The organism is Aliirhizobium cellulosilyticum, assembly GCF_014198105.1.
GTDB classification, from domain to species: Bacteria; Pseudomonadota; Alphaproteobacteria; order Rhizobiales; family Rhizobiaceae; genus Neorhizobium; species Neorhizobium cellulosilyticum.
On sequence record NZ_JACIGW010000003.1, the window covers coordinates 57,672 to 115,342 of the forward strand.

Sequence of the window (57,671 nt, forward strand, 5' to 3'; positions counted from 1 at the left end):
AGGATTTGCCAGTCGGGCCCTTGGGCAGCGGCGCAACGCCGAAATCTTCCGGCTTCATGCGCTCGGCAACCGCGATCAGCGCATCCGGGTCCTGATCGAGGAAGGCGCAGGTGCCGGAATAAAAGCCGGCGACGACCTCGTTAAAGCCCCAGTTGACGCTGTCCTTCGGTGCCAGGCCCTTCTTGTAGAGATCGACCATCCACTCGATACCCTTTGCCCAGCCTTGGCCGTTCATGGTCGAGGTGCCATCTTCCGTGAAATATTTGTTGTCGCCGGCCATCGAGGCGGCAAAGATCATCCAGCCATTGAGGCCACCCGGGCCGCCACGCATGCAATAGCCGTATTTGCCCGGAAGCTTGGAGACGGCTTCGGACGCCTTGGTGAACTCGTCCATGGTCTTCGGCGGCGCGGAAACGCCGGCCTGTTCAAGCAGCTTCTTGTTGTAGAACATCGCCCGCAGATAAAAGCCGTAGGGCAGCATATAGGCGGTGTCCTTGACGTCACGGCCAAGCTCCAGCGCGCGCGGCGTTAGTTCCTTGGTGTGCGGCCATTTTTCCAGATAGGGCTCGAGGCTTTCGAGCATGCCATTGTTGCCATAGAGAGAAAGCCAGGTATCCGGCATTTCCATCACATCCGGTGTATCGCCCGCAGACACCATGGTCGCGAATTTCTGGAAGGCCTCGTTCCAGGGCAGAGAGATGATTTCCACCTTGGTGCCGGGATTGGCGGCTTCGAACTTGCCGACCAGTGATTTCAGCGTCTGCGTGCGTTCCGGGCTGGTGATGACTTCCACCAGCTTCAATGTCGTGTCGGCCAATGCGCTGCTTGCCATCAGAGTGGCGAAAATTGCAGTCGTTATGATTGTTTTCATTGTCCTGCTCCCAGTTGTCTTGGTTTCATGCGTTATGAGGCGACAGCGATTGCCTCCTGAAGATCGCTCCACAAAGCCTCGGTTCCCTCAAGGCCGACATGGAGGCGTACGGACCGCGCATGGATGCCGAACGTATGCGCGGAATTGGGCTGGGCCTTCTGCTGCAGCACCACTTCGCCCGGAACGATCAGACTTTCGTGGCCACCCCAGCTAACGCCGAGCTTGAAGAGTTTCAGATGATCGGCAAAGGCGCGGATATCGACACCTTCCTTGAAGATGAAGGAGAACAGGCCCGACGTGCCGTGAAGACCTGCCGGCAGTCGGTTTGCCAGACCCGGATGGCAGACGGTTTCCACCACGTCGAGTTCGCTCAATCGCCGCGCGATGGTGAGCGCCGCATCCTGATGCGCCTTCATGCGCAAGGGCAGCGTGCGCATGCCGCGGATCAACAGCCAGGCATCGAAGGGCGAAAGCTTTCCGCCGAGATAGGGATAGGCCTCCGCCTTCACCCGCGCGATCATTTCCTTCGATCCGGCAACCACACCGGCGACGACATCGCTATGGCCACCGAGATATTTGGAGGCCGAATGGATGACGAGATCCACGCCGAGTGTGATCGGCCGCTGGAAGAACGGGCTTGCCCAGCTGTTGTCGATCATCGACACGACGCCGTGCTTTTTCGCCAAGGCCGCCAGTGTGCCGACATCATGCGCTTCCATCACCCAGCTTGTCGGGCTTTCCAGATAGAGAACCTTGGCCCCCGGCAACGCCTTTGCGACTGCTTCTTCGTCGCGGCCGTCGACATAGGTGACCTCTACCTTCATGCGTTTCAGCAGCGTGCCGAACAGGCGGAATGCGTCGGGATAGACATGCTTGACCGCAACGATGCGGTCACCCGGTTCGACAAAGCTCAGGACAGACGACGAGATCGCCGACATGCCGCTGGCAAAACCGAGCGCATCTTCGGCACCTTCGAGCTTGGCCAGCATTTCCTCGAACATGCGCACCGTCGGATTGAGGCCGCGCGTATAGATCGGCCGCACCTTTTCGCCGCGGTAGGAAGCGATCATCTCGTCATAGTCGGAAAAGGTGAAGAGCGAGGTCTGGAAGATCGGCGGCACGACCGCATCGGCGAAATTTCCGTCGTCATGGGCGGTAATCAGCGAGGCGAATTGCGACGGATCGAACATTTCGTTCATTGGGACATTTCCTTGATGTCTTCCTCGACGACGGCGAGGATCTTCAATGTCTCGCGCCTTGCACCCTCGGGATCTTGGGCGGCGATGGCGTCGAAAAGCGTGCGGTGAAACGGAAAGGAGCGTCGGGCAAAATCCTTGCGATCGAAGGGTGAAGCCCAGAAATGCTCGAAACTCTCGCGCATCTGCTCGAGTATCTGCCGGAACAGCGGATTATGCGTGGCGTCATAAACGGCGAGATGGAAGGCAAGGTCTTCCGGGCCGGACGAGCCCTTTTCCAGATGCACGGTCTCCATCGTCACCAGCTTGTCCTCGATGATCACAAGATCATCAGCGGTGCGCATCTGCGCGGCCACCATGCCGGCCTCGCATTCGATGCCCCGGCGTACTTGCAGCGTCTGCAAAAGCACGTCACGCAGGCGTGTCGTGTCCAGCGACAGCGGCAGATGCACGGTATCGGGAGAAATCGGCCGCAGCAAATAGGTGCCGCTGCCTTTTCGCGTTTCGATGACGCCGAGCGCCTGAAAGTGGCGGATGGCTTCCCGGATCGTCGAGCGGCCGACGGCAAGCGTTGCCATGAGTTCGCGTTCTGCCGGCAGTCGGTCACCGGCCTTGAGCTGAACATCGGCGATATAATGCGCAAGCGCCGAAGTCACCTGCCGGGCGCGATCCAGTGTCGGCAGTGGTTGAAGTGTCGCGGATAACGTCGCTCTCGTCATAACACCATGCAAGCCAAATTGGTCTGACATCATAGCAAAACACGCGACTAAAAGGGTGTCAATCGCTTCTTGTCGTAGTAATGTCCGGTTGGTTTTTACCCGAAGTCGGCTTGGCACCGGCACCATGTTCGCCTAGCTTGCGGACAGCACTCTGAAATCGCCCATTTTGGGCGACTTAAAGAGAATCCTTGTAGGTTTGGCGAATTGGAAAAAATTCGCCCAGCGTCGAGCCACTCTTCGATCTTCATGGACCGACTTCTCTATTGAAGTCCCGCGATCTTTCACTATCGACACGATGGCAAGTGCCCTATTGCCGTATTGCCGCCGACGCAAATCCGTGAGGTAATGGAGGCCAGCGCGATTGGTTCAATCAAAATATGAGCCTACCCAACTACAGGGCACCGAATGGCAAACGTATAGTCGGCACGGCAGAAACCGTTCTCGCAACAGCGTGGATTTCATATATCGATCCAGAGACTGCAGACCCTGAGTACGATGGAGGTACGAAGGTTTATTGGGACACCCAAGAGACCCTCACCCGTGACGGAAAAGTCCTATTGGTCTGCTCCGACGGACAGGAGTGGACCTTTGATCAACTGATATCCGTTGAGCCGCTTGATGCTTAGTTGTTGCCTCGACGGAACCGGCGGTCACGCGAACCATTTACACGCGTGGTCACTTAGACAAGCTCTTTTGGTTCGCCCACAGAATCCGCCTTCGCCTGCCACAATTCCCTCTTGTTACGACCACTTTCCAATAACTTGGCCTTTTTGATCACTTTTCCGTGGCGCTGCGCGACATTGTGATCCGAGAATACTCTAGGTTTTGATAGCCGCCTCGCAAACCATTTTCACGCGTACTCTTAGACCATGAGGTGTCGCCAAAATGAGAGAGAGTGACTGAGGGATTGCTGGAGCGTCAATTTTGAAGCTGTAACCGCAGGCGGTGACGAAGCCGTCATCGGGCGCAGTTTCGCGAAAGCTGCGGTAGGAAAGACGCTTCCATTGTCGACCATCAAGCGAGTTCGGGATCAGTAGTTCGCCGGTAGCTGCGACCGCAGGCCTGCTCTCTTCAACCGCAGCCGACTCACGTAGCCTTACTGCTCGCTTGACAGACAACAGGATCACCCATGACCAGGCAGCATGCGACACCGCTTATAATCTCCGCCAACGGTGCGACGGTGTCATCGGCGGCGCCGCTCGGCCTGGCACTTGGCGGACATGGTATGAGCGAGGCCGATATACAGGAACTCGTCCATCGCTACCCTTCGTGCCTGCCCATCAGCGAAATCGATCCTATGTTCGCGGGGGCGATCGCGATTTGCCGCGAGCTCGCGACCCCAGCGGGGCCGATCGACAATTTCTTGGTGACCCCCTCGGGACTACCCGTTCTTGTGGAGTGCAAGCTCTGGCGCAATCCCGAGGGTCGGCGCGAGGTGATCGGGCAGATCCTCGACTATTCGAAAGAGCTGACGAGATGGTCATCGTCCGACTTGCAGCGCGAGGCCAGCAAACGGACGGGACGCAAGGGCAACGTTGTGCTGGATCTGGTACGGGAGGCTGGTCACGAAGTTGATGAGATCTCGTTCAACGACGCCTTGACCTTCAATCTGCGCAGGGGCCGCTTCCTTCTCCTCATCGTCGGAGACGGCATCCGTGAGGGTGTGGAATCGATCGCTGAATACCTTCAGGCACACGCGGGTCTCCACTTCACACTTGGTCTGGTGGAAATGCCTATCTATTTGACACCGTCCGGAGAGAAACTGGTTGTACCACGGGTGCTGGCAAGGACCCAGATGATCACTCGAACAGTCGTGAGCCTTCCAGACGGGATGGTTCTCGCCGATGCTGACGACGAAGAGGGAGATAACGGTTTCAATCCGCCCGAGACGCAGGAACGGAGGGAAATCCGGGAACGACGCCGGGAAATCCGGCATTCGTTTTGGACTGACTTCCTGGACGGCCTGAAACTCGATGACCCCGAACAAATGTTGCCTTCCCCCTCGCTAGGAGGGCACATCGTCTTCAAACTCGGCGCACCAGGCGGGTCAAGTTGGATAACTGTATACCGCGATGTACGCTTCAATGCGGTTGGGCTTACTCTGTCCTCGAACGTCAACTCACCAGGCGAACGTGCATCCCAAATGCTATCCGAGCAGGCGACGGAAATCGCGCGGGAATTGCCCGGCGCCACTGTCGATTTCACCGAGGATCGCCCAGACATCTCGCAAAGGCTGGTCCTGCGAGATCTCAACGATGTCGGCGAGCGGGAAAAAGCGATTAGTTGGCTTCGAGAACGAATTAATGCGTTCGTGAATTGTTTGAGGCCACGCGTCCGCTCCGCATTGAGCGAGCTGGATCGATAACGGTGCTCACCAGCAGACTCTATCTCGATATGCGTTGAACGCCAACCCGGGACTTGTGATCGTCGGAACACCACGGGCATTTGTCTCGCCAAACATCGCCTCCCCAGAGCCACGCCGACCTAATCATCTTGCGCCGACGAGAATTCGACTTCACACTCTTCATGGATACCACTGGACCAGATCCATGACGGCAACAGAACCGAAAGTTGTAACGAGCACTCCGCCCCGGCTTTCGCCGACTACACTCCACACCCTCATAGAGCGCGGCTTTTCGGAAACATTTGGAATACAGCTATATCTGGGCAGCGTATTCCATGAACCAGAGATGTACTCTTTTGATAATGAGGACAACCGGATTTGGGGTGCAACGGTGATGCATCCCTGTCGCATCCAACTCTCGGAAGGTGGGCAACCTACGTTTTGCTACGCGAGCGCATGGATGAACAACGCCCTGTTCCGGCTTGTCTGCGTTGGCGAGGAAAAGCCTCCACACGTTGAGCAACGTCAGCAGTTCGGTGGCGTGATGGCCACCACGAGATGCGCCGCCCTCTGATCCTACCGACCGAGGTGGCGATTAATCAAAAGCGCATACCAGATGCTGGGCGTGGGTCAGGCATCAATTCTCTCGTCGCCTGCTGCAATCCCTCCTGACCCGACAATCCATTTCGTGGTCCCCGATGGGCAATTTGCGCCGACAGACTTTCGGAACCACAATCATTTTTATGCAGATTTTGATCGTGGCAACGCATTTCAGTGAGATGAAGAAAAGGATGACTATGACTGAGTTGATGGATAGGAAATTACTGGATGCTATGCTGAACAGCGAAAAACGTGGAGACTATCGAACCCTGAGGTCTCACGTCCTTTACAAGGGCGCAATTGTCGCCGACAGCAAGGATAACGATGTCGTTCGTGATTTTGCGCATCTAATGGTTAGAGCGTCGAGAGCTTGGCGTATCGAAATGCGAGACGGCGAAGGTTCGTTACTAGACCCGCTAAACGCGCAGAATATACGTTGGGGTCTAGTACCATGTCCTCCGGTTGTGCCTTAGCTGTTGTCGTAGTCTTCAGACTTCGCGGCCGCTAGGTCGAATGCATCAATACCATTATCGAACAATTCATCGTGCATGTACGTACCGGCCCCGATGACCATGTACGGTGCCGCCTGACCAACTGGTCTGATCACGTGGTGTTTATTTTCCTGCCCGTAAGATTGAATTATTTCGGTGTCGATAATTACGGTATCGTCAGACAGTTCGTAGCCGACCAGATGCTTCGGGCGCGTCCTGAACCATTCCCTCATTTGACTGCAGTTCGGAAATGCGCCGTCATATTTGACGTCATTCACGAACAACCAAAGGCCAATCCCAACTTCACGAGGTAATCGATAAATCTTCAATCCCAAGCTCGGCTCCTATTCAGCATTAGTTAGGCATCTGAACCTTGATGACGCCTCACGAGCTTTGTTATATATCCCGACTAAGTTCACATCAGGTAACATCTCAGCCGCAGCCAATAGATAATTTTGATGCCAGCAACGCGGTGTATCGTCGCACGACCACAACGCGCTAATGCGGATGAGCAAGCATGATCAAACAAGACCATGCTGAAGCCGTGGATGCTGGCAACAGAATGCCGACTAGCGGGAACTTGAACCGCTCGATCGGATGACTTGACCCACACCAGGCAATCGCAATGCCCTGCTGAGTCCACTAGATCTTGGGGGCTCATTTAGTACCAAACTAACCACGATCCCTAAAAGGATGATCAATGAGCCGGTCGACCTTCTTCAGAAGGCCGTCTCGCTTCATCTCCCGTTCAATGCCAAAATGAAGCTCTCGATGACAGTCGGGGCAGAGCGCGACAGCGTTGTCAATTGTATCGGGACCACCTTCGGCAAGTGGACGTAGATGATGGACCTCTAAATATCGTTCGTCTTTCTCACTAATAAATGGCCCCTCTTTCGAGCACGCCTCACAATGGCCGGTAGCTTTCTCCAAAACCCACGCAACAATTGCGGGACTTCTTTGGTACCGGAAGATCACAGATTTCACTATTGTTGGCCTAGCTCGTCCGGACGGCGGCTCATCTAGGCCCTTTCCCTGGGCCTTAAGCCGCTTTCTTTCAAACTCAACTCTCGCTTTGAATAGTGTGGCGTCATCGGTAGGAAGGTTGTTCCGTACGAAACGAACCTTCTGCTCTTTTGAGTTCCAGAACGCTTCAAAGCCATTTGAGAGCCAATGCCTACGCCTGCTCCAATGGAAGCCCTGGGCATTTGCCCAGAATTGTGGCGATGCTGCACTCTTGGGAAGCTCGCCTACCATCTCGCCTATTTCTTCTAACGAAAGCGAAACGATGTCCGTCTGCACAGATGCGAGATAGACTCCGAGAGGGGAGTATTTTGTCTCGTTTGCAGAATAGGCTACCGGGCTAAAACCGAGCGCATTTCTTACGTCATCGTCAAGGAGTTTCCCTTCGCCCGGCCATTTGATACCGAACAGAACCTTCCGCGTGGGATTTCCGCCAGCTTTTAAAGTGTCGCGATCAACATCCTTAGTCAACTTGCTTATCTGAATTCTCAATGCTCTCGGGTCCTGAAGACCATCTAGAGATGCCAGGTCGATTTCCAAAACATCTTCGTAAGGCTGGCTTTGTTTCTTCCCTTTGACTAATGCGATCGTTTCGATTTTCATGCCGAATTCGTTGAAGCGCTGAAGCAGTAGCTCTTGCGCAGGCATGTATTGCTTGTTGGCGCGTTTTTTGTCGCCGCCAGTTGACCATTGGCATACTTCGAAACGTCGGCGTCCGCACACCCAATATTCGAACTTAGAATCAATCTCTACGTCATTATTTTGCAGCTTGAAAAACATGTGCACCCCTGAGTTGCGCTGCACTATCTCGCTCAAAGACTGCTTCACGGTTAAGATCGGAGGTGTAAGGGTTGCTAAACGGTGAAATTACCCGCATCGCACTGAAGCAAAAAATGTCCCTAAGACAAGAAGAGGCGTTCCTAGTCAGTCGTTCACGCGATCTTATGTTCGCTTGGCGGAGGGTAATGTTTAAGAGATGAAGGCGAGGCGCTTGAACACAGAGACCATCTCGAATAAATCTCAATCACCGGCCACAACCAGAGCGTCAATGCCAACGCAGCCCTTAACTCACCCATCATCTGATCTCTCAGATTTCATTGACGATTTTTCGAATATGATCCCGCGATTGGCAGCGATGCGAGAAGGCATCGATCTGTACGGGGCAACAGCCTTTTCGCCGTTCGCTATATTCGACCCTGACGAGAATGCGCTTAGCAGGGTGATCGCGGAGCTCCTTGATCCAACCGGCACACACGGACAAGGTCTGCTTTTCTTAAACAGCCTGCTATCTGCGATAGGGGTTCCGCGCCTAAATCGCATGGACTACATCAAGGTTCGACGGGAGGTGCTTACAAGATCAAATCGTCGGGTCGATATTGTGATCGAAACGTCTCTTTACGTAATAGGCATCGAAAATAAGCCGTGGGCCGTCCAACAGAAAAATCAGCTTGAAGACTATCTGACTGAGTTGAAGGCAGACCTTCGGGGAAGAAAGCCGATCCTTGTTTTTGTATCTGATCAAACCGCGAAGACGGCAAGTGATGAAACCATACGGCTACCGTACTACGCCGCGGATCCGAATGAGACTAGCCTTCATGGTCTGCTGAAGAGCTCAGCGTTGGAGATCAAAGCCAATGGACCCAAAGCTTTTGTTGCAGATTTTCTAAATTACATCGAGCATTCATTTGGTGATGCTTACGTGGAGAACGCAAGCGATATGCCGTACATCGACGCCGTTAGTGCTGAGTTCGACCACTTGAATAGACGTAAGGCGATTGCGTCTGTCCTATTGTCTCAAGAAGCCCTGCACTGCAGGATACTCGATGAGATTGGGACATTTATTCTAGGCGAAGTTCAGAAGGGAGCAAATCCCGATTTTGTGGCATCCACGGACTACGAAGGGGTAACACCTACGATGTCGGTGTGCCTTTGGGATCGTTGGATACCATATGGTGTTAGGCGCCCAAGCTGGCCCATTAACTGCCATGTGGCGGTAGAAGTGGACGGTGGCTGGCTGGACAAGATCATCTTCGGAGTTAAGGCTCCCGACGAAGCGAAAATTGCGCTCAAAGAGCGCCACTACGCGTGTCCAGAGCGTCGAAAGCTGGAGAACATGACTGGAGAAATCCCCGGCGGGAAAAAAACACCATTTTGGCCTTGGCGTAAGCAGCTGGTGGATAGCTATTGGGGCCAAGAATATTGCGCTCGTCTGATCCTTGAGAGCCCGTCAGGTCGGGTCGAGGACCATCCTGAGATCCAAGATCTTGCACGCCAGTTCGTAGAGATGGCTGCAGAGGTCGATCGTCTTCTAATGTTGCCCTAGTGGGGAGTAAGGGGCGATCTAGTCGGTCAGCTAACCCCTTCTCGCTAGCCTCGTGAGTACCCGTTAAGAAGGCATTGCAGAAATCGCCATGTTGCTGGACATGCGCTTGCCTTTGATATCGATCGCAAACGGTCGGAAGGTATCTATCTGTAAAGACCACCAATGGTTTTGTCGGCGGAGCCTGTCTCCAGACAAGCATATGTTTGCTCTGCCCCGTTCAGCTGGTGAGCCGCGGCGACGAAACGATCTTGAGGAAAAGAGCATTCATTGCTTCGGAAATACCCTGCGATGGGCTTACCTCAAAGAAGTAACCGGAAGTGGCGCAATCGGCCATTTTGGTCGAAATCTCACTTTGAAACGGCTTGATCCATGAGTTGTACCAGCTGTTTGTCGGCAACGGCAAATAGGTCGTATACAAAACGGCGATCTTGTATCCCTTCTGCTTAAGCGCGGTGCAGGCTTTCACGTCGATCGGCTCTTGGCACCGGCTGCCAGTGAGCATTTTGGTGCAGCCGTTAGGCTTTTTGCTGTCACCAACACCGTCTGACACGAAGAACAAGATCTTTTCCGGGCTCGCAGCGCTTAGGCCGGTCCCGGGCGAACCCATCTTTTCGCCAATGCTCTTAAAGGAAAGATCGAAGTCGGTCTGCTGGTCGTTATTGTAGCCCTGATATGGAATGGACATTAGGTCGATAAGGGAAGCCTTGCCTTTGGCTGCAGCGAGGTCGTCGGTAAGAGAGGCCGCGTCAGCCGCTGCCTGAAGTGTAGCCTTTGCTGTCATCGCATTTGTCAGATCGATCGCGAGCCCCGCCGCACCGATAAGTGGAACCATAAGCAACGCACTTATGATGCCGAAATTTCCTGACCGATCACGAATAAATGTCTGCAACATGTACGCCCTTCCCCCGAAAGTCCCGGTACTTCGGGGAAAAGCCGTGAATTGTTCGATAACTCTGGCGTCAACGCAGATCGAAAGGGCAAGAACTCAACAGGAAGGTAAACGATGTGATCCCAAACATAATTAAGTGGTTATTGCTGATCGATCGGTGGCTGCTTCCGTCACATTGCTGTCTCTGACACAGAGCAATCGCGCTCCCAGCACCACGAACTCGAACCCCATATTGAAATCCGGGTCGCAAATACCGACCTTCAGGGTAACCTTGGAGGCTTGCATGTTTTACGTCCTCATTGCGCTTTGCGTCGTCGTCGCAACGCTTTTTTTCGCACGGCACCACGCGATCAAGACCCGCTTTGTCGAGAAAGAGATCGATAAGGTTATCGCGAGGAAACTCGCGGCGAGCGACTATGCCCTGGAGTTGTCACGCCTCAGGGAAGAGAATGCAGTCATGCGGAATCTTTTGCTGGATCTAATCGAGAACGAAGCCCATATCCCGGTCTCGCAACCGAATGCATCTCAAGCAGACTTAGCTACGTTGAGAAACACCAAAATTCAGCGGTACCGCGAGATATTGGCGGAAAGCTTGCATTTTCTTCAGCAGCATAACGGACAGCGCATCCCCGCCCCTGTCGGCTCATATACGTCTGCTAAATCGGAGAAATCGTAGGCCAGGCCTCAGAAACCGACAGGCCCGCAAAGGCTAGATAAAGTCTCTTGTCATAAGGCAACGGCTTTCCTCAAACGACGGATGGGAAGCTCTCTTGATGGCGCGACCTTTGCCTACGATTGGCACATTTCCCGACGAAAAAGAGGTTGATCGGGGCCTTTTCGTAACGTTAGATGCCTTGGCTGCATCCGTTCGGATAGAACTTGTTAGGAATGAGACATGGAAGCTGATCCCAAGATTATCTACTCTCCCCTGTGCACGAAGTTCTCCAAGGACGGTCAGGTTGTTGAAGTGAACATTTTTCGACTGGAGATTGAGACTGGCTGGCATCTAGAGGTCGTGAACGCGCAAAACACATCGACGGTGTGGGACGATCCCTTCGAAACGGATGAGGAAGCGTACGCGGAGTTCCTGTCCACGGTCGAGGAGGAAGGGATGGTCGCATTTGAGGACGTACCGTTGGTAGTTCATTGACGGTATTCGTGTCGGGGCGAACCTGCGGCAAGTTCCACGAACACAAGAATGGCTTGCATTCACGTTATTGAACGCTGTGAAGGCCAATTGTGTCCTGAAATCTTCTAGTTCATCCCAGCCCGCAAAATCCAAGAAGTCGTGGGGTACGGCGTCCCACCGATCCGCCGTCAGAAGGGTCCCATAGGGCGCCGAGTGTTCTTGGGGCCTCAATCTATCCGACCACCAGACGCCCTGAGTAACTTTAGGGGCCCCCCCTTGACGTGGGACCGTTTCGGCACAACCATTTTGCCATCTCAACTGGCTCCCCCTTCATGCACCCCACTATTCTTAACGATTCATCTGGTGATGGATACTCGCTAAATCTCGTCGCATTCAATGACTCAACAACACTGCCACCGATGCCCGCAGGCCAAGGCTACATCTCGCAAAACGTACTGTTTGGTCCGGACGCCGCCGTCGAGGTGAAGAACGGCAAGATAACCCTCTATATGATGGGTGAAATCACGCTGAATTCCGCCTTTCACAAATTCGTTCGCCGTCAGGAACGCGCGGTTCTCACAGCGGCGGAAAAATTGGCAACGAACGTCTCAGACATCGTCGTCTTCATCGGCAAGTGGTACCATGTTGACTACGATATAAATCCCTTGTTTCGACCTTACATCATCCGTATCGACCGCTCTAACGGGCAGACGGAGGTGCAACCTTCAAAAGCGAACATTTTCTGGACCGACGAAGAGAATGAATACCTCGCGTACGAGGAAATCGAAGCGGAGAAATTAGCGAGCGGACCGGCTGATGTCTTTCGGGCTGAATCCGAGCGTGCCATCCGCCGCTTCATGAGCTACCCCTTCACAAGTGGCTTTTATTCATGGAGCGGCTTCCTTTGGCACCCAACTGTCGCGGGATACCCCGTGGTTTATGTTCCGTTGGGCGGGGTTATCAGCCACCGAAAAAAGCACCTTTGGAAAGGCGGCGACCAGAACGACCAGTACCTGAAGACATATAGGGCAGTGGACACCGCTCTCGGCGACTTCAAATCCGTTCTTAGCGGCGACCTAGATATACCCGTATCGACTGCCTTCTCACAGTTGCAGGTCGCAATCAAAGCAATGCCGAACGAAGAGGACCGAGCGGACATGCATGATTACGTAATTGCTTTGCTCGGCGACCAGCGCTTCGATGAGACCACCGGAAGCCTCAAAGAGAAAATCGAGCTCCCGTTAGGAGAGAGCATCACTCTCAAAGAAATCCAGGTGCAGACAAAAGCAAAGGGTTACTGGATAATCCAGCGTGACGATGACCGGCCAGGTGAACTGCAAAGTTACTGCGCCTTCCTGTATGGTCGTCATCAGGAGGATCAAGATATCCTCTTACACCGCTGCTCCCCTGTTTGCATTGAAGGTTTTGATGAAGGGTGTAGCTATGCCAGCGACTGGATTTCATCCGAATACGGGCAGTTCAGGTACGTTGCATTCGGACCGGAACGTGCGCTGTCCTGGTAACATTTTCCGCGTCATGGCCCTCAGATAGAGATCGCCATGCCAAAATCAGTCGTCACCGTCCGGGATGAAAAGTTCATCCCGGACCGACATAACCGGGCCACCAACTGAAGTCGGTCGGTTGAGATGCCTATCTACCAACGCTCGAACGTCACCGCCTATACGCCTCGGAACCAATATCAATTCGGCATCCAGCGCAGCGCATATCGCGTTCAATGTCGCTGTTTCTGGATTTGCCTTGCCTGCCTCAATTGTGGAAACTTTCCCTTGAGAAATACCTGCAAGGTCCGCTAGCTTTGCCTGGCTCATATCCGCCGCTTCACGCACAATGCGAAACCTGCTGAAGTCGACACCGAAAATCATTGCAGCCTTCCCGATCGATTATTCCGCTTAAGGTATAATCCATCTCATTCATACCTTAAACGGAATAATCGATCGTACTGTGCATTTGATAATCGAAGTAGGTCAACGACTGTCATCTGAACCGTTTCAATCACCGCCTGATGAAATCGGGCCCCCTATCCGCACGATCTTGCCGATCTAGTCAATTTCCCTGTGGTCTGACGCCCACCAGTCAGGCCTTGATATGGAGTTGCAGGCGCCGCGATGATTGAGCCTATTCTGATCCAAGATGTGACAAGTGAACCTATCTTCGAAACAGATACCGGTCAGCTCGCTCAAGCCAAGCAAAGCTACACCATTGCCATTTGTCTCGAAACCCAAGGACGTCTGGTCGAGCGCTTTGAATGTTAGCTCTGCCTCGCTTCGCCGAACCGCTTTTTTGTAGACACTAGCGCCGATCATGACACTCCCCGAAAACAATCGATAGTTCGGACGTGCGCAAATATCACGGTCGGACCGCAAGAATGCCTCGGCCGGTCCACGATCGACTAGGTGCTTGTTTTCAAGCAGTGTCCAGTACGTGAAGGCGGTTGCAAGTGTCAGGTTGGCAAGCAGGGGATCGCTGAAGCTTCGATCTGTAAAGAAGTCACTTTGAGGGACGGTAAGCGCGGTCTCTTTCGTCTGATCGTTCATCTGCCTGACATCAAGCTCATTTTCAGCGACAAAAATGGCGATAGCGGAGATAAAACCATCGGCGGAATACATCTGCATTTTTGCAGGTCTCGATTTCACTGTGAAAAGTGTCACCGCAAAAATCTCACGACACAACCGGCTTAATCGCTGCTCGGGGAATGGGTCCCCGTAATTGGGCGCTGTCGATATCAATTGTTGCGCCGAGAAAAAATCCGATACACACTTTTCTTAGAGCGATTACGGAACGACCTAGTGCCGGAATATTTGCTAGACACATATGCAATGGCGACATTTTGGGTCACAGCACCCACTGAAGAAGAGACAATTCATGAGGTCAAAGGCATTACGAAAGGTCTCGATCTCTACGAGCAAGTCGGGCGCAGAACGTCCGTTATTCTTATCGACGTGAGTTGCTGAGACGACGATCCAGAGGTTGTCGATGTTAGCGGTGACGATGAAACTGGATAACTTGCGTGAATGGATTGCGGAACAGCTGTTATGCAGGTCGGGGCCAAACGATAAATAAGCCCTCATGCGAATGGCCTGCCGAGAGATCGGTTTTTGCCGTTATAGAGACACGCGGGCGCTTCCCTCTGGGGCGAGCGTCCTGAGTGATCTCGACGCCACAAGTTTCCAGAAGCAACGGGGTCGAGGTAGTTTCTTACGCTGCACTTGCTTCCTCCCGCCGCTTCTACCTTGCCCAGCAACGGAGTTTTAACGAGATACAGGACTATCGGCTAGGGTGCGGTCTGGGACCAACACTGATGGATTATTATTGCCCGTCAACCTCGCGTGGTTTTAACATGGTAGTGCCTCCTGACACTCGGTTTTGTGCAGAAATGCAACTAGCTTTTTTCTTTCCGACTCCGAAATCGGACCAGTCATTCGCTGCCCATATCGGCGCAGCCAATAGCGTCGCAAATCCTTAGTAAGTAAGAATTCTTCGTTTGCTAGGACTTCACCATGTCATTTATGAAACGTTTGCTCAAGAGACCGTTCACTTCTGACGCTCTGCATGCAATGGCGGAGCAACACCTGACCAAGCCTCCACTCCCGGATGCGATGTATGAGGCTGCAGCGACAATGGTCGGGAAGAAGGGCGTCTCCCTCCTTGACCACTGGCGCTCAACCTTCTCCATTCAGCTCGATGAGATCGCTAGTCAAAAGACCTGGCAGGCTCAGCGGGCCATGCTGTTGAGGATCGTTCTCGTCGAAGAAGGTTGGAGCGACGTATTTGCTTGCACCAATGATATTCCTTCGCTTGAAGTCTGGGCGCATCTCGTATCCGAGAACGAGACGTTCAAGCAGTTCCCGAAGGAGACTTGGAAGGGCTTGCTGTTGCAGCGGTACATCCTGGCCATCCTGAGCGCAACATGTCTCATGGAAATTGGCATTAAGAACTTCAAAATCGACGGTGTTAAACAGCTCGAAACCCGTCTGCACAGCGAATATTATCGGGAAATCCTCAACCTCGACCTCAAAATCGGTATTGTGATCAGAGAGATGATCGATGGATGCAATAGCGAGGATACGATGAACGTGGCGAGGCTGAAGGATGATGTCATAAATCCAATCATAGCCGATCAATACAAGGTCTTGGCACTGGTTGCTGAGCAGATCGCCAACTCAAAGGTCGACATCGAGACCGTCAAGGGTAAGATGTCCACTCTCGACGCTAAGAAGCGCGAGATCGGGAAAGCTCTGGCAGCCGCACAATCTTCTGCAGCGCAGTATGGTTGACCCCAAGCCAGAGGCAGACCCGCTTGTCCTCTGGAATACTTATGCCGCCGACTACCTCTCCCTCGGTCGCGATGGCGACTAACAACTCGCTGAGGAGTTGGTGGCTGATCTCCTGGTACCGTTTCAGGCATTCGGTTTTGCGTAGAACGGTAAACATCTCCGTCGCATCGGCTACCGCGAACTGGTTTTTCAAGCTGACCTCACTGCATTTCACGCGACGTAAACTGACATGATTCCAGAGCCGCAACTGACCCGCGCCAACTACCTGATTTGCTAAACAAAATCACCCAATCAGATTATCACTCTCAAAAACTATCCCCACATCAGATCGGCGAAGCGCTTGAACCTTGTGATGTCAACGGTTCCGACTAACTTGGCGCTATGCTGAGCTATCATATGGTGAGGTTCTAATGCCCCGGAAGAAAGTTGGCGAACCGGCAACAACCAAGTGGCCAGAGGCGGAGCCCGGGAACTGGAAGGGCGAGTTTGCTAAACGCCCTTCTGGCTCTATTGGCCATCACGTCCAGCCTGGCCCACCACAGATGTCGGTAGAATTCACCTACCTTATATGCGGAGCAGTCGTAATCTCGCCCGCAAAAATGGAGTGGCCCGCAGTAATCTCGTTCTGGGTCCGCACGCCTTTCACCCCGGAAAGAATTGAAGCTGGATTCATTTTTAGGTCTGGAAACATGCCCTCATTCAACCTTGGGCTCGAAGTTACAAGGCCTCAATTCACGGAAATGCTTTGGCTATTCAAGGAGAAGATGTTGACCAATTTCCATTTCACCGTTGCTCAGGGGGCGAACGACCATCGGCCAATTACAGCTTGGGGCGCGAGTTTCGAATTGTAGCTACCGTTTCCTAGAGACCTGGACGCAAGCAATCGCGATCCTTTTTGGATCTCAAGCGTTTTGGCTACATGGACACTATTCGACCCAAGGGCAGCGGTTCACAAAGCCGCAAGGCGGCCCTCGACCGCTTACGGCAGATCGAGCTGATCGAGTTATCCCTCGACTTCAACCTCGACAGCCTTTTGATTTACGCCGATTCTGTTGCGAAGGAGCGACAGGACCTGACCAGTTTCCTTCTCGATGAATCCCATAGCTGCCATAAACGGAGCACTTGCCAGGCAGCTGCGGCTTCTACAGCCCGAAAATCACATGCCCCTGATCATCGATCTTCCAAACCGGGTTGAATGCGACCTTTCTGGCGTTACCATCCGGGTCTTCGACATAACGAGATCCAGGATTGTTGCTCGATGCGTAGTCTTCGTCGTTGAAGACCGAAACTCATTGCGCTATCGATAATTGCAAATTCCGGGGGATACATGCCGACACTTGCACCTAACGTGATCAATCGCGTCGACAAACTCCCGAAGCCTTCAAATACCGCTCAGGCCATGCAGCCGCTTTTTGAAGCGGTAAGTAATGCGATTTTCGCCATTGAGGACGTCCAAAAGACCCGATCCGATCACCCGGGTACCGTGGACATTTACGTTACCGGTCTTCGCAACGCGGACAAACTCGATATCGAAGTGATCGACAACGGGATTGGCTTGGACGACACCCGATATGAAGCCTTTTGCCAGCTCGACACCGATTTCAAGAAAGAACGCGGCGGCAAAGGCGTTGGGCGCTTGTTCTGGCTCGATTCCTTTAGCGATGTGCGAGTTGAGAGTAAGTACCTCAAAGCCGACAAATTTCACGAACGCGCGTTCGCATTTCTTCTAAACAACGACGAGCAACTTCGCGAGGACGAAGAACGGCGACATCTGTCACGAGTTCGGAACACCGGCACCGTCGTCGTTTTCAAAGGCCTTCGCGAAGCGAACTACAGAAAGCAGTTCCCCGCAAGCGCTGAGCTTTTCAAAAGGTACTTTAGCGCCCACTTTATCGCTGATTTCCTTATGGCGAAGGGCCCGAAAGTCCGTCTGGACATAGATGGCGAAGAAGCGCGATACCCGGAGGCGGTGTCCGGCTTGGTGGTCGGGAAGCCATTTGAGGCCAGCACCGACGAGCATAAGGAGTTCGGCGTCGTCAAAATCACTGGCTTCACCTGCAAGCCGGAGGCCAGTACGGGCTTGGATGGAATGCATCAGCTGCATCTCCTTGCCGACGGTCGAAACGTCGAGCCTCGCAAAATCGACAAGCTGCTTGGTATCGACCGTGTGCATCGCAACGGCGAAGATGACCTCGTTTTTCACGGATGCATCACAGGCGACTATCTGAACCGACATGTGAATGAGGGCCGTACGGCTTTCAATCTCGCCGAGTCCAAGATCAAAGAACTTATTCGGTTCTGCACGGAGTTCATCAAAGATAAATTTTTGACGGAGCAGATCGCGGAGTATTCCGAGGCCCGGCGCGAGGATTATCGGGGTTTCGTTCAGAGGTACCCTATCTATGATTTCGCTGACGAAGATACCCAGTTGGACCGTGTTCCGTTTGGCGCCCGTAGCCCTGAAGAATTCGCAACCGGGCTGGTTAAGTACCAAATCCGACGCGATGAGGCTCGTCAAAATAACATCGAGACGGTGATCAAACTCCTGGAGGACGGTCAGAACGTTTCCGCGACATTTGCTGAGACTGTTATCAAAGCCGCACAGGAGGTACAGAATTCTGAGCGGCTAGCTTTGGCTCAGCACGTCGTCCGCCGAAAATTGGTCCTGGAGCTGCTTGAACGTCTCATTCGGCGGATACGAGATCGCGGAGAGAGAGAGGAAGACTTTCACCTGGAGAGCACCCTGCACTCCCTCATCGTCCCGATGCGGTTAAACGGCAGTGACCCAACCAAGGCCGAGGCCAGCGGCCATGATCTATGGATGGTCGACGAACGCCTGGCGTTCACGCGGTCCTTCTCTTCCGATCAGCGACTTGCGGAGACATTGAAGTCCGGCGGGACCGACGTTCGCCCTGACCTCTTGGTCTGGAACCTTGCTCACGGCTTGGGCGTGGTTGATCCATCCGATGACGGCGCCGAGTTCGACGCTTCCGAGCCGCTTCGAAAAGCGATGATCGTAGAATTCAAGCGGCCAGGTCGCACTCAGTACAAGAAGGCTGAGGATTTAGTGGAGTTGCAGATCACCAAATACCTCCGGCAGCTAAAAAGCGGCGAAATCGAAGCGTTCAACCGGCAGAGCGTGCGAGTTGCCCCGGATTGCATTTTCCACTGCTATGTGATCGCTGACATTAAAGGCGATCTGAAGGAGCAGCTAGCTGGTTGGTCCACCACCGCAAACGGCGAGGGCCGGATCCGCGCTCTTGATAATGAATTCAAGGGCTCGACCATCGAGGTTATACAGTGGCAGGACCTTGTGAATGACGCCTGGGCAAGAAACGTCGCCACTCTTCATGCGGCAGGTCTCAGCAGATCGCAGAAAGCCAAAAACTAACCTCGACGGCGCTCTACGCCAACGCCGGACTCACTGGGATGTGAGGGACGGCGTTTGACGCGTGTGCCCAGCAGGACTTGAGCCTGCAACCGAACGGTTATGAACCGACGGCGCAAACCAATTGAGCTGCAGGCCATCTAAATGGGGGGCCGCAACAACGTGGAGAAATCCGTTTGCAAGCGTCTTCCTGAGGTTCAGCGCAGTTGGCTCAAGGATCGCAACGATTGCGGCGGTCATGCGAGATGCCTGAACGCGGTCTATGAGCAGCGTCTCAACGAGCTGAAGGCCATTGATCTGCCGAGCTAAGAGGATGTAGGCCGGACCTTGCTGCATTTGCAGTACAGGGGGCAGAGACTGCCGATGCAAATGCTCGGTCATCGATCAGGGGAATGCGGGGCGAAATGAAAAGTATCATTGCAGGGTGTTTGGCGGCGATAGCCGCGATGAGTGCGAGTTCGGCAGTGGCTATCGAGATTTCAATGGAGCGTGGAAATGCGACTTCAAAAATAATTGTCACGGGGACTATCGTGCGGGGCGATGCCAAGCGCTTCAAGGATTTCTGGGATGAGAACGCCTACGACTCATGGAACTTCATCGTGTCGCTGGACAGCCCCGGCGGCAGTTTGATGGACGGTATCGAGATCGGACAGTTCATTCGGAAAAATGGTGCGCATACCGAGATCCGCCGATATTCCCCTGAGATAGCAGGCCAGTATTACCGCGAGGAGCGCCCCGACGCAGAATGCTACTCAGCTTGTGCTCTTGCCTTCATGGGCGGAGTGGAACGGGAAGTCGCGCACGATGGCAAGATTGGGTTCCACCAGTTCTCTGGCGGAACCAGCACATCGGCAACGGAAGCCATGGAGACGACCCAGCTCATCTCGGCCTTCCTTGCTGGCTACCTGCGCGACATGGGTGCAAAGCCTGAGCTGTTCGAACACATGTCCGGGACATCGCCGGAGAACATGTTCGTCCCGAGTGCCAGAGAGCTTTCCGCACTCAACATCGTGCCGCAGCTAGGCTTTCATGAATTCAAGCTGATGCCGAAAGATGGTTTGATCGTCGCAACAGCAGTGAACGAACGAAATCCTGGCCCCCTCGAGAGGCTCTACGAGATCGAAACCCTCTGCTGGAAGAAGCGTCCTATCATCAATCTCTATGCGGTCGAAGATGGGCAAGGGCTGTCTCCTGAAATGGCAACCCGCTCGACAACCCACATTGACGGCTTCCGGATAGATACGATTTCTGGCAGCTACGAGTACGGCAAGGACAATATTCGCCTCTATCCGAACCAGAGACTGCTGGCCTCTCTGGTCATCGATCCCAAGGTTGCCAGAGCTTTGGGCGGTGGAAGTGGAATGGTTGCCGTGAACAGTTACACAGCTTCGGGAGTGTTTATCAGTGGACGCATCGAGGCCCCACCCGGTGGGGATCAGGCTATTCTCGCCAGCTTTCGAGATTGCCTTTAACGGTCCGGACTTTCCTGATCTTGATTGGCACCATCCGGTCCATAAGCTAAGTTCTCCCGCGTTTTGACGGGAGGGCCCACGGATGTGCAATCTCTATCACATGGACTGGGTTCGGAAATGGGCTGTCGATCTCGAGAGCCTGATCAACCTGATGCCTTGGGTGAGTGAGTTGGAGAGATGGTTTCCTGAGGGCGCCGATACAGCTGGGCTTGTTCTCATAAAGGTCTCGGCGAGATCAATCGAATATTGGGACGGAGAAGAAAACGGGCGTGTGAACCTGCCGGGGTAGATGCGGTAGCTGGAGGAGCGGTCTAACCGAAACAAGATCTGGACGAACTTCGGCGACGCTTTCCAAGCGGTGCGGCGTAATTCTTGAAAGTTCCGGTCATAACCGCTCTCCCATCGCCGTCGCGTCCTGCCCATCTAGCGATGCTCTTCTTACCGGACGGAAGGGGGCTCCCCCCCTTAAGCCCCGAACGCTTGTAGCAATCATGAGCCCGTGAACAGTAAGATAAATGGAGGCTACCGCCTTAGCGAAAGTCAAATTCCCCGCTAGGAAGATCAGAAGCTCACGGCCGTTCGGGGGCTGCGCCGACTAGATTCCCGATCCATCAAGTTCTTCGTCGCTCTGACCTTGCCACGCGGGGACGGTCATATGATCGAGCTCGGCTGCAGGCATCGGCATCCAGCATTTTAGTTCAGGCTCAGCATATTCAATGATCAATCCTGGTGCGGAATCCGAGGAACGCCAGCCACCGTCACCGAATTGATCAGCTTTCGACCAATAGGCGAGATCGACAGCTCCAGGCCCCTGCTCTGAAGGATAGATCGTCACAAGTATCCGACTGCCATCTTTTGGCGCAGTCCGCATGTGTCGCCAGTGACTTTGCTCTACCACTGAATTCTCCAATCTTGTGGAGGCAGTGTCTTCCAGGCTTGCCGAGTGGTCAATAGGAGCCGCAGCATGAACCTATACAAACCAGAATAGCGAACAAAAGGCCGTAGGCGGGATAGTCCCCTGCCCTTTGGCAACGACAGTCGCTTTCGCGCGTTGACATGCCGAACAACCGGGAGGTGGATATGCGAGAAGTGATGCGTTTCGAACTACTGGCAAAACTAGGCTATGCCGCCCGCGGCATTGTGTTTCTTCTGGTTGCGGCTCTGGCACTCTTCTCGGGGATAGCCGGTGGGCAGCCAGAAACGAAAACAGCGATCTCCACCCTGCTGCAACAGCCACTCGGCCGCGTCTGGGTTGGGTTGATTGGTCTTGGTCTCCTTGGATTTGTGGCCTGGCGGCTGGCTCAGTCGATCGCTGATGCCGATGGGCAGGGCAACGACGGCAAAGCCATGGTGATACGGGCCGCGCTCCTCGGTAGCGCAGTGACCTACACCGGTCTCGCTTTTTTCGCCCTTGGGCATGCGGTGAGTGCGAGTAGCGATAGCGGTGGATCAGGGGAGAAAGGGCTCGCCCAGTGGGTGATGTCGCAGCCCTTCGGCTCATATGTAGCAATCGCTATCGGGATTGGACTGATCGTGGGGGGCATTGTCACTGGAGCTAAAGGCGCTCTTCGGAAATTCGAGAAGTATATCCACTTCCCCGATCGGAATGGGTTGCTCTCTTATATCTGTATATACGGTCTTATCGCACGCGGTGCCGTCTTTTCTGTTACCGGGGTATTATTTGCGTACGCTGGCTTCAAGGTCGATCCGGATCAGGCAGGCGGTATCTCTGACGCGCTAGAGTGGCTTCGCGAATTGCCTTTCGGCTCCGTTCTTTATGTCGTCATTGCAATCGGCCTAGCGGCATTTGGGATCTACAATTTAATTGCTGCCCATTATCGCACCGTCAAAGAGCCAAGGCTCGATGATGTGAAACGTGCGGTGCCCATGAACTTACGCCGCTAAGACAGCCCTTACGCGTAAGCCTGGAGGAGAAGAACACATGAATTCGTCATCGGTCTTCAATGTGGACCAACTCAATATAATCAGGGACGCCCACCTGGAGTGGTGCGCTGAAAACTCGGTTGCCCCCCAAAGCCCGTTGGGGGAAGAAGCCGCAGCATTTCTGATCAGAGCGTTCGACGTTGAACATGACGATGTCGATGGTCTGATCGCGGCGCTTGATCACCATATGAGAGAACGTGGGCGTCACGTGCAAATCGGATCAACGAGCATACCATCAAAAGATGATTAAGCGAGCACGCTTACGCAGAGGCTCGATACTGCCAAATCGACCGCTCCCAAAACGCAATTTCGCCTTCGCTATCATCCGCCATCATCCGGTTCGTCTCTGGCTGCTTTGAAGTTCGCCATAATTCGGAGAGTGGCAAAGGTGACTATCGAAAGAACAATTGCGGTGTCATAGGCTCCAAGTCCGACCGCGGTACCGATCGCGCCCGTCGCCCATATGCTCGCGGCAGTCGCCGTCCCGCGTGTTCCAAGTTTCCCTACAAGGATGGCTCCGCCGCCAATAAAGCCGACTCCGTTGATAATACCCTCAACGATGCGAGCCGTCGCCTCGGCATTGCCAACAGTAACGGTTTCCGCAGCCTGAACGAACCCACAGGCGGCAATAGCGACGAGAGGAAAGGTGCGCAAACCCGCGCTCCGCTCATTTTTCTCACGATCCCAAGCGATCGGCAGCGCAAGGACATACGCAACAAGCAGCGCGATCAAATGGGGGACGATGTTGAGTTCCACGCCCACAGAAGCCAACCACTCGCTCACGTTCGCTCCTTTTTGAAGGTAACAACCCGGTAGAGGTAATAGCCGACCAAAATTATCAGGACGGCAGTCGAAACGGGATCCACAAAGTCTTGGATCACACTGTATGCCTGTCCCAGCAGATAACCTGCCAAAGCCAACGCCGCCGTCCATACGAACGTGCCAATCGACGAGAAAAGGAGAAAAGTCCCCAATGGCATGTTGGCGACGCCAGCGGGTACGGAGATAAGTGTCCGCACCGTGGGGATGAGCCTCCCCAGCAGGACCGAAGAATTTCCGTGCCGCTTGAAACGGTCAGATGCTGCATCGACATCGGATGGCGACATGGTGAGCCAACGACCATGGCTATCCGCCAGACGACGAACGCCGTCGTGGCCGAACCGACGCCCAAGATAGTACCAAGGGAGCGTACCGAACAGAGAACCTACCGTTCCGGCGGCGATCACCACGAAGATATTCATGTCACCGCGCGTCGCCAGATAACCCGCAAGAGGCATGATCAGCTCGGACGGTATTGGCGGGAAAACGTTCTCAAGGAACATGAGCAGGCCAATGCCGAATGGGCCAAGGCGCTGCATCATCATTTGCACGAAAGCTTCCATGATCACACTTATTCAGTAAAGACGTAGGGACCGCCCTCTTCGAGCGCGTTGAGATGAGCAAGCCGAGCATGGATGCGTTCCAGCCATTCTGTTATGGCCGGTCTATCCTCAGCCAGGTTTCCTCGCACATTAGTCGCCTCGAGCGGAAGGCTCATTATAATGCCAGCTGCGCTGATCTCATCGCTAGCAAAAAGCATCATCAAACTCCGCCGCTACATCTGGACCTTGGCGTTGTCGCCCATGTCTGGACGTGAGTTGCTAACAGCCGCCGCCGCCATTTTGATATAGCTGATGATGGTGCCCGGGCTGTCCCAGTATTCTGCGAAGGACGGCGTCACCTTGAGAATGCGGATCGACGGATCGTCGGCGTTGTCCCACCAGGCCTTCGCAGGCGTCGCCCATAGATCGCGGATCTTCTCACGGTCATTCTGGATTTCAGCGGTTCCGGAGACTGAAACGTACTTTTGGCCCTTCGAGTCAGCGAAGGCGAGGCACACATTTGGATAACGTGCGATCTCTTCGTCCTTATGGCTCGCCACGTCGGTCAAAAAATAGAACGCATTGTCGATGCGCTCGCTGTATGCCGACATTGGACGAGATCGGAGATCGGACCCGTTTTGCGTCGTCAGCATGCAGAACCCGATTTTTTCCGCCAGGTCCCAAACCATCGAAATTTGATCTTCTTCGTGCGCCATTTTGAACTCCTCTGTGACGCCAGAGAACGATAGCTACGAACGATTGTTCCCCACTGTGAACAACATTGAAGCGATCAAGACGTTGTCCAGTTTTCCAGCGGCATGGATGACCTGAGACTCTCCAGCAGGGCTATAGATGAGAGCTTGAAGAGAGAGCTTTCGGCGAAAACGTGACCGCCTACCGTCACCTCTTTACGAGATGTGACATCCCGACGGACCGCGGCGCGGTGGGCCTGAAGCCGAATTTTTCATACAATTTATTCGCAGGCACGTCCGCGATCAGGCTGATATACGCCGTAGTCGGCAGCTCGTTCTGCACAAAGTCCATAATCGAGGCCATGATCATCTTACCGAGGCCACGCCCCTGATGGTCAGGATGGACTGCGATGTCAGTCACCTGAAAGAAACATCCGCCATCGCCGATCAGTCGCCCCATGCCGACAGCGACTCCTTCATGGTGTACGACGGCGGCGAAGATCGTGCCCTTTAGCCCAATCTCAGCAGCCTCTTTCGAGAAAGGCGTCAGGCCACTTATTTTGCGGAGACGCATATAGTCTTCGATCTCAGGTATCTGGTTCACTAACGAATAAGCATTCGCGTCATTAGAAGCCATCACTCACCCTCTTCACATATGAGCCACATCAAAATTGCGGCCCAGAATTTTCATGGACGCAATTGATAATGCTGACAGATGTTGAATTCAAAATGAAATCCAAGCTTAGTCAGAAGCCGCCACGATGGGCCGCTGCAGCGTGAGCTAACCGGCTCGCTCCAGCTAGAAAATCGGCACGATCATTGCCAACAAGGCCCTCATGCGCTTTGCACCATTTGATGTGGATGTACGCGTTTTCAGCTAGCACACGATCTAGGCGCTTCCAAATATCGCGATCAGGTGACGGTCGCCGCCGATTTCGGGGATTGCGGTCTATTTTCCTCCAGCCGTTGTTTCGCCAGATCGGTAGCGAACGCTGGACGCCCTCCATCACATAAAATGAATCAGTCCACACCAAGACCTGGTCTTGTAATGCCATCGACGCCGACCATTGTGCGGCATGCAAGGCGGCGAGCACTTCGAAACTATTGTTTGAATCGCCTTCATCGCTTCCACACTGATGGCCTTTTTCCACCCCATCGAGATAAGCGACGAAAGCCCATCCGCCGATCTGGGTTTTTCTGTCGTAGGAACCGTCAGTAAATAGTTCGAGCAAAAGCAGATCCTGCAAAAGGGAAGCTTATCGAAGGCCTCAATATGACCGCGCCGATTGAGCAGACAGATTGAGAACAACTCTGCTCCAGCCGTTCTCTCAGGTGGCTCTGGCGTACAACGCTCGAGTTTGTGGATCTTACGCATTATCGATCAGGCCGCAATTGTGGACGCATGGAAATTTTGCAGCAACCTACTGCAAAATCTGCTCGGAAGGCCAAGCGGCAGCAGACGACTTCTTGTGAACATGGTCTTTGGGCGAGAGCTCTTTAATGTCCGGGCACTTGTAGCGCAGGTCGCCTCAGACTCGGGAATGGGATATCAACCCATTGCTACGCGTCAGGACCTGCGAATGCCGTCCCTTCGCTGAGCAGCCGACTTGCGCCGATGCAAAATCCGAATGACAATTTAGATAATGCAACACGGACGATCATTGATGCCAGAATATTTGATCGACGCCTATTCGATGGCGACCTACTGGGTTACAGCCGCGACTGAGGAGGAGGCCGTCGAAGAAGTAAAAGGCCAAACCCGGGGTCTTGATCTCCAGATCCAAGTCGGACGCAAAACCTCAGTCATTCTTATCGACGTAACTTCTAGGGACGACGACCCCGAGGTCGTTGACGTGCGCGATGACGACGGATTTGACGACGATGGAGAACATCCTGAATGACTGGAACCGGCATAGAGTAGCGTCAATCCCGCATTTCGTTGCTCCCAGAACAGGGAACCACCGCCGCCATTTGAGGTTTACTCGCCGGGATCTCAAATGGAGGCATAGATATGGAAAACTCATCGAAAGCACTTGCAGAACGTTACCAGGAGTTAGGTGGCCGCAGGGTCGCGGTAATTGATGACAATCTGGGGTCCTCGCGAGACTGGGATGGTGATCCACCTCAAGCAGCAGCCTTCTGGCGAGAGAACATCGCTTCGCTTTCCGACCGGGAACGCCGCGATGTCGAAACCTATCTTCCCACTTTAAACGATGAAAGCGATGAGCCGGGGCCCGGATGACCGGTCAGCGCTCAGCTTGAAGGAAGTGAGCAATGGAAATCGAGCAAGTTGTCTTTAAAGCGAGCGATTGGGTGCCAAACAACCAGCGACGTCCGGTCGTTGTCTACAAAGCTGCGTTGATCAGTGGCAGCTCATCGGATTTTGAAGCAGCCTTCGAGGATAACGGATGGACTGGTGTCTGGCGCAATGGTGTATTTGACTATCAGCACTACCATGCGGGAGCACATGAGGTCCTGGGCATAGGTCGCGGTCGAGCCAGACTTCTTATCGGAGGTCCAGACGGTCGCGCCATCGATGTGTCACGAGGGGACTGTTTGATCCTTCCAGCTGGGACGGGTCATCAGAACCTCGAATCGTCCTCTGATTTCCAGGTTGTCGGCGCATATCCTGGATCTGACAAAGCCGACATTCAAACGAGCGCGGCCACTGCGGAAATGCTGGAGAAAATCGCATCGTTGCCAGTCCCTAAAACAGACCCCCTTTTTGGTTCGCAAGGTTTCCTGGTGGATGCATGGCGGTAAGGCGAGAAACGAAATCCTAACGCCGCTCCGCTACGACAGCAGAACAACGGGAAGCGCGAAATGGCTTGGAGCCTAGTCTACACCTTTACACTGGTGATGGTTATGATCGCTGCGCTGCGGTCTGGCGCACTTCTCCGACTTCTAGTTCTGCTGGCGGTATCGGTGATTGCCACGTTGGCCTTGGCAACGATGAAGTTCGACGAGCATTTTCTCTGGGCCGGTCTGATCGTCCCTCCTGCCATTTCGCTTACGACAGTCGCATTGGCTTCCGTCTTCGATCGTATCACTCGCAGAGCATGGCACATCCAAACCTGATCTGGGATCGCTACGTATTTCGCACGGAACGCCCACTACATCGCAGGTAAGCCATCCACTTATGTCGGATCGCGACGAACAGTCTTATCGGATTAAGGCTTCAATGAGCGAAGCGCCGCCGATTGGCGCCACGATGGCAGCTACGAGATTGAACGCAAGGATCCAAATCACGACCTTCTCCTCCAGCCGGGATAGCTTCCGCGGTTCCCGCGGCCTTTCGGGGCGGGAATAGTATCCGTTTAGGTCTCTAAACATATCTCCCTCCTTCGCGCTCTCAATGGGTCGCCGCCGATTTCAGCGGGCTTGAATTGCAGCTACACGACTGCCCCAGGATAGCATAAATCCAAGACAACTCACCTCTCGCCTATTTTACAGGAGCTAAGGAACTGAATTCAGTGGTCACGTAGAAGCCTGAATTGCTAGTGAAGGCTCATGAGGCGCACTGAACCATTCTCCAGCAAGTGTATCCCCATATCCAACATCTGACGTGGTTACCGACCATGTCGGCGCTCGACCACGGCAGTCGCCTCCCGACACACGAGTTTTGTTGCCAGTCGAGCATTCGGCATCGTCTAACCTCAGTGCTATCGCTTGGGATGTATCGTTGCTCATTTGTGCTGCCTTGATTTTCACGATGCTGACTAACGAGCAACTAGCCCAAGGGATGCACGCTAAATGCGCCGCACCTCATAAAAATCTTACTGCCTAAGAAGCATTGGCCCCTGACGCTCAGCCTGCCCCCCTTGCGGCCCGTCCCCCTCGATGGTGGGCTGTTGCTGCTCCTTGGCGCCCAACTTTCTCACGGCAGCGTCCGGGACATTAGTAGAATTACGGGAACGAAGGTGAGCTTCGATCGGTTTCCCTCATGAAGGAGAAACTATGCCATACCTTGCCAGCCGTCACTCCCCCGAAACCGAACAGCCAAAGCCGATCACGAACTATCGGAAACTACTCTTGGCGATTATGTCAGTGATTTTTGCAGTAGGTGTGCTGAGCGTGTGCGTCCTGTCCGTCACGGCGACGTGAGCATCCTCAGCCGGTTCCCCGGTACCAGTTCGATTTTCTTCTGGCTCTCCAGATAGAGCAAAGCGTTCAGAATTTGGTTTTGGCTATAGCCTGCCCTCATTAGCGGTGGCCTGACCTCATATAGACTGATGCATACTTCAGGCATCGCTGCCAACAAACGAAGCTGCCCCAAGACCGCATCGATCATATCAGTGGTCACGCTCGAATTTCGGGAGCCAGCCACGAACGATGCCACTACTCAGATATAGTGACGCCGTCTCCAACTGCTCACACAGGAATTCTGCATCCGCGATAACTGAACGCAGTGCAGCTAACGCATTGCCGCCGAAAGCATCCAGTACAGCTTGAGCCTGGTCGATTTCGCCCTCTTCGATGCGGTTAACAGCAGACATCACAAGCCTCCATTTGACAGGGTAATGTTCACTTTATGTTCTCTTTGGGAAACTGAGTCAACGTGGATAAGCTGGTCCAATTCTACGCCATTGTAACTCTTCGAATCTTTTTCCCACGCATCGTTGTGATCTGGCTTAGGTCCAAAGAGGGTCGATAAATGTGCTTTACAGCTGTCGAAGCGCTGCAATCACGCGATCTCAGCGTGCTTGAAAGCGTCCTGAACGGCATCCGATAAGAACGCGCGATTACCGTCGGCAATACGAGCCAAAGCTCTGACCAACGACCTCGCCAACCTATGGCACGCAGATTTTGGATCACGAGGAACTGAGAGCGATGCTCAAGCCGCTCGATGACTACTTAATCCACCAAGGCAAATTCGAGACGAAAGCGTCCTGCTGGAGCGAGATACGCGCCAATGCATGCTTACGGTGCCCACGCTGCGACGGCGAGCACAAGCATTACAAACAAGATCATCAGGTAGTCGGCCATCTCATTGGAGCGGCCAGATCAGCCACAGTGAAAGCGCTATGATCACGAGAAGAGCGGCATTCAAGCCGCAATAAAAAGCAAACTCATGTTGATGGTGCATAATAAATCCTCCTCACTGCCGAACAGTCGTCGACGAGAAGAGGTTCCTGCAATGTTTGTAGTCCCCTTTGCTTACCAGGAAGCAGAACACCAACAGGATATACCGTGAATATCCACCGAACGTCCGCAACTAAACGGTGTGAAGTTGGAAAACTGTCCATGCCACTCGACTACAATCAGTCTCTAGTCAAAGCGCGATGATAACCGGTAGAAGGACATTCATTTGAATGTGGATCCAGTGAATGTCGCAAGCCTCTATGCAACGCGATGCATCGTTGAACTCGCGTGGTGCGCTTTTCATGATCGCCGCGATGGCATTCTTTGCCGTGGAAGATGCCTGTTTGAAGGCTGTCGCAGCGTCCTTACCAGTAAGCCAGATCCTTATCCTGTTTGGAACCGTCGGCGTTCTCGTCTTCAGTGGGCTTGCGTTAAGGGCCAAAGAAAGACCGCTGGCAGCAAACGCCCTCTCCCCCTTAATCTTGGCCCGCTCACTATCCGACACGATGGGTCGGCTTTTTTATATGCTGGCAATCGCGCTGACGCCGCTTTCGACAGCATCGGCCATCCTGCAGGCCACTCCATTGGTCGTAATCGGCTGTGCTGGTCTGTTTGGCGAGCGCGTCAGCGCCAGACGGTGGCTATCTGTGTTCGCTGGTTTCGGAGGCGTTGTTTGCGTACTCAGACCTGGCGCAGAGGGCTTTAGCATTTTGTCTTTGCTGGCGGTCATTGCAATGCTTGGGTTCGCTGGTCGAGATCTGGCGACCCGTGCCGCGCCCCTACACATGTCTCACCGGCAACTAGGCGTGTTGGGTTTCTCAGTGCTTGTCATATCTGGCTTGATTGCCGCTCCGTTCGCAGGACCGATGGTCATTCCGGAGGTCAAGACCATCCTGATCCTGTTACTCGGGTCGGCTTCTGGCATCGTAGCTTACAGCGCACTGACCACGGCTATGCGGACTGGTCAGATAGCAGCGGTAACACCCTTTAGATACACGCGCCTCGTATTCGCGATCGTCGCGGGGTTCGTCGTCTTCCAAGAACGCCCAGATCTTTGGACGGTGGTAGGGTCAATCATAATCGTTGGATCTGGAATCTTTGCACTGTCAGAACGTAAAAAGGTAATACAACAGATATGATGTCGCCGTCCCGTTTGACGAGCACACAGGCAGACAGCCCTAGATATGCCGCCGGATCTTTCCGACGGGCGGACTCGAGGCATCAGCTCCCTGACGGGCTAATAGCTATCAAACCTTCCCCTATGGATCAGGCATCGACAAGCCGCTTTTCTTGGACCGTAGTCCGCGGCCGCCCCTCAAGGTCATAGCGTTCACGCAGTGTGGCGTCCTCGTATTCTCTCGGATATAGCCCCCTGCTCTGAAGGATCGGAACGACTTCTTCCAGGATCAGCGATAAGTCCTCACCAACGGAATGCGGATTGAATGTGAACCCGTCCACGGCCCCAGATCGCCACCAGGTTTCGATATCGTCGGCAATCTCGTTTGGCGTACCGACAACAAGGCGATGATTTTCAGCACGCCTCTGCAAAACCTGGCGGAACGAGAGGTTCTCTTCTTCGACGAGATCGACCAATGCTCGGAAAAATCCCTGAGGGAGGCTCCCGCCTGGTTTGAGCGTTTCAATGACCAATGGGGCATCAGGATCAAATTGCCCAAAGTTCAAAGACAGCTGCTCGGCCAGTCGCTCAGCTCTTGGGCCGTCTACGGGCGTTGCCTCGTCCTCTGCCGCGGCTTTCCGGGCAACCTCTTCCGACGTTGAACCTGTGATCACACGAAGGCCAGGCAGGATGCGGATCGTAGGGTCACTGCGCCCTGCTTTTGTGGCAGCTGCCAAAAGCTCCTGGCGGTAGGCCAGCGTTCCCTTTTTGCTATGCGCAACGGCATAGATGATGTCGGCATGCGTCCCGCCAAGCGCAATACCCTGTGATGAGGCACCAGCCTGGCAGATAACCGGAGGGCCGAACGGCGCGTTGGGGACCGTCAGTGGCCCTTTGATGGAGAAATATTCTCCGTCATGGTCGATCGGCTGTCCGCGCAAAGTATGGTCGCCTTCACCCCCCTGATCCCAGCTTTGCCAAAGTCGGCGCACGACGTCTGTCGCCTCATCCGCTTGGGAATAGCGGCTCGCATGGTCACCGAGCGGCTGGTTTCCATAGTTTTCGGCGACATCGGGATTCCAAGTCGCAACGACATTCCAACCGACCCGTCCCTTCGATAACCAGTTGAGGGACTGGAGTCGCCGAGCGAGATTGTAAGGGTGGTTCAGCGTCGTGGAGGCAGTATAAATACCGCCTATATCCGGAACGGCTGCCAAGATCATCGAAAGGATGATGAGTGGGTCGAGCGTATGTTTTGGCGGCTCGGTCACGTTCCGGTACAGGACCGGATGATCCGCAAGAAACACAGCATCAATCCGCGCAGCCTGAGCGGCACGAGCAATCTTCAGATACTCCTCGAGATCGGTGAACCGGTCGTCCCATTCGAGGCGACCATCAACTTCCCGCCTACGACCGGAAATGTGCAGAGAAAGATTGAGATGGATACGTCTGGAAGACTGCACAGCTGCTCTCCTTACTGGCCGGTCTTAGGACGCGCAAACTGCGGCAGTATTGACTGGTCGATCCGTGGCTCCCAGTCGATGTCCGAGCGTACTGCCCAAGTGACTGGCTGGGGGTAAAGAAAAACAGCGTGCAGATTATCGTGGAAGATCTGCGTTGCCTCGTTGGTCGCCTTTTTCAAGTCCTCGGGCGTCTGGGCAGCGAGCGCCTTGTCGGCAGCAGCATCAAACGCAGGATCAATCCAATGGGATTGATCATATGTGCTCTTGAACTGGGTGAACCGTTCAGGGGTGAACCTATAGGCAGGGCTATGGCCGATATACACGAGATCGCCATCCGGCTTACGAGTGAGATCAACCCAGGCCGGGAAAGGCAGAGTGTTGATTTCGATCGTCACACCGATCTTGGAAAGCTGGGCGGCAATGACCTGCGATGCCGGGCCGACGGCGAGATAGGATCCCGTGGGGACATCTAGCCGCAATCGCAATCCCTTGCCATATCCGGCCTCGGCGAGCAGAGCCTTTGCCTTTTCCGGATCATACGGAAATGCTTTCAAATCGGGATTAAGCTCGTCCCAGCCTTTTACAAGAAACTGGCCGGGGCTTGGCTCGACCGATCCATTGAACAAGCCGCGAATAATCGCTTCCTTGTCGATCCCATAATTCAGGGCCTGCCTTACCCGCAGATCAGAGAGTGGCTTCCCCTCGTTCTCCTTGATGCGCAGAACAATATTCCAGGTCGAGGCTTTCGATCCCGTACGATAGTGATCGTCGTTGGCAATTTGGCTGATTGTTTTCGGATCGATCTGAACGACCATATCCAGTTCGTGGGCGTGAAGGGCAAGCAGCCTAGCCTCCTCAGTTGGGAAAACGGAATATTTCAGTGTCTTCCACGCTGGCCTGGTCCCCCAATAAGTCTCGTTTCTGAAGGCCGATGCACCGTTTTCCAAGTCGACGCGATCCAGTACATAAGGACCCGTACCGACCCATCTGCGAGCTAGATCGCCGTCGGTCGCGACCTGACGTCCGATGTAGAGGGTTGTGAAGCGGTCCGGCAGCCCCAGATATGGGAACTTCGTTATCACCTGGATTGTGGTCGGATCGACCACCTTGGTGCCTGCCAGGAGCGGCCGCCATCGGCCTGATGTCGACAACGTGGACTTTTCCGCTGTCAGCAGTGTGATGTAGTCGGCAACAGCCCGCGCATCGAGCGGAGTTCCGTCAGAGAATTGTACGCCTTCGCGAAGCTTGAATTCCCAAGTGAGATCGTCCTTCCGCTTCCATTCCGTTGCAAGCGACGGCTGCAGCTGTGCGTTGGAATCGAGTCGGGTAAGACCTTCAAAGATAGACAGGGTTAGTTCTCCACCCGTGGTCGATGGGTCGATCCCTGGAATAGGCCTATAAAGTCCAACTCGGAGTGTCGTGCTGGCATCCTCGGCCAAAGCCGCAGAGCCCGATACGGCTCCCAGGATGGTGGACAGAACCAGCACTGAGACGAGACCAAGGAATGATCGCTTTTTCATATTTATGAGACCTTTTCACTGAAACTAATATTGGGGGAGGCTTTCCGAGCGCCTGGAATGGCCGCGATGAGCTCCTGAGTGTAGGGTTTGGCAGGAGCATCGAAGATCGCGGCGGCTGACCCTCGTTCGATAATTTCGCCTTCGGTCATGACCAAAACGTCGTCGCAAAGGCTCCGAACCACTTCGAGATCGTGCGAGATCAGGACAAGCGACATGCCCCGCTCGGCTCGAAGTCGGGCAAGCAGTTTGAGAATTTGCGCCTGCACGGTCTGGTCGAGAGCAGACACAGGCTCATCCGCAATCAGCACCTTTGGATTTCGTGCAAGCGCACGCGCGATTGTCAGTCGTTGACGCTGCCCGCCCGAGAGGCTTGAGGGAAGACGTGAAGCCAGTTGGGGATCAAGCTCAACAGTGCGCAGAAGCGCTTCGATGTCTTTCCCTTGGCCTCGACCTCCAAGCGCTAGCTTCAGGACCTTTTCGACCGATAGCCGCGGATCGAACGTGCCAGAGGTGTTTTGAAAGACATACTGGACATTCTGCCAGAGACTGGCGCGATCTGCCGCGTTTCGGATCTCCCGGGTGTTATCCCCAATTCGAATTTGTACGACCCCCTCGATGGGGCTCACCAAGCCGCTCAGAATACGAGCAAGTGTGGTTTTTCCGGATCCGGATTCGCCAACGATTCCGACCGATTGCCCACGGTGGACCGCGAAATCGGTGGGAGAGAGGACCTGCCTGCGACCATAGCTTTGCGAAACACCTTTCGCCTCAAGGACGACCGTATCGGATGTGACTATGTTGGGTGTACTAAGAGACAGGTTACTGGGATGCGCATCGAGCAGCCGCCTCGTGTAATCACTTGAAGGGTGTGCGATCACCTGTTCAACTGGGCCACTTTCCAGGATACGACCCGCTTTCATCACTGCCAGCCTATCGCACCTGTCCTTTATAATGCCGATGTCATGAGTAATCAGAAGGACCGCAACGCCGGTACGGGATCGTATGTCGTCGAGCAGATCGAGGACTTTTGCTTGTACTGTTACGTCGAGCGCGGTGGTCGGCTCATCAGCGATCAAAAGTGAGGGCTTTCGCGCGATTGCCGTAGCAATCATCACACGTTGGCTGAGGCCGCCAGACAGTTGATGCGGGAAAACATCAAGAAGTCTGGAGTATGATGGAATTCCCACAGCGTTGAGGAGTGCTTGCGCCGCCATGCGATCATTGCCCTCGCGAGGGAGGGCCTCACGAAGGTGGTCATAGACGGTGAGCCGAGGGTTGAGGGTCGTAAATGGGTTCTGGAATATGAAGCCGAGCTTGTCCCTCAGAAGCTGACGTCTTCCTTTGTCGGTGCTCGTATCAATCGGTTGGCCATCAAGCAGCAATTCTCCCGAATGCACGCCGAGCTCCTGCGGCAGCAACCCACCGATGGCAGATGCGGTCAACGACTTTCCTGATCCGGATTCACCAACAATGCCGAAGCACTCGCCCTTTGATATCGAGAAAGAAACATGATCGACGATCGGTGGGCCCGACGGTTTTCCAATAGTCAGGTCGGTCACTTGCAGGAGCGGCTTCATGCATCGCGCTCCTTCACCGATGACAGCGAGAGGATCTCCGCCACACCGTCCCCAAAGAGCTGTGAGCCAACCAACGTTAGAACTATCGCCAGACCGGGGAATACCGATGCCCACCAGGCTAGGCCTATTTGTCCCTGCGCCTCGGCAACCATGCGTCCCCAATCAGGTGCTGGCGGTTGGGGGCCGAGACCGAGATAGCCGAGACTTGAAACAAGGATCAGTGCCGTGCTGAAGCCGATCGACATTGTTACGGCCAGCTGCGGTAGAAGCACCGGAGTCAGATGGTGACGCGCGATCTCTAGGATCGATAGGCCCGCCATGCGGCTTGCTTCCACGTAAGGTTGGGTCAGAGTGGAGGCAAAGCTTGCCCTGGCTATGCGGAAAGGCAGTACCCAGGTTGCGAGCGTGATTGTGAGAGCAAGAACAGCAGGCTCCGAGCCGAAAAAGGCGACCAGCACGATCGCGAATATCAAGTTTGGGATCGCCAATTGTGCATCGGCAAGTCTTGGAATGAAGTGATCGTCCTTCTTACCAATGGCAACAGACGCGAATGCAAGCACGGTACCAACTAGGCAGCCAGAAAACGAACCGAAGAAGGAAATAGCCAAGGCAATCCGACCGCCGTACAAGACGCGGGAAAGAATGTCTCGGCCTAGATCATCGGTTCCAAGGAGGTGGCCATCACTGAAAGATGGAGCAGCCCCAGCGTTGACGATGTCGATATCCAGTGGATCCCAGCCAGCAAGTACAGATGCAAGCAGTGTCGAAGTAGCGATGGCACCCAAGAGAAGGCCGCCTGCGGTCAGTGTTGCAGCACCGCGCACGAGCTTCCGCCGCTGGCCCGCATAAGAGGACTCGATAACAGTCATTGACGGGTCCTTGGATCTAGTTTGACAGCAATGACATCCACAATGAATGTCACCAGTGCGAAGCCGACCGAGAGGATCAACACACAAGCTGTAATCAGCGGAAAGTCACGGTTTTGGATTGCGCCGATGATCAACTGGCCGATACCCGGCCAACGGAACAGAGTTTCGACGATCACGGCCCCGCCGAACACCATGCCCGCCTGTACCCCACCTACATTTGCGACTGGGATGAGGCTGTTCATGAAGATGTGTCGAAAGAACACCGCCGACGCACTCAGCCCCCTCGCCTGGGCCGCTACGATATGGTCCGCCGTACGAGCCTCCAGCAGCGCAGCACGGAAAACGCGTGCAATCGGCGCCGCAACAGTTGTCGCCAACAGTCCTACTGGCAAAAGTAGATGTGTAAGGGATCCGCTACCGCTGATGGGCACCAATCGCAGGAAGATGCCGAACAACAATATGAGTAGAACACCAAGAAAGAATGTGGGCACCGCATCCACCATCGCTGCGAAGACAATCGGGACATTCGCAATAAGGGCGTTCTTTGAGACAACCGATATTGCGCCGAGAACGATGCCAACGGTGGCACCAACAAGAAGTCCAAGGCTTCCAAGGAGAAGGCTTGCAGGAAGTCGATCTAGCGCGACGAAAAGGGCATTTTCCTGATAGCGAAGCGAAACTGGAAAGTCGCCACTTGCGGCAGCCCAGAGGAAGCCAACATATTGCTCGCCAAGCGATTTATCGTATCCAAGGACTGCCGCTACCCTGGCACGCTCGTCCACTGACGTGTCGGGGTCGAGCATGAGCGACACTGGGTCCCCGGTTGCCGTGAGGCAGACGAAGACCAGGCTTGCTACAAGCCATACAGTCAAAACCGCCAAGAGAAGACGGACTACGGTGTAATGGACCAAGGTTGTATCGCGTCGGCTTGCGCCCCGCTGTCGGGCTACATCAAGCCCGGTGATAGTATCGCTCATGAAGTTTGCTTCCAGTGTCTTTGGAGAGCGGCCTGAAACGGCAACGAACAATGACGATATAATTTATAGTTTTAGTAGACTAACAGGAACGGATTTACAAAATTTGACGGACGTTAGGAAAATCCTGCCACTGTGGGGATTGGGTGCTTTTGGAGTATGCCTGCCATTGCCCTTGCTGTTCCGAGCAGACGAGCGTCCATGCTAGCGCTGTTGTCTTCGTATAGAGGGTAAAGGACGGTTTTAACTCTGCACCTAAAGCCGTCAGCTTGCATACCACCGCACCGATTTAACTAAGTCAGCTGGCGCTGCGCTCACGATCAAACGCGGCGACGATGGCTTCCGCGGCCAACACTGCTTCCTTCGCATCGATCTCATAATTGCAGACCGATATCCGAAGAACCTCGCGCCCTCTCCATTTCGCGCCAGCCACGAAGATTATCCCATCGCGCTGAAGACGATTGATCACCCGCCTGGTAAGGTCGTCCGCATCAATCAAGGAGAGTTCGGCACCGAAACGGCAGACGACTTGATTGAGGACAACATCATTCACAACCTTTATGCCCGGTTCCCGCGAAATGCGCTTAGAAATCGTGCGTGCAGCAAGACAGCATCGATCGATCAGTGTGCCAATGCCGCTTCGGCCAAGATGTTTCAGCATCGCCCATGTTGCAAAACCCCGCGCACGCCGTGAGAGCTCCGGTACGTAATGCGACGGATCCCGATCGCCCTCCTGTGCGATTGGTAGATAACTCGCTGCAATCGTCATCGCTCGACGGTGTGCCACCTCGTCCTTAACGATGGCATAGCCGCTGTCATAGGGGGTCTGCAGCCACTTGTGTCCATCGGTTGCCCAGCTATCCGCGAGCTCCACGCCTAAGCACAGATGCCTCCAACAAGGAGAGGCTCCAGCTTAGAGACCAAAGGCTCCATCGACATGCACCCAGGCTTGCTTTTGATGGGCTAGTGGAATCAAATCGGCGAAGCCATCGAAGGCTCCTGTGTTGATCTGACCCGCCTGAAGGATGGTGATGATTGGACCGGAGAGATCATGGAGTGTTCTTTCAAACTTGTCAGCCCTGATGCGCCCTTGTTGGTCGGTTGGTATTCGGACGACGCGATCATGCCCTAGCCCCAGAAATTGTAAGGCAGAAAAGATGGTAGTGTGGGCATCATCGCCGATTAACACCGTGATAGGCGGCGCTCCGAAGAGACCTTGAGCGTCGGCATCCCATCCGACTTGCCGAAGGACTTCGCCTCTGGCGGCCGCAAGACAGGTGAAATTTGCCACCGTGGCTCCCGTCACGAAACCCACAGATGAGCAATCGGGCAACCCGAGCACGCTAAGTAGCCAGGTCGCAGCGACCTTCTCGAAAGATGCCGCGGCGGGCGACGCTGTATGATTGCCAGCATTCTGCCCCCATGCACTTGTCAGAAAATCTGCAGCAACCCCCATCGGATGCGATCCTCCAATGACCCATCCGAAAAACCGAGGGCGGATCATTTGGTGAAGCCCCGGTTCTGCCTTTTCGACCAGTCTGCGAAGAACGTCTTCCGCGGCGATGCTCTCCTCCTGCAGATCCTCCATAAGTGCCGCGAGGCACTCCTGATAGTCCATTGAAGGACGGTGCAAATCCGGCTCAGCCAGACGGAAGGCAGAGGCGAGGCGAGCGGCCTCGCCGAACAGTGATTGCGCTTCGCTCTCCACTGCGGGCACCTCCTCCGGTCAAGACTATGTAAGCATACGCTCACACACAAAAGAGGACGAGCGAAAAGACTAAGTGACTTCAACAGAAACGAGGGGCGTACCCTTGAGATTCAAGAACGCGACCTATCGTCACCGTACAAATTTACCACACCAGATTGACAGATTCCCCGCTATTGGCAGATTTGTGTGCGGCGAATCTTCGCCGGGGTAATGGGGAAACTATGAAAACCAAAGTAATGATGCTGGCGCTCGCGCTGGCCCTGTCTGCGTGCGCAAAACGACCTGACGCGATTGTCCCTGCCGACATTCCGATGGCTGCCTATACCAATCTGTCGTGCGAGCAGTTGGCTCAGGAATATCTGAAGGAGCAAACCAGCCTCACCGCGGTCTCAAAGCAGCAACACGACGCCGCAAATGGTGACGCCTTCGGCGTGTTCCTGATTGGTGTGCCGATGTCCTCCACCTTTGGGGGCGACAAAGAGGGCCAGGTCGCGGTTGCGAAGGGCAAAGTGCAGGCAATCCAGTCGGCCATGATGAGCAAGGGCTGCAACGTGCCTGCCACTCCATCGAAAAGCACCAAGAAAGCTGCCTGAAACGAAAGGCGCTTTCCGCAGGCAGCGGAGGCGCAGAGATGTTGAAATACCGCCAGCAATCTCGTATTTTCTTCGAGACCTCGTGGGGACGAGTGTGGCCGGAGCGCCAAATGTGCTGCTCTGGCCGCTTCTCACGGAACGAATTCGCAAATGCGGTGTTCTACCCGCGTCGCGAGAGTAGCCCCCGTCCCCCGCACGAGTTTAAGTCCCCTATCAAACTCACTCTCGCGACACCCATCCCCTTGGATCGTTTTTTTCCTTCCATGTTGACTCAACACCAAAACAGAACATAATAAGAACATACGGAGCCGCTTGGCGGCAGTCGCTCCCTTGCCTGCGTTTACGCAAAGGAGAAGAAATGTTCACAATAGGCGAGGTGTTTCCTCTCGAAGAGGAGCCTGATCCAGACCTGCTTGTGCTGATTGGCTGGAAGGCCGACCTTTACGATTTCGAATTCCTTGAAGCCGATATCTTGACCGACGAAGGCTCGACCGCCTCGTGGGTAGAGATCGCATTCAGCCGTCAGTTGGGCGGTGCTTTCGTTCTGTGGCGCAGCGGCGTGTCCGCGCTGGAAGCTGCGAGGAGCGCCAACTATGGCTGGATTGAAAGCCACGACGTTATCTCACTCCCTCAACGCATAGAGGCAAACGCCAAAGCTTACGGCCCTCCCCTGGACGGCTACTATTTCGACACCCTGGAGTTCTACCGAATGTATCCCGGTGAGTTCGGGAGGAATGGCATCCAGCCGAAAGCAGATTGCCCAGCGACATGAGTTTGCCTCGCCTCAAGGACTACCACGCTGAGAAGATAGACATGTCCTGCAGTCGCTGCGACAGACATGGTATCTACGACCGTATGGGCCCTTGGAATCGATGCGATCAAGGCTCATCCAATTGTCGCGGTAACGGCCAGTAGAGTTCGTCGCTTGCTCGAAGCGTCTATCTGTCTCCTCGCATCGCCCAGCGGCTCTCGTCACGAGGACATCATAGTCTTCCTTCGTTAGATCGAAAACGATCGGTTTGCGCCGCGCTCGGTTTCTGGCCTGAAAATAAACCTTCAGCTCGTCTTTGGTCGCCGAGCGGGTGTTGGCGCGGGCTGCTTCGGTCTTGGTCTGCAGCTCCGATAGAATACGCGGAAGAATGGGGGCCATGCCTAGTCCTTGGGCGAAGTGAGTCACTATGTGACAGGAGCGACATTGTGTTATAAGGAATGGGGATGCTATGGCTTTGAGGAAAGCCGTACGGTCACGCGCTGGCTCTGCTCCAAGCACCGGCCCCGCCACTATCGCGGTTTGCCTCGGCACGGTGAGGCAAGGCTCGCTGCAGTTGAGATTGCCGATACGCTGACTTAAGATGCCCCACACCTCTTTCCATAGTCCCTCGCTCCGAGACTAAGCAGGCACATCAACCTTACGCTTGGGGAGTTTCCAATTCGGGCGCGGGAAGTGGCACGTGTATCCGTTAGGAATGCGCTCGAGATAATCCTGGTGTTCAGGCTCAGCTTCCCAGAACTCGCCGATAGGCGCTAGCTCAGTCACCACCTTGCCCGGCCAAATTCCCGAGGCGTCAACGTCGGCGATGGTATCGATCGCCACCTGCTTTTGGTCGTCCGATGTGTAAAAAATCGCCGAGCGGTAGCTTGTCCCGATATCGTTGCCCTGGCGGTTCAAGGTGCTGGGGTCATGAATCTGGAAAAAGAACTCAAGAAGGTCGCGAAAACTTATCTTGGCAGGATTGAAGTTGATTTCGATCGCTTCCGCATGACCTTCGTGGTTTCGGTAAGTAGCGTTTTTCACCGAGCCCCCCGTATAGCCCACCCGGGTCGAAATGACGCCAGGCAGCTTCCGGATCAAATCCTGCATTCCCCAAAAGCAGCCACCAGCTAAAACAGCGCGTTCTGTCGTCATGTCAAATCTCCGAACGAAAATCCTGTGAAGAATATGGGTTGTTCAGAGGGCTTCTGCCAGTGCCATGACGTCTTTACAACGACCTGCGCAGAAGACGGAACTATCCCTCGCTTCTGGCGGTTGAGTCATCGTCAAATAGGAGACCTCAATGAAACAGGCAGATCATGCTCGTCTTACTAACACCGAACTCGTCTCATCCGTCCTCGAAGGCGCACCTGTTTATGGAGTAGACAACAATAGGGTCGGTAAGGTCGACCATGTACATGGCGCTGGAGCTAATAGCACTGCAATAATCGACGTCGGCGGCTTCCTCGGCATCGGAGCCAAGCCTGTCGCAGTCCTCCTGACAGATCTCAACTTCATGCGTGATGAGGACGGCGATGTCCACGCCGTAACCGCTTGGACCAAGGACCAGCTGAAACAAATGCCAGAACATGGTCCTTGAGGTGCCTGTGAACCGAAACTAATCGGCACCTCGCCTAGAGAGCTCGCCGGATTTTTCGGCGGGCTTTTCACTAAAGTGGATGGGGAGTGCTTCATCGAAGCCGCCGATGTTTCGCCATCGGTTGTTGGCTGGCCTCAAACAGGAACGCTGCATACTTCAAATGTGGCAGCAAAAATCGGTTTAGAACCGCCTTGCCCGAAGCATCCGACAATCTCTCTAAAGCGAGTTGTCGGCGTACCAATAATCCTACGATAAAGTTCTTGACTATGCTGTCAGTAAAGCCTGGACCATGCAGGCCGCCGCCCCCTTATCGACCTGGCTAAGAGCCTATGCTGGCAAATCAATCGCTCGAAATGACCAAGAAATTTTAGCAATGCTACACCGGATGACATGACTTCCTAGCAGTAAACCAAACAGTTCATGCAGAATGTTTATCTGCGCTTCTAGGAACTGCGGATCGCGGGGACTGTTAGAAGCGCATGAGACATTTACGCCATCACCCAATTCTAGCTACCCTTATCGTCAGTTCAATAATCGTCGCTTCCGTCGCAGGTCTCCAATGGTGGATGACCGACCATTCGGGCAATGTCCACAAGAAGTCTAGTATTGCAGCCCCTCCTGCGTAACAGCCTCGCAGTGCTGGATTGGAGTCGCGTTACCTGCAGCCCCCTACAAACCGAAGTGAAAACCGCACCAGCTTTTCATCGATGGCACGGTTATTGCTCGGTAAACGTTTGATGAAGTGCACGAGGAGGCTGTGTTTTGGAACGAGACAATTTGCACATTTTCAATCCGGTCATAATCTCTATCGGGGACGCGAATGCGGACCTGATAATTAATTCGGTAGAAGAAGCTGCCGAGGAACTTTTATCAGAATGGCCAATCGACGACAGCGACCGCTATTACGAAGCGGTGAAGGCATGTCTCGACTGTATCACCTCGGATGCCAATCCTGATGTTGCCCGTACGGCATTCGTTCAAGCCGCCGAGGAGGCAGGACTGGCGATCAAGGGGACGATTTCAGGACCGTAACTTAAACGCAACGGGCGTCGTTGGCCCGTAAGCCCTCGCAGCACACCCCGTGCTCAACATCTCGTCCTTCGGCTACTGATGGTGACAGCTCTCGCATCCACGATGACAGAGCTGTCCCACGTCAACAAAATCCGACATTTCGTCGCGTGGCTCGAGCCGGTCTCGAAGCAGCACCCCACTGTAGTGAAGAGAACCTCGGAGAGACTAGCATGGCGTCGATGGGTAACCGGGGAAACTCGTAAATCGACAGCAAAACGGGGCGCGGGCTGGACTTCGAAGCCCATCTCAGTCCAGCCCGCGCCCTAGATCTCATAGTACCAAAGTACGCTACAAACCCCACCGCTTACGCAACAACGTTACGTGTCGCGCATGTCTCTCCTTGAAGGCTTCGGCTGTCCATGTGGTGACATGTGCAAGCTCTTGAGCACTCGCATATGTCGCGCGTTTTTTCGTGGAAGCAGTTTGTCCTAATCCGAAGTATACCTTGAGCTTTTCAGCATAGGGGAGGTTAGACGCACCAGAGTTCTTGCGAGATGTCAGAAGAACGAGATTGCCGAGGCTATGGGTCACCAGCAGGCGTTGTTCTTCACCGAAATGTTCCCAACCAGCATTCGGGTTCTGCGGCAAGATGTGCTCAACGGTCTTCTGCCCAGTCCACTCGACCGGCTGCTCTGCCAACAGCCGATCCAATCTTTCCAGCATCGCGCGAACGACGCGGGTTGGGAATTTGGCATAAAGTGCCCCCTGGAGTGCGTCATTGGCCTCAGCTGCTTCTTCGGTCGTTAATGTCAGCGATGCACCAAGCAGAGAATGATCAGTACGGAGAGCCTTTAGTACGTCAACGTAGCGCCCCATTCGTTGGGTGTCATAACGTCGCGCCAGCTGCATTGCCCATGCGAGTCCCTCTAGACGCTCCAGGGTCGTTATCAACTCGGCAGGTTTCAGCGTCATGAATGACGCCAGCGCGACCGGCACCCAATCCTTGTTCGGCACTAGCTCCAATCCTGCTAGAGCTTCGGCTGCGGCTGCCTGGACGTCTGACGGCAGCTTACTCACATCTTTTTCGAGAAGTCGTGCATATTGCTCTTTCGCGGGTGCAAGTTCACTCTCAAAGAACTCCCTGACGCCCTTTGCGTCCGCGTTTTTGAAACGAGCTGAATACGCGTCACTAAGCGTCTGAGTGTTCTTCCGTTCCTCCCGAATGAAACGAAGGGTCTCCAGAAGGCTTTCAAATTCCTGCCTGCCAAGATCATTCTCATACTCGCGCCACCGTCGCGCTTGGAACCTCATCTCATCCTGATCAGGGAACTTCGCCAGGAGCTCGGCTTTGATGACGTCGGCATTTGATAGATCCAGCCCGCGATCATTCAGAACTTTAAAAATCCGAAGAGCAGCGGCCCGGGATTCTGTAGTGACGACCACAAGGACGCAGCGCTTCAGAAGGAATCCTACCAAGCCTTGTCGACGTTGCTCATTCAACTCTGAAACCATCTTACGAAGTGCTTGGGCGTTCTTCCACATATGCGCCTGAGCTTCAGTTTTCGGCGTTCCCGACGGCTCCGATTTGGCAGTCGCGTCAGGGGTCTGAATCGACTCGCGAAAAAACAGCCGATCGTCTTCATGAGCTCGAACGCGAACCGCTTCTTTTTGATTGAGAAACGGATTGGGGCGAATGTAGACGATAGAATCTAAAGCATTCTTTTCGTTGGGTATAACTGCAAGATCACGCAATACTGCACCAAGGATTGTCAGGGTGGTCAAGCGCTGTTGTCCATCAACAACCTGTCCGACGGTCTCTCCCTCGGGTTTGATGAGCACGATACTCCCTAAGAAATACGGCTCGTCGTAGTTCGCATCCATTGCCTCCAAGAGGTCGACCAGCAATTGCTGAGCTTCTTCTTCTGTCCAGGCGTAGGGACGTTGATAGGGCGGAATTTCATGGAGATATCTATCACCAAGCACATCATACACGGTCTGCTCGCTGGCAGTGATCATTGTTAATCTCTTTTAATCGGGAAAGTTATTGGAACTTAGAGTTTATTGTCGCGTCAACACACCGTCGGTCAGATGGTTCTTCCCGACCGCTGTGCGTATTTTTTGTTTCCAATTGATGTGCCAGATGTGTAAATTTTCGATCACTTGGCTTCATCAAAAGTAAGCAAACCACTTCGCTTGCAATTTCTTCTACTGTATGGTCAAGGCCGGTTCCCCCATCATAATGTGCCCAAATCACAAGCTGGTCGCTGTTCTTGACCGGTTCACTGAACCGCCCGATATCCGCGATGGGCTGATACAGGTGAGCCGAAGGTTTTTCCAATCACGACCATGAGCAGACCGCGGCGTCGCGCCTCACAGATGAACCTTACGTTTAATTTTCAACAAATAGGTATTCATAGGTATCAGAAAAGTTGACCTTCAAGTATCGCCTACCCCCAATTCAATCGCTGTCTCCACCACCCGCTCCACCATAAATATCAAGCAGCAGCTCTGGATTAGACCCCTCACCTCTCAACTCTTCGAGTACCTGCTCAAGAATGCGGCCGTACTTCGCGAGCTCCCTCACGCGCTCCCTATGATTGAGATCTGCGATCGTCTTCTGGACCGCTCTGACCAGCTTGTCCGCAACCGGATCCTGACCTTCGACAAGTGCAAACGGCTCAACAATTCGCCAACGCAACAATCCCACGAGCAGCATGGGTGCGTATTGAAACCGCGTGTAGGTTGACCCAAGGTTCTCTTTGAATTCGATCAGAACACGGCTGGCTATCCGATCGACATCCTTACGGGTCAAAAGCTTCGGCGCAGACTCAGATCGCGACAGCAAGAACGCCATTGCCGCGGTTTCTTTCTGCCACTTCCACGTATCGACCGTCTTCCTCAGAAGCTTATGGATTGCTTGAAGCTCGACGTTTTGGGATCCAGCAATTCGACCAAGCCCCTGGTAGGCAAGCTTCCAATGGGCACCTAGCTTGAAGATTGGATGTCCGCGCACCTCCCGGTCCCATGCATCTAGAAGCCATTTAGAGGCTTCGCTCGGGCAACGCCGAAATTGCCACGTGAGGAACCGGAAGGACTGGGTTCCTACGTCACCACCCCTCAATCCGCGACGGACCTCGTCCAACGCCCGTTCAACGAGTCGATCAAGCATTGCAACAGAGGTATGATTAACCGTGTATGGGATCGTCCCATCACTGGATATGGCATATTTTCCACCGGGTCGTGCGGACAAGCGGTCCGCTAACGCGCCCCAGTCAACCACGTCCCTGTCGACATTCCTATCTAGTAGGGTGAACAAACCATCGCCACGAGGGCTGTCGTTCCACGCATCGATCCCGCAGGCGAGTATCAACCGGGCAGGAATCGTTGGCGCTGGCTTTTGAAACCCATCGAGTAGATCCTGCCATTTCTGGTCGAGTTCGATCGCCCCATCCCAGTCCACCTGGAAATGATTACCGAGGCTTTGCGAATGCACCAGAATCTTAGCTCGGCCGGAAGCTGGGCTCTGCTCGACCCAAAGCTCCACCGGGATCGCCTGATCGACCTTCACCCCGATGTTCACTTCAGCCTTTCGAGGAAGCTCAGACGTCTCTTTTCGAATGAAGATTGAGAACCGGTCCTGACCTGCCTGGATTGCTAGACGAGCTGGTTTCGGACTGCGGTAGACTTCGCCCGCGGGAAGCGTCTCTTCTGAATCGACGAGATCGAAGCTTTCCACGGCGTCTCGACGCTGAACAATTGTCGATATTTGCGGTAGGAAGTCGAAATAGATCGGATCACGCCTGCTCAACCGCCGTGCGGCGATCAATGCACCGTCAGCAATAGCATTCGCGTTGAGTAAATGGATATCCCGTCCGACACTTTTAGTGACTGCTGAACTGATCGCCTTTTTGACATCACCTTCAGAGAGCGTCTCGAACAATAGAATATCGCAACCATCAACGTATGCGCGAAGGTCTGGCAAATCAGCACAGTGATCGAATTTCAACGAAGACGGCGGATGGAGAACCTCCCAGTCGCCATTGCTTTGGCGTAGGACCTCCGGCTCGACAGCCAGACCAAGAGCGAGATGGCCTTGGGACCGAGCCCACGTCAGGTGGTCCTTGCGATCGCTGGACGAAGCAGCAAAGACTGCCTCTCTAGCCCGCCGCGCCAACTCGGAATACCCCCAGTCGGATCGGATCAGTCGACCGGCCGACTTTCGTTCCGGAGCCAGAACGGTATCGCCATGGCTACGTTCTCGCCGAATGCGGAGGCGCTGCAGTGTTATTCCTTCAGCGGCTTGAGAGATTACGCCCACGATCTGGCCTTCTGAGACCACACCGTTCTCAATGGCGAAAATCGTGGCTAGCACCGATCGCCAAACGAGCAGAGGTGTCGATATTTTTGCCTTTCTCAAGGCATTGAGAAGACGCTCTTGAAGGAGTTCCTTACTTTCTGCGTGATCATCGAGGCTGGCCACCCCAAATCCAGCAGAAGATGACATACCTTTCAAAGCAGCGGTCAAATGCTCTAACGGAGGATCGGCACTCAACAGTTCCGTGATCCTGGTACGCTTTTCCGAAGCTCCTATTGCACCCCATCCAGCACCAAGGCCATGGGGAGACACCGAGGCCTGAGCGCCTCCAACAAGCCCGCCATCGGCTTTCGCACCGGTTTCGACGACCACGCTGAAGATACCTCCTTCAACGATTGAAGACGATACCTCCTGTTCCTCACCATCGGCAAGAACGACCCAGTTTCTAGCCGCTCTGTCCCACCAGCCATTCAGATCGTAACCGCACAGCTTTTTCATGTCGTCTTCGCGTAGATTTCGCCGCGAGCAAAAGCGCGGATAGCGTCTAATCCCTTACGCAACCCGTCACCCGAGGCCTCCAATGCGATCCCATCAACCCTGGTTCTGGCTCCTGTAGCCACACTGGATTCAAATTCTCCATGCGAAGGCGTGAGGATCAAACCATTGAGCAATACTTCGGTCTGGCTGAGCGGTTGTATCTCCACCAACCGCTCATTCGCTCTCTGCACGGCATCTGTCAGATCTATTCGTGTCAGTGAATGTGGCGTCCAGACTGCAACCCTTCGCGGCATCCCACCTGTCCGGATATCGGAGATTCGAAGGGAAACATGCGCTCTCGTCAAAGCGAGGAGCCTTCCTGGCGCCTCCGGCCGTGATTGAACCTCGACAATCCGGCCGGTGTTCTTGAGCCAAAAGACGGCAATGGGACGATCCTGCTCGAACCATCTTCCTAGTGTAGCTTCCGACCGCCAAACGATCGGCGACTGCGCGACTAACTCAGCTTCCTCAAGTTCACTCAACGCAAGAACCACAGCCAAAACGGAGAAGTCTGTCCAGGTCTCAGCTTGCCATGCCCAGAGGTCATCAAGAACCTTATCCTCCTCAAGAAGACGACGCCATGCCTCATAAACCGCATTATAACTCGGTTCTTGCATCAAGACGTAGTTTGGCACGATGCCTGCCTCTGCAGAGCTTACATCGAGGTCCGCCAGCATCTGGGCAAACGCCTTGCAGAAACGGCCAAAGTGCTCAACCTGAGCGTATCGACGACTACTTTTGGCCCGCGGATGCTCATTCATCCATTCCCGAGCAACCTGGAACGCCAACTTGGAATACGAATGCAGCACCCGGTTCTCCGGGGTGTCGAAATTCTCTCGCCGGACCGTCGCCATGATACGCTGACTGGTGCCTGCTCGCTCCGCGATCGTTCGGCCGGGCTGTCGGACAAGCCATCGCATTGATGCACGGTCCATTTCCTGGACGCGATCTAGGGACGTCAACTCTCGGGTTCGGCGCAGCACTCGCCTTATTCTTGGCTCTAAAGCCTTTAACCGTGGAAGAATTTCCTGCGCCTGTCGGACGATTTCCGCCATACGGGGATCGGCTTCGTCCTCAGCGCGTTGCCAGGCATCCCGCAGTCGAGGCCACACATGCAGAGGATCTTCGAGCGCCTCTCCAAGTTCCTGGACCCTGGCCAGGACTTCGTTCATTCGACGAAGAAGCTCTCTCGCCTTCACATCATCCGGTGTTTCGTGCTCCTTGACACCACGGGGGCGGACCGGGAATCCGATACGATCCGGTCGTTGGGCATTCGCGCTCTTGGGATAAGGATGGAGTATTAACTCCACCGGGCCGTCTTGAAGACTGGCAGACATAAGCCGCGAGTGGCCACCATTCTTGGGAGCCGCTCCGCGCACCTCGCTGACCAAGCAGTCAGCCGGACCAAACCTGGCGTCAACAACCGCCTTACGGTCCCAGGGTCTGCCCAGATGGAGCATCACCGAGTGACCCCGTTCCACACGAACTGACCCGAGCCTTCCTTCGCCGAGCGAACCGAATCCTCGATCGCTTTGGCAAGCTGATCGTCCCGAAGGGTTTCGCTCACGAAATTCTTCAATTCTGAGAATGCCGGATCGTTTCCGTCTTCAACCTCGATACCACGCAACTTCGGTAGCAAGCGCATCTCAACTTGGTCCGCCAGCGGGATGCGCAGATCCCTTGCTTGGTCGAAGGAATAGTTCGCGACGTACGACATGATTGCACGACCCAGGCGATGGCCGAATGGCCGCTTGAATCCCTTCATAAGGTTGACCATCCGATCAACGCTTTCCACGACCGTTGCGTCGTTCTCCACAGCGGCGACTGGCTTCACCCAAGAGCGCCAACGCTTAGCCGATAGCGCTTCAGGATCAGCAATGAGGCCCTTCTGCGTGGTTGTGCGGATAGTCTTCGGGGCCGAGAAGCGCAGAACGTTGGCACGGTCGACGACCTTGTCTGACAACGACTGGGTGCTTTCGTCCTCGTTCATAGTTCCGGCGAACAGCAAGTTATAGCCTGGGAAGATACGTGGAGCGTCCATTCCCTTTGGCATCGGGATTTCGAGTTCGATTTCCGCGTCCTTGCGGAGGGACACATCAGTGACACGATCCACAGGCGGTCGGCTCTCGAGGCGGCTCAAGAAGTCTGAGAAGTAGTATTCAACGCGAGCAAGGTTCATTTCGTCCAGTAGGATCATCATCATCTGATCCTCGAACTCGCTCTTCCGGTTATTGAGAACGTCCAGATGGAACAAAGCTCGTGCCATATCCGTCGGACGATAGCGTTTCTCAATGTAGTTGTAGAAGCCCATCAGATCCTGCGGGCTATCCCATCGAGGTTGGACGGGAACCTGAAGGAACCCTATCCCCATTCCGGCCGCATACTGGCGAGGAAGCTGGCTCTTACCTGTTCCGGAAATACCCGCCAGAACTGCCATCTGAGTGGTATCGTTGATCTTCATAGCAGTGTGGAACGCATGGACGATACGGCGGTCGTAGTGCAGTCCGCTTTGATCCAGACGCTGGATCACGCGCTGAACGGCTTCGGCCTCGTTCTCTGCCGCGCGTTTCTTCCAATCCTTCATGTGGGCAAGTACGGGAGGAACTGCCTTCAATTCCTTCAGCCGCTCCTCGACCAACTGTTCCTTGCTCTGAGTATCCTCGCCGCCTGCCCCGGCGACATCATCATCCATTTTGGCAACCTGCGCCATCAAGGAGGATCGGCGCTGTTCCAATGTGGCGATCTCATTGTCAATCGCCCGGGAACGCTCTTCAGCGGCAGCGATCCTCGCCGCGGTCTGTGTGAATTCGGAGTGCGCCAACGCTGTAGCTTGGCGTTCAGCGGCCAACTGCTCCTGGACCTGTGCAAGCTGCGCGGACGCCGATTGCTGAAGACCTTCGGATCGCGCAATCTCACGACCCAGTTCTTGGGCCTGATTTTCCAGCCGCTTGACGCGTTCCTGTGCTTCGCTGAGTTCCATCGCCTCCGAGCGCATTTCTGCGATCTTGGCCTCGAGAGCGGCCTGCTCTCGCTTCATTTCATCGTTGAGAGCAAATAGGCGCTCAGCAGCGGCAAGTCGGTCATGGACCGCATCTAGATCGGCACGAGCCGATGCGAGCTCGGCATCTATCGCCTGCTTCTCAATTATCTCGGCTTCGATCTCTTCGCGGATCGCCCTGATTTCATCGCGCCGTTCGTCCTTTTGGAGCCATTCAGCGTTCAATTCGTCAAGCTGACGCTTGGTGGCATCGTAATCGGCTTGGACGTCGGCGATATTTGCCAGAGCCTTGCGGCGCTCTCCAAGCTCGTTTTCAATGTCGCTCAGAGCCATGCGTTTATCCGCGATAGCTGTCTCCAGCGACTCGAGAGATCGCATCGGCCCGGCAGCGGTCACGGTACGATCATGTAAGACTGCAAAGCTAGTCTGCACGCCGATCAATGCGACAATCGCAAGCGCGGCAAACAACAGGATCAAGATATTTCCGGTAAGCATTTTCTCGATTCCTGATTACGGCTGTGCTGGCTGCGCGGGTTCGGTCGTCGGTACAACGGCTGGCGGTTGCGCCGAGCTGGGTTCCATCGGAGTCGGCTGGTTAGCCTCTGAAAGACCGGCAATCTCCTGCATCAAAACGCCTTTCCGGCCATTCATGTCAGCAAGTTCGGCTCTCACGGAGTTGAGATCACCCTGCCTCAGTTCCAGTTCTTTCCGCAGCTCGGCATGACGGTTGGTCAAATCGGAAACTGCCTTCTCCAACGCTGCCTTTTCTGAAGCGGCCCGATCAGCATCAGACTGGTTTGCAACGAACGCAGCCTTTGATGCTTGCAGCGTGGCCAGTTCGCCGTTCAAGCCATCTCGCTTAATCAATGATGCTGCAATATCCGCCTGGACGTCACTCAACTGAGCTTTGAGTGTTGGCAGCGTCCGCTCCGCTTCAGATACGGAGTCCTGAGCAGCTTTGCCCCTACCCTCAGCCGCCGCTACATCTTCGCGGGCACGAGCTGCGGCGGCTGTCAGGCTCGCCAAGTCGCCGCTGAGCGATGCCTTCTTCGTTTCCAGGTCGCTGACCTGCTTGGCGAGATCTGCTCGATTACTTTCTTGGCGAGCCATATCGGCATCGGTTTTCGCAGCAGATACCTTAGCCTTGGCTGCGACGTCCTGTAGCTTAGCGATGCTGGCGTCCAAATCCTGAGACGCCCGTGTTTTATCGGCAAGGTCCTTTGTCATCTTAGTAATTTGCGAAGCCAGACTAGCCTCCCTTGCCGTCAGATCCGCGACCTGGCGCTGCTTGTCGTCAAGGTCGTCGATCTGGACGTTCAACCGCTTGATTTCCGCCTCTCGATCCTGGCGTGTCTTTTCAATGGAAGCGAGTGCATCATCAGCCGACCGCTTCTTTCTCTCGGCCTCAGCAACATCACCGTTAATTTGGAGGACCTTGGATTGGTCAGAAGAAATCTTTTTCTCAAGTTCTGCGCTCTGTGAGCGTAGGGTCGCCAGAGTCTTCTCTGCCTGAGCTGCTGTAGCGATCGTGTCTGACGCCTGTTGGGCTTGCGACTGACTCGTCCGAAGTTTCTCCGCCCCATCGGCAAGGGCTTCGGTCTGCTGCTTGATCTCGGATAATAGGCGATCACGGTCGGCTGTCAGGTCAGCAATGGTTTTGCGCACACCATCAGCTTCGACGCTGCGAAGAGAAATCTCGGAAAGAATACCGTCGCGTCGACCCAGAGCCTCCTGACGTTCATTATTGAACCGCTGGATATCGGACCGGACTGAGCCATAGTCACGCTCCAGGGCGTTGACCTGAACGAGCGCGACGCAAACAGCTACCACTGAACACGCGCCAAGAGCCAAGGCGACGTAAGTGAAGCGGCGCGATTTAGGAAAGTTGTTCTGCGACGCGGTCAATGCATTTCTCCAAATCTCTCTCTAATTCGTCCACCCAAAAACGCTGGACCGTCCAGCCCAGTGATTGCAGTTGGTGGTCGCGCCAATAGTCAGCGAGTTTTCTCTTGCCGTCGGTATCCGAATGCCAATGGCGCCCATCGACTTCCAGGTCGAGCTTGATATTGCCACGACCAAAGAGTGCGAAGTCTAGACGGCGGCCTGCCACTTCATGCTGAGGGATCGGGTTCAGGCCACGATCGCGAAGCGCCTTGTCGACAATACGTTCCCAGTTGCTATCAAACGTACCCTCGCCCACCCGGCCTCTGGGTTCAGTGGCAGCAGCGGCCAACCTCTGGAGGCTCCTGACCTTGCCGGATCGTGCGTAGGACAGGTCGCCGAACACATGCGCCACGGCCCGCGCTCGGCTGATAGCAACATTGAGGCGGCGCCAATCCTTCTGGACGAAAGTCATGGCACTGGTCGCACTCGAATGCCCAAGGCAGGTCGAGAATAGGATCAGGTCTCGTTCCTGTCCCTGGAAACTGTCGACGGTGCCAACACGAAGCTCGGCTTTCTCGACCAACTCGGGACGCAAGGTCGCGAGGATCGACTGCTCCAGGGCGTAGACTTGTGGCCTGAAGGGAGCGATCACGCCAATCGATCCGGCGTAGGCTTGGTCTTCGAGTAGGAACTTCAAGTGCTTCGTGATGGCGGCGACTTCCGCGCCGTTTACGTTTCCGACCATAGGTGCGGTAGGAGCTGGCACATGGGCCCATTCGATCCCCGGCTTCCCACCCTTCGGAACCTTCAGTTTGTCCTGATCGCCAGCGACCCTTAACTGACCGCCGTAAAAATGCTCGTTAATATACCCGACAATGTCAGCCGCAGACCTATACTGGTCCCTAAGCATTACCTTGGAGGCACCGGGCGTGAGATCTGCAAGATCGAAAAGCGATCGACGACTCTGCGCGAACCGCCCCATTTTGCCTATGGGCAGACCCTGCGCTTGCATCAAGTTTCGGTCGTGAGCGATACCAAGTTGTCTGATGAACGAGAGCTGTCGGTTGTCTCCAACGACGACTGCTCGCTTTGCGCGGGCGAAAATCGGTAGCGCCGAGGCGATGTCGCACTGGCTCGCTTCGTCGAAAATAGCGAGATCGAATAGACTTTCCGAGAGCGGAACGCGTTTGGATGCCCCAAGAACCGAAACAAGCCAGAGCGGCCGGTGACCGACCACGTCGCCAGCAAGCGACTGCGGCAACGGACCAGAACTCTGTGCTAGCTGAAGGTTGGCCAGCTCTTCGCCAAGACGACGTCGATCAGTCTCAGTCAGATTGACTGCCGAGGCTAGCACACGGGGAAGGAATTCCCGGGACAACTCGCCGATTTCCTGCGTGATTGCGACCGGATCTCCCTTAATGTCGATTTTCGAGACATCCGAGCGCAGCTGTTCTAAGCGCCGCATCAGCGTCACTAGGGTCGCACCTTCACCGCCAGAAGCATCTGTACCTGGCGAATTCTTGCGCAGCCCCAAAGCTCTCAAAAACGCTTCGACCAGACGACTAAAGGCCCCACGCTGAACGGATGCCTCGACCGGAGCCACCGGTTCGACAATCTTTACCTTTTCTGCCTCAATACGCTCCAACACCTCAGCTATTGCGCTGTGGATGCGAGATTGCTCGTCAATCTGGTCCAGGACACGGGTCCGGATCTGAGCCAATGAAGAGAGCTTCGAACGCAGGACGACATCGGGATCAGCTGCACCTTTTGTCGGTTCACTGATAAGCTGACCAAGCACCTCGTCGAATGATTGGTCGATATCTCGATTTGGATCCAGTGTCCTAACAAGAAATGGAGCTTTCGGAGCGATGCCTCCCAATCGACTTTCCACGGCATCAAGTGCTTGGTGGTTCTTCGAGGCGACCAGAACGCTGCCACCATCGGCAAGGACTGAGGCGGCGATCGAAACGATAGCTTGGCTTTTTCCGGTTCCCGGAGGCCCCGTAACAACCGTTAGTGGTGAAGATAGGGATTGCCGGACGGCATCGATCTGCTCTTTGTTCAGGTCGCCCGTATTGATGACCGGAGTAGCCCGCATGGGTGCAGGTGCTTCCAAGCCAAGTATTGGCGCAAGGGCCGTGGCAGCCAGCCTCTCCGGTGACCAGAATGCGATGGCATCCAAGTCGCGGACGGCGCCAGCGGTGAACGTCGTGTCGGTCGGCAGGAACAGTGCGGCGATATCGTGAATGCCAACGTTGTTGGGATCCAACTCAATCCGCATCTGTTGGCCAGAAACGGCTCCGCTAAATGTTCCGGCGACGGCTTCCTTGAGCCGAGCCAGAAACTCATCCTGCCGAAACCCAAGCCCCTCGGCTTGTGTGAAAACCTCACGAAGCCCGGCCTCTTTCCAGTTCGCGGTTCGAGCAACTCCCTTGATCCAATCCGGATTTGCGACGATGTCATCAGTGTTAATCGAGACTTCAAGATGGGTCGACGAGCGGGTCCATTCCGCGCTGATAAGTCCGACGGGCCAGACCACCGGTACGCCTTGTTTCTTGCCTACCCCTATCGGCCAACCGACAGCCAGTGTCTGCTCATTCGCCTCCCGCTTGACCAGTGCCTTCCGAAATTCGTCCGGCAACTCCTCCAACGGAATCGAGATCGTGAGGACTTCACCTTCAACAGGCGTCAGTGGTCCCAGGCCCGTGAATAACTGCCAGGAAACGGCGTGGCGATCCTCAACCTGAGTAATTGCACCGCGAGGATCTGACCTTAGCGCGGACCGATAATATCGCAGTAATGCGTTGGGATCGAACGAGACTGCGCCTTCTGTGACTTCCAAATCCGTGGTTTTGGCCGCTGAGCTACGGAAGGTCGCATGAACAGGGCGAAGAAGCTGATCTTCGGTAGCCGCAATCTCGGTCGCATGACGTTGCGGCGCCGCGGCCGCCAACTTCTTCGAAGTTGCAACCGGCCTCCACCGCCCATCTCGCCCTTTGCTTACCTTCCCAGCCTCGCTGAGTGACGAAAGCTCGGCATAGATTTCAGTGCGCTTGCGAGGATCGAAATCGATGTCGAGAAGTACGAAAAGCTCGCTAGTTGTTCGACCTGTCGGAAACGCCGAAATTGTCCGCAGCAAAACCGACATCGAATGCTAGTGCCCCAACCCACGCGTAAGCGCAGCCTATAAAATTCAATTATCCCCGTATCTTGGATTGCAATTAGTAAAGGCCGAGTCAACTGTGAATACCCGAAGGACACAACTATACTTCGGCGAGCTGGTTGTTCTGTGGATTCCATGTGACGGTGGGCCTCAAGGCCGCTTCGACTGCATTACCGAGAAAGGGTAACCTGGGGGCAGCGGCCCGCGACAAGGCGTGGCCCTTGCATTCGAGTAGGTACCGGAGAGGGTCTGCATTGACTGTGTACCTGTGTATCGTCGGCCTATACCGGGGTACAATTACATTGCAGAGCTGTTCCGGTAAATTTCCATCATGAAACCGTTCTGATGGAGAACTCCCATGACACTGCTTTCAAGCCCTTCGGCAGTCGAAGTCCCGCCCGCCCTAATCGTTGGCGACCAGGAGCCCGTTGCCCGTTTGATGAGCAATGGCGAGCGAAAGACGACTATCCAGCGGATGTGCGCGAAGCTCGCGGTCCTCGCTAATGACGCCCGCACGCACCACAAACACAGCCTTGAATGCGCATTGCTGAAAACGGCAGCGGAGGTCATGACTTCGTTAAGAGAAATTTCAATAAGCAACCACGCACCTGCTTTGATCCAACGCATATCTGACGCAATCGAGCAGGTGGAGCTGGGCCTCGATGATACGGGCTTCTACCTCTGGCAGGCGAGTTCACATTTCAGGTTGTCTTCCGCCAGCCAGCGCTGAGCATCTGTGTAACGTCGAAGAGGCTACTGGAAATCTGAATGCAGCAGCGTGCTGCACGACGACAAATCCGCTATCAACAAGGTATGTACGATGAGCACTTCTAAAAAAAAGGAGCTTCAACCTGTTCGGGACGGCATCGATATGCTCCCGGAGATGGTCGATCTTCAGCTTGAACTTGAGCCTGAGAAATCGCCATCAACTGATGAACTTTTGGACGAGGCCTTGCTTGAGACGTTTCCAGCCAGCGATCCGATAGCATCAGGTCGTTTCGACTAGACAATAGGCCCGAAACCAGATGATGCAATCTCAGCCCGGCTTATTGTCCATTAAGTACTCTTGCACCTTGTGAGGCTAAGCAGCGGGCACGTGCAGCGGGGTCGCCCGGTTTCGAGACAAGCTCGTGGAGCTAACTTGAAACTCCTGTCCCCTGCCTAAGGGCCTCGAACATGGCTTAAAATATTCAAGAAGCGACGACTGCGCGAGAGAACCGACGAAATCATCTTGTCAAATACTCGGCCCCATGTTTATGCGTTTCCCAGAAAATCATTGGCGCCGGAGCATAGCGTGCAGATTATCGTTCGTGACAACAATGTCGACAAAGCACTGCGCGTGCTCAAGAAGAAGCTGATGCAGGAAGGCGTGATGCGCGAGATGCGTCTACGCGAGCACTTCGAAAAACCTTCCGTGAAACGTGCCCGTGAGAAGGCAGAGGCCATTCGTCGTGCGCGAAAGCTGGTACAGAAGAAGCTGAACCGCGAGTTTGGTATTGTGGCGAAGAAGCCCGCGAAGCACCAGCGCTCGAAGTAGTCACGATGCCCCGGACTTGTGCTACTGCTACCTGAGTGTGAGGCTTCTAGAGTCTTGACGACGGAGTGAATCCTGCGGGCTCCTTGATGTAGTCGACGCGAGATCCTGCCTCATCCTAATTTTGGCAGCATCGGTCAGCCTCTTGCGTCGCGTTGATTGCATCGCGACGTAAACGAGCCCCTACTCTCGGTCAAAACGGCCGATCAATTTCCTCAACTGATCATTCTGCACAGCGAGC

At 54.6% G+C, this 57,671-nt stretch carries 53 protein-coding genes and 1 pseudogene (2 of these 54 cut by a window edge); 25 read left to right on the plus strand and 29 right to left on the minus strand.

Annotated features, from left to right (window positions below):
• The 3 genes in view from GGE33_RS14760 to GGE33_RS14770 are tightly spaced (at most 32 nt apart) and all read right to left on the minus strand, a layout consistent with a single transcriptional unit that may run on beyond the window.
• On the minus strand, nt 1-871 hold the 5' portion of the coding sequence (locus tag GGE33_RS14760; RefSeq protein WP_183824277.1) for an ABC transporter substrate-binding protein. Its footprint begins 389 nt before the window's first position; the window shows 871 of its 1,260 coding nt (coding positions 1-871); it begins with the start codon at nt 869-871; its stop codon lies off the left edge, out of view.
• 32 nt (nt 872-903) lie between these two features.
• Nucleotides 904-2,070 carry a PLP-dependent transferase gene (locus GGE33_RS14765; protein WP_183824279.1) on the minus strand — a complete coding sequence of 389 codons (1,167 nt, stop codon included), beginning with the start codon at nt 2,068-2,070 and terminating at the stop codon, nt 904-906.
• A complete protein-coding gene (locus GGE33_RS14770) occupies nt 2,067-2,786 on the minus strand; it encodes a FadR/GntR family transcriptional regulator (protein ID WP_183824283.1) in 720 nt (239 codons plus the stop codon). The genes GGE33_RS14765 and GGE33_RS14770 overlap by 4 nt, the downstream gene beginning before the upstream one ends.
• 1,129 nt (nt 2,787-3,915) lie before the next feature.
• Between GGE33_RS14770 and GGE33_RS14775 the strand changes: the two genes are divergently transcribed.
• Both GGE33_RS14775 and GGE33_RS14780 read left to right on the plus strand, forming a co-directional pair.
• Nucleotides 3,916-5,151, plus strand: coding sequence for a hypothetical protein (locus tag GGE33_RS14775; protein ID WP_183824286.1), 1,236 nt, complete (start codon nt 3,916-3,918; stop codon nt 5,149-5,151).
• A gap of 184 nt (nt 5,152-5,335) precedes the next feature.
• Entirely contained in the window at nt 5,336-5,704 is a 369-nt protein-coding gene (locus GGE33_RS14780) for a hypothetical protein (protein WP_183824290.1), read from the plus strand.
• A 495-nt stretch (nt 5,705-6,199) separates the two neighbouring features.
• On the opposite strand, the gene GGE33_RS14785 is transcribed toward GGE33_RS14780, so the two are convergent.
• Together GGE33_RS14785 and GGE33_RS14790 are read right to left on the minus strand one after the other, a co-directional pair.
• Entirely contained in the window at nt 6,200-6,556 is a 357-nt protein-coding gene (locus tag GGE33_RS14785) for a hypothetical protein (RefSeq protein ID WP_183824293.1), read from the minus strand.
• A 337-nt stretch (nt 6,557-6,893) separates the two neighbouring features.
• Nucleotides 6,894-8,021: an HNH endonuclease gene (locus GGE33_RS14790; protein ID WP_183824295.1), complete on the minus strand. Its 1,128-nt coding sequence runs from the start codon at nt 8,019-8,021 to the stop codon at nt 6,894-6,896.
• A 211-nt stretch (nt 8,022-8,232) separates the two neighbouring features.
• Here GGE33_RS14790 and GGE33_RS14795 point away from each other — a divergent pair, with 211 nt between their 5' ends.
• A complete protein-coding gene (locus GGE33_RS14795; RefSeq protein ID WP_246436115.1) occupies nt 8,233-9,564 on the plus strand; it encodes a PDDEXK-like family protein in 1,332 nt (443 codons plus the stop codon).
• A gap of 217 nt (nt 9,565-9,781) precedes the next feature.
• Here the strand turns inward: GGE33_RS14795 and GGE33_RS14800 are convergent, their stop codons facing one another.
• The gene (locus tag GGE33_RS14800) at nt 9,782-10,456 is read right to left on the minus strand and encodes a TadE/TadG family type IV pilus assembly protein (protein ID WP_183824298.1); all 675 of its coding nucleotides are present in this window, start codon (nt 10,454-10,456) and stop codon (nt 9,782-9,784) included.
• Between the two features lie 280 nt (nt 10,457-10,736).
• On the opposite strand from GGE33_RS14800, the gene GGE33_RS14805 reads away from it, so the two are divergent.
• From GGE33_RS14805 to GGE33_RS14815, 3 genes are all read left to right on the plus strand, one after another.
• The gene (locus GGE33_RS14805; RefSeq protein ID WP_183824301.1) at nt 10,737-11,129 is read left to right on the plus strand and encodes a hypothetical protein; all 393 of its coding nucleotides are present in this window, start codon (nt 10,737-10,739) and stop codon (nt 11,127-11,129) included.
• A gap of 219 nt (nt 11,130-11,348) precedes the next feature.
• A complete protein-coding gene (locus GGE33_RS14810) occupies nt 11,349-11,603 on the plus strand; it encodes a hypothetical protein (RefSeq protein WP_183824304.1) in 255 nt (84 codons plus the stop codon).
• Between the two features lie 311 nt (nt 11,604-11,914).
• Nucleotides 11,915-13,105 (plus strand): hypothetical protein, encoded by a 1,191-nt coding sequence (locus GGE33_RS14815; protein ID WP_183824307.1) that lies wholly within the window; start codon nt 11,915-11,917, stop codon nt 13,103-13,105.
• 45 nt (nt 13,106-13,150) lie between these two features.
• Here the strand turns inward: GGE33_RS14815 and GGE33_RS14820 are convergent, their stop codons facing one another.
• Nucleotides 13,151-13,465, minus strand: a complete 315-nt coding sequence (locus tag GGE33_RS14820) for a helix-turn-helix transcriptional regulator (RefSeq protein ID WP_183824310.1) — start codon at nt 13,463-13,465, stop codon at nt 13,151-13,153.
• A gap of 177 nt (nt 13,466-13,642) precedes the next feature.
• Nucleotides 13,643-14,215 (minus strand): hypothetical protein, encoded by a 573-nt coding sequence (locus tag GGE33_RS14825; RefSeq protein WP_183824313.1) that lies wholly within the window; start codon nt 14,213-14,215, stop codon nt 13,643-13,645.
• Between the two features lie 885 nt (nt 14,216-15,100).
• Between GGE33_RS14825 and GGE33_RS14830 the strand changes: the two genes are divergently transcribed.
• The 5 genes from GGE33_RS14830 to GGE33_RS14850 all read left to right on the plus strand — a co-directional run bounded on the left by GGE33_RS14830 (nt 15,101) and on the right by GGE33_RS14850 (nt 21,026).
• Nucleotides 15,101-15,877: a hypothetical protein gene (locus GGE33_RS14830; protein ID WP_183824316.1), complete on the plus strand. Its 777-nt coding sequence runs from the start codon at nt 15,101-15,103 to the stop codon at nt 15,875-15,877.
• A gap of 895 nt (nt 15,878-16,772) precedes the next feature.
• Complete coding sequence (locus tag GGE33_RS14835; protein WP_183824318.1) at nt 16,773-17,072, plus strand: hypothetical protein; 300 nt, start codon at nt 16,773-16,775, stop codon at nt 17,070-17,072.
• A 132-nt stretch (nt 17,073-17,204) separates the two neighbouring features.
• Complete coding sequence (locus tag GGE33_RS14840) at nt 17,205-19,268, plus strand: hypothetical protein (protein WP_183824321.1); 2,064 nt, start codon at nt 17,205-17,207, stop codon at nt 19,266-19,268.
• A gap of 401 nt (nt 19,269-19,669) precedes the next feature.
• Nucleotides 19,670-20,737, plus strand: a complete 1,068-nt coding sequence (locus GGE33_RS14845) for a COG3904 family protein (RefSeq protein ID WP_183824324.1) — start codon at nt 19,670-19,672, stop codon at nt 20,735-20,737.
• A gap of 151 nt (nt 20,738-20,888) precedes the next feature.
• A complete protein-coding gene (locus tag GGE33_RS14850; RefSeq protein WP_425486661.1) occupies nt 20,889-21,026 on the plus strand; it encodes a pyridoxamine 5'-phosphate oxidase family protein in 138 nt (45 codons plus the stop codon).
• 306 nt (nt 21,027-21,332) lie between these two features.
• On the opposite strand, the gene GGE33_RS14855 is transcribed toward GGE33_RS14850, so the two are convergent.
• Nucleotides 21,333-21,635 (minus strand): hypothetical protein, encoded by a 303-nt coding sequence (locus GGE33_RS14855; protein ID WP_394353656.1) that lies wholly within the window; start codon nt 21,633-21,635, stop codon nt 21,333-21,335.
• A 182-nt stretch (nt 21,636-21,817) separates the two neighbouring features.
• On the opposite strand from GGE33_RS14855, the gene GGE33_RS14860 reads away from it, so the two are divergent.
• Both GGE33_RS14860 and GGE33_RS14865 read left to right on the plus strand, forming a co-directional pair.
• A complete protein-coding gene (locus tag GGE33_RS14860) occupies nt 21,818-22,642 on the plus strand; it encodes a DUF1206 domain-containing protein (RefSeq protein ID WP_183824327.1) in 825 nt (274 codons plus the stop codon).
• A gap of 37 nt (nt 22,643-22,679) precedes the next feature.
• Complete coding sequence (locus GGE33_RS14865) at nt 22,680-22,931, plus strand: hypothetical protein (protein ID WP_183824330.1); 252 nt, start codon at nt 22,680-22,682, stop codon at nt 22,929-22,931.
• A gap of 71 nt (nt 22,932-23,002) precedes the next feature.
• On the opposite strand, the gene GGE33_RS14870 is transcribed toward GGE33_RS14865, so the two are convergent.
• The 5 genes from GGE33_RS14870 to GGE33_RS14890 form a co-directional block, all read right to left on the minus strand.
• Nucleotides 23,003-23,464: an MgtC/SapB family protein gene (locus tag GGE33_RS14870; protein WP_183824333.1), complete on the minus strand. Its 462-nt coding sequence runs from the start codon at nt 23,462-23,464 to the stop codon at nt 23,003-23,005.
• Entirely contained in the window at nt 23,461-24,063 is a 603-nt protein-coding gene (locus tag GGE33_RS14875) for a DedA family protein (protein WP_183824336.1), read from the minus strand. Before GGE33_RS14875 ends, GGE33_RS14870 begins: the two co-directional genes overlap by 4 nt.
• Nucleotides 24,064-24,275: 212 nt before the next feature.
• Nucleotides 24,276-24,758, minus strand: coding sequence for a pyridoxamine 5'-phosphate oxidase family protein (locus GGE33_RS14880; protein ID WP_183824338.1), 483 nt, complete (start codon nt 24,756-24,758; stop codon nt 24,276-24,278).
• A gap of 184 nt (nt 24,759-24,942) precedes the next feature.
• The gene (locus GGE33_RS14885; protein WP_246436117.1) at nt 24,943-25,371 is read right to left on the minus strand and encodes a GNAT family N-acetyltransferase; all 429 of its coding nucleotides are present in this window, start codon (nt 25,369-25,371) and stop codon (nt 24,943-24,945) included.
• A gap of 109 nt (nt 25,372-25,480) precedes the next feature.
• The gene (locus tag GGE33_RS14890) at nt 25,481-25,966 is read right to left on the minus strand and encodes an RNase H family protein (protein ID WP_246436119.1); all 486 of its coding nucleotides are present in this window, start codon (nt 25,964-25,966) and stop codon (nt 25,481-25,483) included.
• A 432-nt stretch (nt 25,967-26,398) separates the two neighbouring features.
• Between GGE33_RS14890 and GGE33_RS14895 the strand changes: the two genes are divergently transcribed.
• From GGE33_RS14895 to GGE33_RS14910, 4 genes are all read left to right on the plus strand, one after another.
• Entirely contained in the window at nt 26,399-26,635 is a 237-nt protein-coding gene (locus GGE33_RS14895; RefSeq protein WP_183824341.1) for a hypothetical protein, read from the plus strand.
• A gap of 110 nt (nt 26,636-26,745) precedes the next feature.
• A complete protein-coding gene (locus GGE33_RS14900) occupies nt 26,746-26,976 on the plus strand; it encodes a hypothetical protein (RefSeq protein WP_183824344.1) in 231 nt (76 codons plus the stop codon).
• Nucleotides 26,977-27,008: 32 nt separating this feature from the next.
• Nucleotides 27,009-27,497 (plus strand): cupin, encoded by a 489-nt coding sequence (locus tag GGE33_RS14905; RefSeq protein ID WP_183824347.1) that lies wholly within the window; start codon nt 27,009-27,011, stop codon nt 27,495-27,497.
• A 60-nt stretch (nt 27,498-27,557) separates the two neighbouring features.
• Nucleotides 27,558-27,812, plus strand: a complete 255-nt coding sequence (locus tag GGE33_RS14910; RefSeq protein ID WP_183824350.1) for a hypothetical protein — start codon at nt 27,558-27,560, stop codon at nt 27,810-27,812.
• A 1,214-nt stretch (nt 27,813-29,026) separates the two neighbouring features.
• On the opposite strand, the gene GGE33_RS14915 is transcribed toward GGE33_RS14910, so the two are convergent.
• The gene (locus GGE33_RS14915; protein ID WP_183824353.1) at nt 29,027-29,230 is read right to left on the minus strand and encodes a hypothetical protein; all 204 of its coding nucleotides are present in this window, start codon (nt 29,228-29,230) and stop codon (nt 29,027-29,029) included.
• Nucleotides 29,231-30,061: 831 nt separating this feature from the next.
• Here GGE33_RS14915 and GGE33_RS14920 point away from each other — a divergent pair.
• Entirely contained in the window at nt 30,062-30,955 is an 894-nt protein-coding gene (locus GGE33_RS14920; protein WP_246436121.1) for a DMT family transporter, read from the plus strand.
• Between the two features lie 127 nt (nt 30,956-31,082).
• On the opposite strand, the gene GGE33_RS14925 is transcribed toward GGE33_RS14920, so the two are convergent.
• The 6 genes and pseudogenes from GGE33_RS14925 to GGE33_RS14950 form a co-directional block, all read right to left on the minus strand.
• Nucleotides 31,083-32,396, minus strand: a complete 1,314-nt coding sequence (locus GGE33_RS14925; RefSeq protein WP_183824356.1) for an NtaA/DmoA family FMN-dependent monooxygenase — start codon at nt 32,394-32,396, stop codon at nt 31,083-31,085.
• Between the two features lie 11 nt (nt 32,397-32,407).
• Nucleotides 32,408-33,835 carry an ABC transporter substrate-binding protein gene (locus GGE33_RS14930; RefSeq protein ID WP_183824359.1) on the minus strand — a complete coding sequence of 476 codons (1,428 nt, stop codon included), beginning with the start codon at nt 33,833-33,835 and terminating at the stop codon, nt 32,408-32,410.
• An 83-nt stretch (nt 33,836-33,918) separates the two neighbouring features.
• Nucleotides 33,919-35,493 (minus strand): ATP-binding cassette domain-containing protein, encoded by a 1,575-nt coding sequence (locus GGE33_RS14935; protein WP_183824362.1) that lies wholly within the window; start codon nt 35,491-35,493, stop codon nt 33,919-33,921.
• Complete coding sequence (locus tag GGE33_RS14940; protein ID WP_183824366.1) at nt 35,490-36,362, minus strand: ABC transporter permease; 873 nt, start codon at nt 36,360-36,362, stop codon at nt 35,490-35,492. Before GGE33_RS14940 ends, GGE33_RS14935 begins: the two co-directional genes overlap by 4 nt.
• Complete coding sequence (locus GGE33_RS14945; RefSeq protein ID WP_183824369.1) at nt 36,359-37,339, minus strand: ABC transporter permease; 981 nt, start codon at nt 37,337-37,339, stop codon at nt 36,359-36,361. Before GGE33_RS14945 ends, GGE33_RS14940 begins: the two co-directional genes overlap by 4 nt.
• Before the next feature lie 295 nt (nt 37,340-37,634).
• Nucleotides 37,635-39,044 (minus strand): annotated as a pseudogene (locus tag GGE33_RS14950) (pyridoxal phosphate-dependent decarboxylase family protein).
• A gap of 221 nt (nt 39,045-39,265) precedes the next feature.
• Here GGE33_RS14950 and GGE33_RS14955 point away from each other — a divergent pair.
• Together GGE33_RS14955 and GGE33_RS14960 are read left to right on the plus strand one after the other, a co-directional pair.
• Nucleotides 39,266-39,637, plus strand: coding sequence for a hypothetical protein (locus GGE33_RS14955; RefSeq protein ID WP_148147456.1), 372 nt, complete (start codon nt 39,266-39,268; stop codon nt 39,635-39,637).
• A gap of 358 nt (nt 39,638-39,995) precedes the next feature.
• Nucleotides 39,996-40,409, plus strand: coding sequence for a hypothetical protein (locus GGE33_RS14960; RefSeq protein WP_183824372.1), 414 nt, complete (start codon nt 39,996-39,998; stop codon nt 40,407-40,409).
• A gap of 618 nt (nt 40,410-41,027) precedes the next feature.
• Here the strand turns inward: GGE33_RS14960 and msrA are convergent.
• The gene (msrA, locus tag GGE33_RS14965; RefSeq protein ID WP_183824374.1) at nt 41,028-41,543 is read right to left on the minus strand and encodes a peptide-methionine (S)-S-oxide reductase MsrA; all 516 of its coding nucleotides are present in this window, start codon (nt 41,541-41,543) and stop codon (nt 41,028-41,030) included.
• Between the two features lie 148 nt (nt 41,544-41,691).
• Between msrA and GGE33_RS14970 the strand changes: the two genes are divergently transcribed.
• Both GGE33_RS14970 and GGE33_RS14975 read left to right on the plus strand, forming a co-directional pair.
• Nucleotides 41,692-41,988 (plus strand): PRC-barrel domain-containing protein, encoded by a 297-nt coding sequence (locus GGE33_RS14970; RefSeq protein WP_183824377.1) that lies wholly within the window; start codon nt 41,692-41,694, stop codon nt 41,986-41,988.
• Between the two features lie 762 nt (nt 41,989-42,750).
• Entirely contained in the window at nt 42,751-43,020 is a 270-nt protein-coding gene (locus GGE33_RS14975) for a DUF982 domain-containing protein (RefSeq protein WP_246436123.1), read from the plus strand.
• A 327-nt stretch (nt 43,021-43,347) separates the two neighbouring features.
• On the opposite strand, the gene GGE33_RS14980 is transcribed toward GGE33_RS14975, so the two are convergent.
• From GGE33_RS14980 to GGE33_RS15005, 6 genes are all read right to left on the minus strand, one after another.
• Nucleotides 43,348-45,015, minus strand: a complete 1,668-nt coding sequence (locus GGE33_RS14980) for a DUF262 domain-containing protein (RefSeq protein ID WP_183824380.1) — start codon at nt 45,013-45,015, stop codon at nt 43,348-43,350.
• A gap of 442 nt (nt 45,016-45,457) precedes the next feature.
• The gene (locus GGE33_RS14985) at nt 45,458-47,812 is read right to left on the minus strand and encodes a hypothetical protein (protein WP_183824383.1); all 2,355 of its coding nucleotides are present in this window, start codon (nt 47,810-47,812) and stop codon (nt 45,458-45,460) included.
• Nucleotides 47,809-49,023 carry a DUF2357 domain-containing protein gene (locus GGE33_RS14990; protein WP_246436125.1) on the minus strand — a complete coding sequence of 405 codons (1,215 nt, stop codon included), beginning with the start codon at nt 49,021-49,023 and terminating at the stop codon, nt 47,809-47,811. Before GGE33_RS14990 ends, GGE33_RS14985 begins: the two co-directional genes overlap by 4 nt.
• A 287-nt stretch (nt 49,024-49,310) precedes the next feature.
• On the minus strand, nt 49,311-51,344 hold the full coding sequence (locus GGE33_RS14995; protein ID WP_183824388.1) for an McrB family protein: 2,034 nt from the start codon (nt 51,342-51,344) through the stop codon (nt 49,311-49,313).
• A 15-nt stretch (nt 51,345-51,359) separates the two neighbouring features.
• Nucleotides 51,360-52,754: a coiled-coil domain-containing protein gene (locus GGE33_RS15000; protein WP_183824392.1), complete on the minus strand. Its 1,395-nt coding sequence runs from the start codon at nt 52,752-52,754 to the stop codon at nt 51,360-51,362.
• On the minus strand, nt 52,726-55,881 hold the full coding sequence (locus GGE33_RS15005) for an AAA domain-containing protein (RefSeq protein ID WP_183824395.1): 3,156 nt from the start codon (nt 55,879-55,881) through the stop codon (nt 52,726-52,728). Before GGE33_RS15005 ends, GGE33_RS15000 begins: the two co-directional genes overlap by 29 nt.
• Nucleotides 55,882-56,254: 373 nt before the next feature.
• Here GGE33_RS15005 and GGE33_RS15010 point away from each other — a divergent pair, with 373 nt between their 5' ends.
• The 3 genes from GGE33_RS15010 to rpsU all read left to right on the plus strand — a co-directional run bounded on the left by GGE33_RS15010 (nt 56,255) and on the right by rpsU (nt 57,433).
• On the plus strand, nt 56,255-56,626 hold the full coding sequence (locus tag GGE33_RS15010; RefSeq protein ID WP_183824397.1) for a hypothetical protein: 372 nt from the start codon (nt 56,255-56,257) through the stop codon (nt 56,624-56,626).
• Nucleotides 56,627-56,674: 48 nt separating this feature from the next.
• Complete coding sequence (locus GGE33_RS15015; RefSeq protein WP_183835346.1) at nt 56,675-56,902, plus strand: hypothetical protein; 228 nt, start codon at nt 56,675-56,677, stop codon at nt 56,900-56,902.
• A 288-nt stretch (nt 56,903-57,190) separates the two neighbouring features.
• Nucleotides 57,191-57,433, plus strand: a complete 243-nt coding sequence (rpsU, locus tag GGE33_RS15020) for a 30S ribosomal protein S21 (RefSeq protein WP_183824399.1) — start codon at nt 57,191-57,193, stop codon at nt 57,431-57,433.
• Between the two features lie 180 nt (nt 57,434-57,613).
• Here rpsU and GGE33_RS15025 read toward each other — a convergent pair whose 3' ends face one another.
• Nucleotides 57,614-57,671 carry the end of a hypothetical protein gene (locus tag GGE33_RS15025; protein WP_183824402.1) on the minus strand. It continues 479 nt past the right edge of the window, so the window shows 58 of its 537 coding nt (coding positions 480-537); the start codon falls outside the window, past its right edge; the stop codon is at nt 57,614-57,616.

Bases quoted from the DNA above. Each gene is read 5' to 3' on its own strand.
- GGE33_RS14990 (WP_246436125.1), bottom strand. From the start codon at position 49,023: ATGAACGAAGTCCTGGCCAGGGTCCAGGAACTTGGAGAGGCGCTCGAA.
- GGE33_RS14985 (WP_183824383.1), bottom strand. From the start codon at position 47,812: ATGAAAAAGCTGTGCGGTTACGATCTGAATGGCTGGTGGGACAGAGCG.
- GGE33_RS14865 (WP_183824330.1), top strand. From the start codon at position 22,680: ATGAATTCGTCATCGGTCTTCAATGTGGACCAACTCAATATAATCAGG.
- GGE33_RS14875 (WP_183824336.1), bottom strand. From the start codon at position 24,063: ATGGAAGCTTTCGTGCAAATGATGATGCAGCGCCTTGGCCCATTCGGC.
- GGE33_RS14765 (WP_183824279.1), bottom strand. From the start codon at position 2,070: ATGAACGAAATGTTCGATCCGTCGCAATTCGCCTCGCTGATTACCGCC.
- GGE33_RS14845 (WP_183824324.1), top strand. From the start codon at position 19,670: ATGAAAAGTATCATTGCAGGGTGTTTGGCGGCGATAGCCGCGATGAGT.
- GGE33_RS14830 (WP_183824316.1), top strand. From the start codon at position 15,101: ATGTCATTTATGAAACGTTTGCTCAAGAGACCGTTCACTTCTGACGCT.
- GGE33_RS14860 (WP_183824327.1), top strand. From the start codon at position 21,818: ATGCGAGAAGTGATGCGTTTCGAACTACTGGCAAAACTAGGCTATGCC.
- GGE33_RS14805 (WP_183824301.1), top strand. From the start codon at position 10,737: ATGTTTTACGTCCTCATTGCGCTTTGCGTCGTCGTCGCAACGCTTTTT.
- GGE33_RS14770 (WP_183824283.1), bottom strand. From the start codon at position 2,786: ATGACGAGAGCGACGTTATCCGCGACACTTCAACCACTGCCGACACTG.
- GGE33_RS15010 (WP_183824397.1), top strand. From the start codon at position 56,255: ATGACACTGCTTTCAAGCCCTTCGGCAGTCGAAGTCCCGCCCGCCCTA.
- GGE33_RS14945 (WP_183824369.1), bottom strand. From the start codon at position 37,339: ATGAGCGATACTATCACCGGGCTTGATGTAGCCCGACAGCGGGGCGCA.
- GGE33_RS14910 (WP_183824350.1), top strand. From the start codon at position 27,558: ATGGCTTGGAGCCTAGTCTACACCTTTACACTGGTGATGGTTATGATC.
- GGE33_RS14995 (WP_183824388.1), bottom strand. From the start codon at position 51,344: ATGCTTACCGGAAATATCTTGATCCTGTTGTTTGCCGCGCTTGCGATT.
- GGE33_RS14880 (WP_183824338.1), bottom strand. From the start codon at position 24,758: ATGGCGCACGAAGAAGATCAAATTTCGATGGTTTGGGACCTGGCGGAA.
- GGE33_RS14840 (WP_183824321.1), top strand. From the start codon at position 17,205: ATGCCGACACTTGCACCTAACGTGATCAATCGCGTCGACAAACTCCCG.
- GGE33_RS14885 (WP_246436117.1), bottom strand. From the start codon at position 25,371: ATGGCTTCTAATGACGCGAATGCTTATTCGTTAGTGAACCAGATACCT.
- GGE33_RS14815 (WP_183824307.1), top strand. From the start codon at position 11,915: ATGCACCCCACTATTCTTAACGATTCATCTGGTGATGGATACTCGCTA.
- GGE33_RS14800 (WP_183824298.1), bottom strand. From the start codon at position 10,456: ATGTTGCAGACATTTATTCGTGATCGGTCAGGAAATTTCGGCATCATA.
- GGE33_RS14960 (WP_183824372.1), top strand. From the start codon at position 39,996: ATGTTCACAATAGGCGAGGTGTTTCCTCTCGAAGAGGAGCCTGATCCA.
- GGE33_RS15005 (WP_183824395.1), bottom strand. From the start codon at position 55,881: ATGTCGGTTTTGCTGCGGACAATTTCGGCGTTTCCGACAGGTCGAACA.
- GGE33_RS14900 (WP_183824344.1), top strand. From the start codon at position 26,746: ATGGAAAACTCATCGAAAGCACTTGCAGAACGTTACCAGGAGTTAGGT.
- GGE33_RS14780 (WP_183824290.1), top strand. From the start codon at position 5,336: ATGACGGCAACAGAACCGAAAGTTGTAACGAGCACTCCGCCCCGGCTT.
- GGE33_RS14980 (WP_183824380.1), bottom strand. From the start codon at position 45,015: ATGATCACTGCCAGCGAGCAGACCGTGTATGATGTGCTTGGTGATAGA.
- GGE33_RS14955 (WP_148147456.1), top strand. From the start codon at position 39,266: ATGAAAACCAAAGTAATGATGCTGGCGCTCGCGCTGGCCCTGTCTGCG.
- GGE33_RS14820 (WP_183824310.1), bottom strand. From the start codon at position 13,465: ATGATTTTCGGTGTCGACTTCAGCAGGTTTCGCATTGTGCGTGAAGCG.
- GGE33_RS14905 (WP_183824347.1), top strand. From the start codon at position 27,009: ATGGAAATCGAGCAAGTTGTCTTTAAAGCGAGCGATTGGGTGCCAAAC.
- GGE33_RS14775 (WP_183824286.1), top strand. From the start codon at position 3,916: ATGACCAGGCAGCATGCGACACCGCTTATAATCTCCGCCAACGGTGCG.
- GGE33_RS14970 (WP_183824377.1), top strand. From the start codon at position 41,692: ATGAAACAGGCAGATCATGCTCGTCTTACTAACACCGAACTCGTCTCA.
- GGE33_RS14935 (WP_183824362.1), bottom strand. From the start codon at position 35,493: ATGAAGCCGCTCCTGCAAGTGACCGACCTGACTATTGGAAAACCGTCG.
- GGE33_RS14920 (WP_246436121.1), top strand. From the start codon at position 30,062: ATGTCGCAAGCCTCTATGCAACGCGATGCATCGTTGAACTCGCGTGGT.
- GGE33_RS14915 (WP_183824353.1), bottom strand. From the start codon at position 29,230: ATGTCTGCTGTTAACCGCATCGAAGAGGGCGAAATCGACCAGGCTCAA.
- GGE33_RS14810 (WP_183824304.1), top strand. From the start codon at position 11,349: ATGGAAGCTGATCCCAAGATTATCTACTCTCCCCTGTGCACGAAGTTC.
- GGE33_RS14790 (WP_183824295.1), bottom strand. From the start codon at position 8,021: ATGTTTTTCAAGCTGCAAAATAATGACGTAGAGATTGATTCTAAGTTC.
- GGE33_RS14850 (WP_425486661.1), top strand. From the start codon at position 20,889: ATGCCTTGGGTGAGTGAGTTGGAGAGATGGTTTCCTGAGGGCGCCGAT.
- GGE33_RS14940 (WP_183824366.1), bottom strand. From the start codon at position 36,362: ATGACTGTTATCGAGTCCTCTTATGCGGGCCAGCGGCGGAAGCTCGTG.
- msrA (WP_183824374.1), bottom strand. From the start codon at position 41,543: ATGACGACAGAACGCGCTGTTTTAGCTGGTGGCTGCTTTTGGGGAATG.
- GGE33_RS14825 (WP_183824313.1), bottom strand. From the start codon at position 14,215: ATGCAGATGTATTCCGCCGATGGTTTTATCTCCGCTATCGCCATTTTT.
- GGE33_RS14895 (WP_183824341.1), top strand. From the start codon at position 26,399: ATGCCAGAATATTTGATCGACGCCTATTCGATGGCGACCTACTGGGTT.